Origin of the sequence: uncultured Adlercreutzia sp., assembly GCA_910585575.1 — a bacterium.
Taxonomy (GTDB): Bacteria; Actinomycetota; Coriobacteriia; order Coriobacteriales; family Eggerthellaceae; genus Adlercreutzia.
The window spans coordinates 1-57,671 of sequence record CAJUFS010000009.1 but is presented as its reverse complement, the minus strand read 5'-3'; the positions used below and the strand labels follow the sequence as shown (position 1 = coordinate 57,671).

The 57,671-nt window shown below is 63.9% G+C and carries 42 protein-coding genes (1 of these 42 running past the window's edge); 23 read left to right on the top strand and 19 right to left on the bottom strand.

Going from position 1 to position 57,671, the window contains the following annotated elements; all coding sequences use genetic code 11:
- The 3 genes from QZ307_RS02080 to nifS all read right to left on the bottom strand — a co-directional run.
- On the bottom strand, positions 1-1,714 hold the 5' portion of the coding sequence (locus tag QZ307_RS02080; protein WP_295995092.1) for a hybrid sensor histidine kinase/response regulator. Its footprint begins 938 nt before the window's first position; the window shows 1,714 of its 2,652 coding nt (coding positions 1-1,714); it begins with the start codon at positions 1,712-1,714; its stop codon lies off the left edge, out of view.
- 84 nt (positions 1,715-1,798) lie between these two features.
- Positions 1,799-2,257: a Fe-S cluster assembly scaffold protein NifU gene (gene nifU, locus QZ307_RS02075; protein WP_295995102.1), complete on the bottom strand. Its 459-nt coding sequence runs from the start codon at positions 2,255-2,257 to the stop codon at positions 1,799-1,801.
- A 74-nt stretch (positions 2,258-2,331) separates the two neighbouring features.
- Positions 2,332-3,558: a cysteine desulfurase NifS gene (gene nifS / locus QZ307_RS02070; RefSeq protein ID WP_295995089.1), complete on the bottom strand. Its 1,227-nt coding sequence runs from the start codon at positions 3,556-3,558 to the stop codon at positions 2,332-2,334.
- Between the two features lie 200 nt (positions 3,559-3,758).
- Between nifS and QZ307_RS02065 the strand changes: the two genes are divergently transcribed.
- The 3 genes from QZ307_RS02065 (at position 3,759) to QZ307_RS02055 (ending at position 4,998) form a co-directional block, all read left to right on the top strand.
- Positions 3,759-4,157: an Rrf2 family transcriptional regulator gene (locus QZ307_RS02065; protein WP_295995087.1), complete on the top strand. Its 399-nt coding sequence runs from the start codon at positions 3,759-3,761 to the stop codon at positions 4,155-4,157.
- Positions 4,158-4,241: 84 nt separating this feature from the next.
- Positions 4,242-4,556, top strand: coding sequence for a hypothetical protein (locus tag QZ307_RS02060; protein ID WP_295995086.1), 315 nt, complete (start codon positions 4,242-4,244; stop codon positions 4,554-4,556).
- On the top strand, positions 4,540-4,998 hold the full coding sequence (locus QZ307_RS02055) for a PIN domain-containing protein (protein ID WP_295995084.1): 459 nt from the start codon (positions 4,540-4,542) through the stop codon (positions 4,996-4,998). The genes QZ307_RS02060 and QZ307_RS02055 overlap by 17 nt, the downstream gene beginning before the upstream one ends.
- On the opposite strand, the gene QZ307_RS02050 is transcribed toward QZ307_RS02055, so the two are convergent.
- Positions 4,999-5,388 (bottom strand): cupin domain-containing protein, encoded by a 390-nt coding sequence (locus tag QZ307_RS02050; protein WP_366143055.1) that lies wholly within the window; start codon positions 5,386-5,388, stop codon positions 4,999-5,001.
- Positions 5,389-5,634: 246 nt separating this feature from the next.
- Between QZ307_RS02050 and QZ307_RS02045 the strand changes: the two genes are divergently transcribed.
- Complete coding sequence (locus QZ307_RS02045; protein ID WP_295995080.1) at positions 5,635-7,101, top strand: MATE family efflux transporter; 1,467 nt, start codon at positions 5,635-5,637, stop codon at positions 7,099-7,101.
- On the opposite strand, the gene QZ307_RS02040 is transcribed toward QZ307_RS02045, so the two are convergent.
- The 5 genes from QZ307_RS02040 to QZ307_RS02020 form a co-directional block, all read right to left on the bottom strand.
- Positions 7,098-7,982 carry a LysR family transcriptional regulator gene (locus tag QZ307_RS02040; protein ID WP_295995078.1) on the bottom strand — a complete coding sequence of 295 codons (885 nt, stop codon included), beginning with the start codon at positions 7,980-7,982 and terminating at the stop codon, positions 7,098-7,100. The genes QZ307_RS02045 and QZ307_RS02040 overlap by 4 nt on opposite strands.
- 8 nt (positions 7,983-7,990) lie before the next feature.
- Complete coding sequence (locus tag QZ307_RS02035; RefSeq protein ID WP_295995076.1) at positions 7,991-8,854, bottom strand: MBL fold metallo-hydrolase; 864 nt, start codon at positions 8,852-8,854, stop codon at positions 7,991-7,993.
- A gap of 126 nt (positions 8,855-8,980) precedes the next feature.
- Positions 8,981-9,517, bottom strand: coding sequence for a SprT family zinc-dependent metalloprotease (locus QZ307_RS02030; protein WP_295995074.1), 537 nt, complete (start codon positions 9,515-9,517; stop codon positions 8,981-8,983).
- 39 nt (positions 9,518-9,556) lie between these two features.
- The gene (rsmI, locus tag QZ307_RS02025; RefSeq protein ID WP_295995072.1) at positions 9,557-10,432 is read right to left on the bottom strand and encodes a 16S rRNA (cytidine(1402)-2'-O)-methyltransferase; all 876 of its coding nucleotides are present in this window, start codon (positions 10,430-10,432) and stop codon (positions 9,557-9,559) included.
- A gap of 246 nt (positions 10,433-10,678) precedes the next feature.
- On the bottom strand, positions 10,679-10,888 hold the full coding sequence (locus tag QZ307_RS02020) for a hypothetical protein (protein ID WP_295995070.1): 210 nt from the start codon (positions 10,886-10,888) through the stop codon (positions 10,679-10,681).
- A 42-nt stretch (positions 10,889-10,930) separates the two neighbouring features.
- Here QZ307_RS02020 and QZ307_RS02015 point away from each other — a divergent pair, with 42 nt between their 5' ends.
- Positions 10,931-12,316, top strand: a complete 1,386-nt coding sequence (locus QZ307_RS02015; protein ID WP_295995068.1) for a BspA family leucine-rich repeat surface protein — start codon at positions 10,931-10,933, stop codon at positions 12,314-12,316.
- Between the two features lie 398 nt (positions 12,317-12,714).
- Here the strand turns inward: QZ307_RS02015 and QZ307_RS02010 are convergent, their stop codons facing one another.
- The 4 genes from QZ307_RS02010 to QZ307_RS01995 form a co-directional block, all read right to left on the bottom strand.
- The gene (locus QZ307_RS02010) at positions 12,715-17,538 is read right to left on the bottom strand and encodes a 2-hydroxyacyl-CoA dehydratase (protein WP_295995055.1); all 4,824 of its coding nucleotides are present in this window, start codon (positions 17,536-17,538) and stop codon (positions 12,715-12,717) included.
- 24 nt (positions 17,539-17,562) lie between these two features.
- Positions 17,563-18,099, bottom strand: coding sequence for a TetR/AcrR family transcriptional regulator C-terminal domain-containing protein (locus QZ307_RS02005; protein WP_295995099.1), 537 nt, complete (start codon positions 18,097-18,099; stop codon positions 17,563-17,565).
- A gap of 292 nt (positions 18,100-18,391) precedes the next feature.
- Positions 18,392-19,864, bottom strand: coding sequence for a HAMP domain-containing sensor histidine kinase (locus tag QZ307_RS02000; RefSeq protein WP_295995052.1), 1,473 nt, complete (start codon positions 19,862-19,864; stop codon positions 18,392-18,394).
- The gene (locus QZ307_RS01995) at positions 19,858-20,541 is read right to left on the bottom strand and encodes a response regulator transcription factor (RefSeq protein ID WP_295995049.1); all 684 of its coding nucleotides are present in this window, start codon (positions 20,539-20,541) and stop codon (positions 19,858-19,860) included. The genes QZ307_RS02000 and QZ307_RS01995 overlap by 7 nt, the downstream gene beginning before the upstream one ends.
- Positions 20,542-20,733: 192 nt before the next feature.
- On the opposite strand from QZ307_RS01995, the gene QZ307_RS01990 reads away from it, so the two are divergent.
- On the top strand, positions 20,734-21,522 hold the full coding sequence (locus QZ307_RS01990; RefSeq protein WP_295995046.1) for a hypothetical protein: 789 nt from the start codon (positions 20,734-20,736) through the stop codon (positions 21,520-21,522).
- Here the strand turns inward: QZ307_RS01990 and QZ307_RS01985 are convergent.
- On the bottom strand, positions 21,519-22,127 hold the full coding sequence (locus QZ307_RS01985) for a carbonic anhydrase (RefSeq protein WP_295995043.1): 609 nt from the start codon (positions 22,125-22,127) through the stop codon (positions 21,519-21,521). The genes QZ307_RS01990 and QZ307_RS01985 overlap by 4 nt on opposite strands.
- A gap of 69 nt (positions 22,128-22,196) precedes the next feature.
- Between QZ307_RS01985 and QZ307_RS01980 the strand changes: the two genes are divergently transcribed.
- The 9 genes from QZ307_RS01980 to rhaM all read left to right on the top strand — a co-directional run bounded on the left by QZ307_RS01980 (position 22,197) and on the right by rhaM (position 34,510).
- Positions 22,197-23,618 carry a hypothetical protein gene (locus tag QZ307_RS01980; RefSeq protein ID WP_295995041.1) on the top strand — a complete coding sequence of 474 codons (1,422 nt, stop codon included), beginning with the start codon at positions 22,197-22,199 and terminating at the stop codon, positions 23,616-23,618.
- A 1-nt stretch (position 23,619) separates the two neighbouring features.
- Positions 23,620-24,420: an FHA domain-containing protein gene (locus QZ307_RS01975; protein WP_295995038.1), complete on the top strand. Its 801-nt coding sequence runs from the start codon at positions 23,620-23,622 to the stop codon at positions 24,418-24,420.
- A 2-nt stretch (positions 24,421-24,422) separates the two neighbouring features.
- On the top strand, positions 24,423-25,088 hold the full coding sequence (locus tag QZ307_RS01970) for a 4Fe-4S single cluster domain-containing protein (protein ID WP_295995035.1): 666 nt from the start codon (positions 24,423-24,425) through the stop codon (positions 25,086-25,088).
- A complete protein-coding gene (locus QZ307_RS01965) occupies positions 25,085-27,220 on the top strand; it encodes an AAA family ATPase (protein WP_295995032.1) in 2,136 nt (711 codons plus the stop codon). The genes QZ307_RS01970 and QZ307_RS01965 overlap by 4 nt, the downstream gene beginning before the upstream one ends.
- Positions 27,210-30,116 (top strand): protein kinase family protein, encoded by a 2,907-nt coding sequence (locus tag QZ307_RS01960; RefSeq protein WP_295995029.1) that lies wholly within the window; start codon positions 27,210-27,212, stop codon positions 30,114-30,116. The genes QZ307_RS01965 and QZ307_RS01960 overlap by 11 nt, the downstream gene beginning before the upstream one ends.
- A gap of 3 nt (positions 30,117-30,119) precedes the next feature.
- Positions 30,120-30,524: a hypothetical protein gene (locus tag QZ307_RS01955; RefSeq protein WP_295995026.1), complete on the top strand. Its 405-nt coding sequence runs from the start codon at positions 30,120-30,122 to the stop codon at positions 30,522-30,524.
- Positions 30,525-30,692: 168 nt separating this feature from the next.
- Positions 30,693-32,057 (top strand): PFL family protein, encoded by a 1,365-nt coding sequence (locus tag QZ307_RS01950; protein WP_295995022.1) that lies wholly within the window; start codon positions 30,693-30,695, stop codon positions 32,055-32,057.
- Positions 32,058-32,633: 576 nt separating this feature from the next.
- The gene (locus tag QZ307_RS01945; RefSeq protein WP_295995019.1) at positions 32,634-33,617 is read left to right on the top strand and encodes a hypothetical protein; all 984 of its coding nucleotides are present in this window, start codon (positions 32,634-32,636) and stop codon (positions 33,615-33,617) included.
- Between the two features lie 581 nt (positions 33,618-34,198).
- Positions 34,199-34,510, top strand: coding sequence for an L-rhamnose mutarotase (gene rhaM, locus QZ307_RS01940; RefSeq protein WP_275207104.1), 312 nt, complete (start codon positions 34,199-34,201; stop codon positions 34,508-34,510).
- Positions 34,511-34,784: 274 nt separating this feature from the next.
- Here the strand turns inward: rhaM and QZ307_RS01935 are convergent, their stop codons facing one another.
- Positions 34,785-36,401: an FAD-dependent oxidoreductase gene (locus tag QZ307_RS01935; protein WP_295995012.1), complete on the bottom strand. Its 1,617-nt coding sequence runs from the start codon at positions 36,399-36,401 to the stop codon at positions 34,785-34,787.
- A 330-nt stretch (positions 36,402-36,731) separates the two neighbouring features.
- Between QZ307_RS01935 and QZ307_RS01930 the strand changes: the two genes are divergently transcribed.
- Positions 36,732-38,153 carry a helix-turn-helix transcriptional regulator gene (locus QZ307_RS01930; RefSeq protein ID WP_295995009.1) on the top strand — a complete coding sequence of 474 codons (1,422 nt, stop codon included), beginning with the start codon at positions 36,732-36,734 and terminating at the stop codon, positions 38,151-38,153.
- Between the two features lie 108 nt (positions 38,154-38,261).
- Positions 38,262-38,732, top strand: coding sequence for a thioesterase family protein (locus QZ307_RS01925; protein ID WP_295995097.1), 471 nt, complete (start codon positions 38,262-38,264; stop codon positions 38,730-38,732).
- A gap of 231 nt (positions 38,733-38,963) precedes the next feature.
- Here QZ307_RS01925 and QZ307_RS01920 read toward each other — a convergent pair whose 3' ends face one another.
- The 3 genes from QZ307_RS01920 to QZ307_RS01910 all read right to left on the bottom strand — a co-directional run bounded on the left by QZ307_RS01920 (position 38,964) and on the right by QZ307_RS01910 (position 46,489).
- Positions 38,964-40,451: a helix-turn-helix transcriptional regulator gene (locus QZ307_RS01920; RefSeq protein ID WP_295995006.1), complete on the bottom strand. Its 1,488-nt coding sequence runs from the start codon at positions 40,449-40,451 to the stop codon at positions 38,964-38,966.
- A gap of 555 nt (positions 40,452-41,006) precedes the next feature.
- On the bottom strand, positions 41,007-46,295 hold the full coding sequence (locus QZ307_RS01915; RefSeq protein ID WP_295995003.1) for a DEAD/DEAH box helicase: 5,289 nt from the start codon (positions 46,293-46,295) through the stop codon (positions 41,007-41,009).
- Positions 46,292-46,489, bottom strand: a complete 198-nt coding sequence (locus QZ307_RS01910) for a hypothetical protein (protein ID WP_295995001.1) — start codon at positions 46,487-46,489, stop codon at positions 46,292-46,294. Before QZ307_RS01910 ends, QZ307_RS01915 begins: the two co-directional genes overlap by 4 nt.
- Before the next feature lie 157 nt (positions 46,490-46,646).
- Between QZ307_RS01910 and QZ307_RS01905 the strand changes: the two genes are divergently transcribed.
- From QZ307_RS01905 to QZ307_RS01895, 3 genes are all read left to right on the top strand, one after another.
- On the top strand, positions 46,647-47,279 hold the full coding sequence (locus tag QZ307_RS01905; RefSeq protein ID WP_295994998.1) for an NAD(P)-binding oxidoreductase: 633 nt from the start codon (positions 46,647-46,649) through the stop codon (positions 47,277-47,279).
- Between the two features lie 110 nt (positions 47,280-47,389).
- Positions 47,390-48,205, top strand: a complete 816-nt coding sequence (locus QZ307_RS01900) for a MerR family transcriptional regulator (protein WP_295994995.1) — start codon at positions 47,390-47,392, stop codon at positions 48,203-48,205.
- A 146-nt stretch (positions 48,206-48,351) separates the two neighbouring features.
- Positions 48,352-49,755, top strand: a complete 1,404-nt coding sequence (locus QZ307_RS01895) for an MFS transporter (RefSeq protein WP_295994993.1) — start codon at positions 48,352-48,354, stop codon at positions 49,753-49,755.
- On the opposite strand, the gene QZ307_RS01890 is transcribed toward QZ307_RS01895, so the two are convergent.
- Positions 49,752-51,899 carry an ATP-binding domain-containing protein gene (locus QZ307_RS01890; RefSeq protein ID WP_295994989.1) on the bottom strand — a complete coding sequence of 716 codons (2,148 nt, stop codon included), beginning with the start codon at positions 51,897-51,899 and terminating at the stop codon, positions 49,752-49,754. The genes QZ307_RS01895 and QZ307_RS01890 overlap by 4 nt on opposite strands.
- A gap of 1,214 nt (positions 51,900-53,113) precedes the next feature.
- On the opposite strand from QZ307_RS01890, the gene QZ307_RS01885 reads away from it, so the two are divergent.
- The 3 genes from QZ307_RS01885 (at position 53,114) to QZ307_RS01875 (ending at position 57,647) form a co-directional block, all read left to right on the top strand.
- Positions 53,114-54,118 (top strand): hypothetical protein, encoded by a 1,005-nt coding sequence (locus QZ307_RS01885; RefSeq protein ID WP_295994986.1) that lies wholly within the window; start codon positions 53,114-53,116, stop codon positions 54,116-54,118.
- A gap of 641 nt (positions 54,119-54,759) precedes the next feature.
- Positions 54,760-56,328: a C69 family dipeptidase gene (locus QZ307_RS01880; protein WP_295994983.1), complete on the top strand. Its 1,569-nt coding sequence runs from the start codon at positions 54,760-54,762 to the stop codon at positions 56,326-56,328.
- Between the two features lie 302 nt (positions 56,329-56,630).
- Positions 56,631-57,647, top strand: coding sequence for an alpha/beta hydrolase (locus QZ307_RS01875; protein WP_295994978.1), 1,017 nt, complete (start codon positions 56,631-56,633; stop codon positions 57,645-57,647).
- Positions 57,648-57,671: the final 24 nt, after the last annotated feature.

Here is a 57,671-nt window from a genome sequence, read left to right as displayed (position 1 = left end):
GCAGGGACGACTCAAGGCAGCGCTGGGCGAACACCGTCTCCATCTCCTGCATGAGCTCGGCCAGGTCCACCTCGGCCGACGTCAGCACCAAGCGCCCGTTCTCGATCATCGATAGGTCGAGCACCTCGTTGATGAGGCTCAGCAGGTGGTTGCTGGACAGAGTGATCTTGCCCAGGCAGTCGTCCACTTTCTCCCAGTTGCCCTCGTTCATGCGCGCCAGCTCGGTCATGCCGATGATGGCGTTCATGGGCGTGCGAATGTCGTGGCTCATACGCGAGAGGAAGTCGCTCTTCGCATTGTTGGCGGCAATGGCGGCGCGGTAGGAGTCCTCCATGGCCTGCTGCATCTGCTTCTCGCGCTTCTTGAGCGCCGTCACGTCCTGGGTAATGTACACCAAGCGCTCGGGGTTGCCGTCGCTGTCGCGGGCCACGCAGATGAAGTTGAAGTCCTCCCACTTCAGCACCCCGTCGCGATCAACCTGGAACTCAAAGCGCACGTTGTCTTCGCCGGCCCGCATACGTGAGAGCAAGCGGTCCCGATCGAGCAGATCGGCCGCCTCAGCCCGGGCCTCGTCCCCCACCACCATGGACACAATGCGATCGCGCATGACCTCATAGGGGCCTTCCGTCGGCGTAGTGCCAGCAGGGTCTATCGGGCCGGTAACGTAGCGGAAGTGATCGAGGGGAATGTTCACCAAGGCCGTGCGCTCCGCCAGCTTGTCCAAGGCCGCCTCTACGTCGGCGCGATCGCGCATTTCCCGGGTGAAGAAACGATGCTTGCGGTTGCTGTAAATCACAATGCCCACAATGACGCCCACGAACACGATAACGATAACCACCAGCGCCCGCCAGCCGCCAGCATTGGCCGCGTCGATCATATTGGCCGTGGCCACCTCGGGGAAGGTTTCCACCACCATCCAGTCGGTAGCGGGCACGCGGGCCACGCATACCGAGCGAATACCCTGATCAGTCGTGTAGGAGAACGAGGCGTCCTTCTGACTCTCGAAGGCGTCGATAAGCTCGTGGGCCGCCTCCTCGCCCTGCCCGTGAGTAGCGTAGGCCTCTTCGAGCAAGTTGTCTCCCGCGCGGGCGCCATCGGAAGAGGCAATGATCTCGCCAGAAGGCAGCACTAAGTGCACGCTGGACTCATAGCCGAAAAAGGAGCTGGCCAACAGGTCGGTCATACGACTCTCGTGGTAATGAGCCAAAAGCAGCCCGATAACCGGGCCATCCACGCCGCGCCGCACGGGAGCATAGAAGCACACCAGATTCTCGTGGGTAAGGCGCGAGTCGAACACCGTCTCGATGCCCGACCGCCCCTCCATAGCTTTGGCGAAGTAAGGACGGTCGGCCACATTGACGTTGTTCCCATCCACCGCCAGCAAATCGCCCTGGGCGTCGACGAACTCCACCGTGTCGAAAGGAGCCAGCGTGCCGACGATGCCGAGCCATTCGCCATCCTCGATGACGTTGGTAACCTGAGATGATTCCGAGGCCAGGGCCGCCACCGTCTCAATGTCCATCTGGGCGTTTTGCAGATAGGTGGAAACCAGCTTGGCCGTTTGCTGAGTGGCATCGGCAATGTACTGGTCCGTCTGGGAGACGATGCGGTTGGACGTTTGCTGCATGAAGGTGGCAAACGTGGCCACCACGGCCACAAACACCAGCACAAAAGCGGCTATCGAAAGCCAATATTTCTTTCCCTCAGAATCCACGCAGCCTTCTCCCCATCATGTCACAGCTGCTAAACATGATAGAGGAAAGCATAATTGCGAAAGATGGCAAGTTGGAAACAGCTGCTACTCGTCGTCCTCGCCCGGAATGTCGTGGTGATGGTCATGCTCGGAGATGTCGCTGACCGGCTTCTCCAGGCCTTCGATGACCAGATTGTTCTTCTCGGCGTAGTCCCACAAGGCCGCATGGATGGCCTCCTCGGCCAAAAGCGAGCAGTGCACCTTTACCGGCGGCAGCCCATCGAGGGCCTCCATGACGGCCTTGTTGGTCACTTCGAGGGCCTCCTGGACGGTCTTGCCCTTCACCAGCACCGTAGCCATGGAGCTGGTGGCGATGGCGGCACCGCACCCGAAGGTCTTGAATTTGGCGTCCCGGATGACGTTGTTCTCGTCGATGTCCAGGTAGACACGCATGATATCGCCGCACACCGCGTTGCCTACGGTGCCGCAGCCGCTGGCGTTCTCAATTTCGCCCACGTTGCGCGGGTTGGAGAAGTGGTCCATAACCTTCTCGGAATAGTTCATAGCCATAGGAAGTATCTCCTTCTCGTTGGTTTCTCATTGGCGACGGACCCCTTGCAGGGCCGCATCGGGAATTGCTAGTTGGCGTAGGGGAAGCCGTTGGCCTTCATGGTGGCGATGACCGATTCCACCTTGCCCTGCTGGAAGTCCTCGTAGAGCGGGCTCATCATGCGCAGGTTCTCCAGCGTGGTCTTCAGGGAGTCCACGGCGAAGTTCACGTCCTCCTGAGTGGTGTCGCGCCCAATGGTCATGCGCAGCGAGCCGTGGGCAATTTCATGGGGCAGCCCGATGGCCAGCAGCACATGGCTGGGATCCAGGGAGCCGGACGTGCAGGCCGAGCCGGACGACACGCAAATGCCGCGGGCAGCCAGCTGTAGCAGCATGCCCTCGCCCTCGATGAACTCGAAGGAGAAATTCACGTTATTGGCCAGACGGCTCTCCCAGGAGCCGTTGAGCTTCGCCGAGGGAATTTCCGCCAGAATGCGCTTGATGGCGTGGTCGCGCAGAGCCAGCTGGCGATCATGCTCGGGAGCCAGATCGGCCATGGCCAGCTCGGCCGCCTTCGCAAAGCCCACGATGCCGGGCACGTTCTCGGTGGAGCCGCGCTTGCCGCGCTCCTGCTGGCCGCCGTCGATCAGGTTCTGCAGCTTCACGCCCTTGCGCACGTAGAGCAGACCCACACCCTTGGGGCCGTAGATCTTGTGCGAGGAGGCGGACAGCATGTCGATGCCCATGTCGTCCACGTCGATGGGCTCGTGGCCGAAGGCCTGCACGGCGTCGGTATGGAAGGTCACGCCGGCCTCGTGAGCCGCAGCCGCCAGCTCGGCGATGGGCTCGATGACGCCGATCTCGTTGTTGGCGAACATGATGGACGCCAAAATGGTATCAGGGCGCAGGGCCGCCTTGAAGTCTTCGACGGACACCAGGCCGTGCTCGTCGACGGGCAGGTAGGTAACCTCGAAGCCCTCGCGCTCGAGCGCCTCGCAGGTGTGCAGCACCGCGTGATGCTCGATGGCGCTGGTGATAATATGCTTGCCCTTGGCGGCGTTGGCGCGGGCAAAGCCCTTGAGGGCCCAGTTGTCGGACTCGGTGCCGCCGCTGGTGAAGAAAATCTCGCGCGGTTTGGCGCCAATGACGCCGGCCAGGGTTTCGCGGGCCTCGGCCACGGCATCGGAGGCCTCCTGGCCCAGAGGATAGATGGACGAGGGGTTGCCGAACTCCTCGGTGAAGAACGGCATCATGGCCTCGACCACTTCCGGGCGCACCGGCGTGGTAGAGGCGTGATCAAGGTAAATTTGCTTCATGGGGCTTTGCTCTGCTTTCCAATCCTAATGACGCTGCTCCGTGCGGCCATCACCTTGGGCGGTTTCGACCGGTTCCTCGAGGGGCTTCGTCTTTGTCTAGTAGTTTGCTAGACTTTAATATAGAGGGGTTGCGCAAATTGTCAAGAAACAGATAGGATTGTCCTCGTCATCTGCGAACAATCTTCGGAAAGCGAGCATCGGTGAAGATTTCGACAAAAACTCGTTACGGCATGCGCTTCATGATCGACCTGGCCCAAAACGAGGGCGCGGGCTGCGTAGCGCTGAAGGATGTGGCCGAACGCCAGGGTATTTCCAAGAAGTACCTCGAGCAAGTGGTGGCCCCTCTCGTCGCCGCCGAGCTGCTGACCGTCACCCGGGGCAACCAGGGCGGCTACCGGCTGGCCCGCCCCGCTTCCGAAATTTCCCTGGCCGATGTGGTGGCCGCCTCCGAGGACGGCCTTGACTTGCTGGACTGCATGGGCGCCCTTTCCGCCTGCGAGCGCGCCGAGGACTGCCCCAGCCGCCGCGTATGGGGCGGCCTGCAAAACGCCATGCAGGATTTCCTCGAGGGACAGACCTTGGCCGATATCGCAAGATAAAGAAAAGGCACCGAAGCGCCCCGGGACGTCTCTTGTTTGTTAGACAGTATTACAGTACACTGAGCGCAACAGGAAGGAGCGCTCATGGATGCGATTGTTTCGGCGCGCGTCCCCGTCGCCGTAAAGGAACGAGGGAATGCCGCCCTCAAGGAACTGGGGGCCACGCCCTCCCAGCTCATCAATGCAGCTTACGAGTTCGTACTTGCAGAACGGCAGCTGCCGAAAGCGCATAAGCCATTGCGCGCTGCCAGCCAACATGACCGAGCTCTCACCCCTCAGCAAGTCGAGAAGATCCGTTCGTCACTCACGGCCATGTATGTCGGTCCTGCCACCACCGAGCGCCCGTTCAAAGAGCAGCTCGCCGAAGCGAGGGATGAGCGCTATGCGCATTTTGCTTGATACCAACGTGCTCATCGATCTCTATACGCAGCGGCCACCCGATGGCGATATCGCCCAAAAACTCCTCATCATGAAGGAGTTCGGCGATGCTGAGCTGTGGGTTTCAGCCAAATCGTTCACCGACGTATTCTATGTCCTCCGTAAAACCTATAACAGCGAGTTCATTCAGAACGCCTTCGACGAGAGCTATCAATGGCTCGAAATTTGCTCGGTTGATGCCTCTGACATCCATCTGGCTAGCAGCCGCAAATGGGACGATTTCGAAGACTGCCTTATCGACATCTGCGCCGAAAAGATCAAGGCTGACTACCTGCTCACGCGCAACGAAAGCGGTTTCATTAACGCGCATGTCCAAGCAGTCAGCCCTGCCGACTTTTTCAACTACCTTCAGGAAGAATATGGCCTCGTCTACGACTTCGTCGATTTTCCCGCTGAGGACTAGCTATCGCAACTGGCCATACTGCTCGTCGGTGACGGGCTCGAGCCATTCGTTGGTGCAGTTCTCGCCCGGCACGCTGAAGGCCAGGTGGGCGAACCAGCTGTCGGGGGCCGCGCCGTGCCAGTGCTTCACCCCTACGGGGATGTTCACCACATCGCCCGGCTTCATCTCGATGGCTTCCTCGCCCCAGGCCTGGTAGTAGCCGCGACCTCCCACGCAAATGAGCATCTGGCCGCCGCCCTGGTCCGCATGATGGATGTGCCAGTTGTTACGGCAGCCCGGCTCGAAGGTGACGTTAGAGGTGGGCACCTGCTGGGCCGTCAGCGGCGCCAACCAGCTGCGGCCGCTGAAGTACTGGGCGTAGGCATCATTAGGCGCGCCCAACGGGAACATAAGAGTAGCGGCGAAAGCCTCGGCATCGGCGTCGATATTAGCGCCGAGCGCGTCGCGCGCCGCTGTCTGTTTAATCATGGGGATACTCCTGACTTTCTAAGGGTAGTTTTGCTGCAACCTATGCTACTGCTGAGCCTGTTTCAGGTGAAATGCCTATGACTCATGACCATCTATGCATCAATTGCATGATTAGCCATAAATCATTAGCATTTGCTATCGATTAGCCCCATCCTGCATGATGGGGTCATGAACAAGACCCGCCGACATAACACCTTCCGCCACCCGCGTCCCCGCCGCGTGCTCTTCACGGCGCGCGACCTGTTCGCGCTCATGGCCCCATTGGCCGTCGAGCAGGCACTCGTGATGCTCGTGAGTGTGGTTGACGTGGCCATGATCTCCAACGTGTCGGAGGCGGCCGTGTCGGCGGTGTCCCTGGTGGACATGCTCACCTACTTCTTCATCGTGCTGTTCGCCGCGCTTTCCGCCGGCGGTGCCGTGGTGGTGTCGCAGTACCTGGGCGCGCGGCAGAGCACCGAGGCCTCGCAAGCCGCAGGGCAGCTGGTAGGATTGTCCGCTCTTTTCGGCCTCGCCATTATGAGCGTCATGTTGGCGGCCGAGAGCCCCGTTCTGGACCTCCTGTTCGGCAGTGCGGAAGCGAACGTGACGGAGGCAGCGTGGCTGTACCTTTTGTTCGTAGTGCTCAGCCTGCCTTTTCTGTCGGTCTACGACGGCGTGGCTGCTATCTTCCGTTCCATGAACAAGACCTCGGTCACCATGTATGTGTCTCTGGCCGCCAACGCCGTGAACGTCATCGGCAACGCCGTGGGCGTCTTCGTACTGCAGGCGGGCATCCTGGGCGTGGCCGTGCCCACCCTGCTCGCGCGCGTTTTCTCCGCCGTTGTCATCTTGGTACTCGTGCGACGTCCGAGCCTCGCTGTGACGGTGCGCCTACGCGACGCGTTGCGCCTGAAGGCCGCCATGGTGCGCCGCATCCTTACCATTGCCGTGCCGGGAGCCATCGAGAACGGCACCTTCGCCTTTGGCAAGGTGGTCGTGGTGGCTATCGTGGCCCTGTTCGGCACCACACAGATGGCTGCCAACGGCGTGGCGGATTCCATCGAGAAGCTGGCCGTGCTGGTGGTTACCGCGAACAACTTGGCCGTTATAACTGTGTGCGGTCAGTACGTGGGCGCGGACGACCATGACGGTACCCGTTACGGCGTGCGCCAAGTGATGACGGTCTCGTTCGTTGCCACGGCCGTGCTGGGCCTGGGAGAAATCGCCCTGCTGCCCGCATTGCGGCCGCTCTTCGCCGTGACCGACGCCACGTGGTCGGTGGCCTGCGTGCTCATTGTGGCCCACAATCTTATGGCCATCGCCCTTCACCCGGCGTCGTTCAACCTGGCCAATGCCCTGCGCGCCGCCGGCGATGTGACCTTCACCATGGTGGTGGGCATCGCCTCGCTCATCGTCTGCCGTCTGGGTACCGCCTATCTGGTAGGCGTGGTGGCCGGCTGGGGCATTTACGGCGTGTGGCTGGGCATGGGCGCCGATTGGCTTGCCCGCACCATCGCTTTCGGGCTGCGCTGGCGGTCAGGCGCCTGGGAAGGTCGGGCCGTCATCGGGGACGAACGAGAATCAACTGCGCGCTGCCACCGATCAAACAGGGAGCTGCCAACGGAAGACGCTGACAGCTGCGCCGCGCAAGGTTAGCTCCTGCGCAGCCGCTCGGTAGCGAACTCCACAAACGCTTGAACGGCAGCAGTATGCCGAATGCCGCGCTTCCAGGCCAGCACGGTAGAGCTCTCAAGCGCAGGCTCAAGCGGCACCACGGCAAAGCGTCGAGGATCCCAATGGGCTACGCTGGCCTCCACGCACAGCAGCACCGCATGGCCGCCCTCCACCAGCGGCGCCGCGCTTCCGCCCAGATTCACGCTAAAGCGCGACGTCGCTTTCTCCAATGACCCTCCCAGCCAGTTTCCCAGAATGCTTTTCACGCCCGCACGGTAGGGCAAGCTGAGCACACGACCCTCTAGGTCGGCCGGACGCACCGACGCGTGCGTGGCCAGCGGGTCGTCTGGCGCGACGGCCGCCACCCAGCGCTCGGGAATGTCGATGGGCACATACTCATAGCGAGCCACGTCCACAGGCTCCAGCAGCAGGCCGAAATCGAGCAATCCGCGATCCAGCCGTCCCGTCACCTGGTCAGCAATGCCGGTGAACAGCTCGAACGTAACCAGCGGATGCTCTTCGGCGAAGGCCGCGGCCAAATCCACAATGAGGCCGGTGCTGGCCAGCTCTCCCGAACCGATGGATATGTGCCCGTCCAGCTCGGCGCCGTGCCCGGCAAGCTCTTCTTCCGTCAGCGATACAAGGCTCACAATTTCCACCGCGCGGCGCTGCAGCAACAACCCCTCATCTGTCAACTCCATGCGCTTCTTACCACGATGGAACAGCTCGCAGCCCAGTTCGGTTTCCAGGGCCACCAGCTGGCGCGAGAGAGCCGGCTGGGTGATGTGCAGCAATTCGGCAGCGCGGGTGATAGAACCCTCTTCGGCAATAGCCAAAAACGACTGAAGCAAGCGAATTTCCATAGCACTCCCTAGCTAATGCTGACCAGGCGGCTTTGATAGGCCACCGACACTTCTGTGGCGAAGCGGCGCGTGCCGTTCTCGTCGGCGAGAGCGGCCTCGAACGTCTCGCGCGGGAGACGATAGGTGTTGTTCTCTTGAGACACGTGCATGGCTACGGCATGGCGCAGTCCGTCGTGAGCCAAGCGCGCCAGAGCCTCGCGGGACTGATCGTTGGACAGGTGCCCGACGTTCGAGGCGATGCGCTGCTTGATGACGTAAGGATACGGGCCCGTCTCCAGCATGCGGCTATCGTGGTTGCACTCGAGCGCCAGCAGGCTCACGCCGCCCAGCGCCTCCCACGCCTCGTCAGTCACCGTGCCCGTGTCGGTCATAAAGCCGAGGGAGTCGAGCGGCTCGCCAAACGCCGCACCCTCCTCGGCCGCAGCACAGGGCTCCACGGCTTTTTCGTCGAAGCGAAACCCGAAGGACTCTGCCGCATCGTGGGAGGTGCAGAAGGGGCGCACCGTCAATCCTGCCACGGAGAGCACGTCACCGCCGACGAAGTGCGCCACCGGCGCCCCCACGCTTTCCGCCGCCTCGCGCACGGGACGGGAGGCGGCGTACACCGCACGACTCGCGAGCACCTCGGGGACGCACCCCGCCTTCGCGAGCCCTCGCAGCACCACGCCGAGCCCCTTGGTGTGGTCGCTGTGATCGTGGGTGATAAATACCGCGCGCAGCCTAGCCGCGTCGAAACCGGCCTCCCCCGCGCGCTCGAAGAAATCGCGCTTGCAAATGCCGCAGTCAACGAGCACGCCCTCCCCGGTACGCCCGTTCTCCACAATGGCTGCGTTTCCGCCGCTCCCGCTCGCCAGCACATGCAGCTTGATCACTCGTACGCTCCTTCTCTCGACTCCCTCCATCTTACGCGAGTCGCCTACGCTGAACGACAGCCGTCACTGCGTTTTGGCAAACCTCCATGGATGACCGCAGGCGCCCTCCCTCACGCCCTCGCGGCCTCACCGCAGCTTCGCGCGGCGTTCTTTCCAGTCAGGCATAAAGTGGGTCATGAGCGCTTGGAAACGCGGACCATGGCCGCGTTCCAGTAGGTGGCACAGCTCGTGCACCACCACGTATTCCAGACATTCGGGCGGATATAGCGCAAGACGCACGTTGATGCAGATGCGCCCCGTGGCTGGCTGGCAGCTACCCCAGCGGCTCGTCATGTTGCGATAGGCAATCTTACCTGCCTTCACGCCCATGATGGGCTCCCAGACCTCGATGAGTGGCGGCACACAGGCCGACACCACGGCCTTCCACTGCGCAACTTCCTCGGGACTTGCCGCGGCCGCCTCCCCGCGCGGGGAGGCGGCAATGGCCCGCTGCTGCCGCTCGATCCAGGCGCGCTTCTCGCGCACGAACGCGCGGATAGTGGCCAGGGGCAAACGCCGCGGCGCCGAAACCTCAATACGGCCATCAGGCGGCTTTACCCGCAAATGCATGTTCTTGATGCTCTTGCGCGTCAGCCAAATTTCCAAATCGTCAATGAAAACCAACTCGGCCGGCGATGCGCTTTTTCTTGCCGAGGCCATAGCTTAGACGCCTCGCGCCTTCTGCGCCCCCATGGCCAACTCGTAGGCGTCGTTGCGCGGAATGCCAAACTCGGCGGTCAGGCGCTTGGCAATCTCTTTCGTGCGCAGACCTTCTCCCGCCAACTCGGCCGCGCGCCCCTCAGCGCCAGCCGTGGCGTCTGCGGCGGCAACTGCAGCCTCCTCGGCATTGGGCCCATCGATGACCAGCGCAATCTCACCGCGAATGCCACCGGGCTCTTCGGCGCGCGCTGCAAACACCTCCGCCAGTTCGGCTGCTGTCCCCCGCGCCACTTCCTCATGCAGCTTCGTCAGCTCGCGACACACGGCTATCTGACGCAGTGGCAATACCTCGGCAATCGTCGACAGCGCGGTTACCAGTCGATTCGGGCTCTCGTAGAACACAAGCGCCGCATCGAGGCCGTGCAGCGCCTCTAGCACTGCACGCTGCTCCCCCGCCTTGCGCGGGAAGAAACCGCCGAAGTAGAAGCGCGGGTTCACGGTGCCCGAAGCCACATAGGCTGTTGCCGCCGCCGACGCACCGGGCAGTACCTCCACAGGCACACCAGCCTCACGCGCCTCGGCCACCAGGCGCAAGCCCGGATCGGACACGCCGGGCATGCCGGCATCGGAGCAGTAGGCCACCACCTCACCGGCACCCATGCGCTCGATGATCCCGGCGGCGCGGGAGCCCATCAGAGCCTCGTCAAGCCGCTCGAGACGCTTCTCAATGCCGAAGTGCGCCAGCAGCTTGCCTGTCACCCGCGTATCCTCCGCGCACACCACATCGGCGTCGCGCAGCGCATCGAGCGAGCGCAGCGTCATATCCCCCAGGTTGCCAATGGGGGTAGGAACAATGATGAGTTTTCCCGAAGCGGTCATGGCTGCCATTCTAGCACGACAGCTAGCGGCCCTTCCCTCGCCCCCTTATTCGGGCTTTTTCGAAAGATGACAAGTACGTAACGGCGCGAAGCGGGGCGCGTTTCGAGGCTTCCGCAGAAAGCCTCTCTCTATAATGATGACTTGCAAGGTAAGTGACTTCCTGTCAAAACCCTGACATTGAACCGTCCCCAAGGCTCCGAGCCCTCGCAAGCAACATCGGAAGAAGGCAGTCATCTGATGAGCGCGTCATCCGTCAAAGAACCCCTCCCCTTCGTGCGAGCAGCCCTTGCTGCGCTGCTCCTTGCCGTGTGCCTGACAGCTCTTTCCTTCGTCGGTATCCAGCAGGCTTGGGCGACGGAAGATCCCGCGAACCGTGCGGCAGCCCCAGCTGAAGCCCAGCCGTGCGCCGCCGTTTACGAAAACGCTGACGGCAGCGGCTGTACGCTCGTCTTCCAAGCTAGTGCAACGCCGCAAGCATCCGCCGATCTGGGCCCGCTGATGCAGACCGTTTCCCTGGGCAGCACGTTCACTGCCCAGCCCACCTACGCCGGGCTTCCCCTGACCGCCGTCTTCGCCGAAGCAGGCACCATCTGCCCGCAGGTAACCAAGCTCTCCTTCGCAAACTGTGAGCACCTTGCCTCGGTAGATCTCACCGAACTGAGCCTGCCAGCTCTCACCGACGCAAACCGCCTGTTCGCCGACTGCCACGAGCTCTCTTCGCTCAATTTCGGCAGCCTTGACACCGCCCGCGTGACCACCATGGCAGAGATGTTCGCCAACTGTTGGGCGCTCAAGACCCTCGACCTGTCGGGGCTCGACACGGCAAACGTCACCGACATGAGCCGCATGTTCTCGCACTGCGGGGTAACGGACCTCGACCTTTCGGGCTTCGACACGGCGAAGGTCACCACCATGGCCCGCATGTTCGAGGTATGCGTCTACCTGGAGTCTCTCAACCTAGCGGGACTAAATACCTCGCACGTTACCGACATGAGCTACCTGTTCGCCGGCTGCCTGGAGCTGCCGACGCTGGACGTTTCCCGTCTGGACACTTCCAGCGCCCGCACCCTGGAGGCCATGTTCGCCAGCTGCCTGAAGCTGAAAAAGCTCGATGTCAGCGGCTTCGATACCGCGCAGGTTACCTCCATGGCGCAGATGTTCTCCGGCTGCACCAGCCTGGAAATGCTCGACCTCAGTGGGTTCGCCATGACGAAGGCGACAAATACCGAGGACATGTTTCACTGCTGCGACGCCCTGACGGTCATCGGCATGCCCCCAGCGAACCAGCCGGCCACCGACAAGACCCCGTCGGCAGAAAAGCCCGCGCCAACGCCGGCACCTTCCGTCACCACGCCGACCGCCGCCTCGTCGAAGCCGGCGCCCACGACGCAGACTTCTTCCTCCGCCAGCAAGCCGGTCGCCGCAACCGCCAAGCCTAGTGTCAGCAAACCAGGCGCTGAGAAGCCGAGCGCGACTACAAAGCTCGTTGCGGCCATCGAGCCCTCTACCGTAAAGTCCACCACCAAAACCAGCGGCTCTCCTGCGAAAAAGCAGGCAGTCGCCTCGAAAGCAACCGCCCCCAAGAGCGTGGCCATCACCAAGGTCGGCAAGGCTAAGCGCGGCTTCACCGTTTCCTGGAAGAAGCCCGCAAAAGCAGCGCGCGCCCAAATCAGCGGCTACCAAATTCGCTGGTCGACTAAATCAACCATGAAGGGCGCGAAGAAGCTGATAGTCAAAGGCGCTGGCAAAACCTCTGCAAAAGTCAGCAAGCTCAAGGGCGGCACCAAGTATTACGTGCAGGTGCGCACCTACCGCATCATCGACGGCAAACGCATCTACTCCAACTGGTCAAAAGCAAAGCCCGTAACCACCAAACGAAAGTAACGCAACATCGCCACGTAGCGCGGGCGGAGACCACGATTCCGGTCGCCGCCCGCGCGGATAAGTAGATTATTCATGACCGCCAAATGCGACAAGTCAGATGGCTGGCTATCTCAGTTGGCTGTCTCAGCACGGCGAGGTTCCAACATCGTGCAGTTTGGTTCCCTGCGGCGTGGCAAAACCAGCCGTTCTGGTTCCCTGTCGTTGAGAAACCCCAGATCAGCATCTTTCTCAAAAACGAGGCTGGGTACCAAACTGGCCCATTCTGGAACTTGCATCTTCACGCGGAATGAGACAAGTCAGACGGTTGGCTGGCCCATTGGCTGCCTCATTCAAGCCGACCCGTCCTGGAACTTGCGCCTCCCCCGCGCACACGGAGGGAGGCGCAAGTTCTTCCCCCGCTAGTTGCCCACCTCTTCGGCTACCTCGATCTCTACGTCGATGGCCCCGGCGCAGGTGGTGCACACGGCTGCGGCCTCGGCGGCTTCGGCCAGGGTGGCACCGTCGCGGGCGGCATCGCGGGCGGCGCGGGCCTCGGCTTCCTTTTCGGCCAGGTTCGCCTTGGCCACGGCAATCATCAGCTTGATACGATTCAGCTGGTTCACCTCGGAGGCACCAGGGTCGTAGTCCACGGCCACGATGTTGCTCTCGGGATAGCGACGACGCAGCTCCTTGATGGTGGCCTTGCCCACCACGTGGTTTGGCAGGCAGGCGAAGGGCTGGGTGCACACCACGTTCGGACAGCCGGAGCGGATAAGCTCCACCATCTCGGCCGTTAGCAGCCAGCCCTCGCCCATGGAGTTGCACAGCGACAGAATCTCGCTAGCGTAGTCAGCCAGCTCGTAGATGTCCGCCGGCGGATGGAAGCGCGTGGACTTCTCCAGGGCGTCGGTCACCGGCTTGCGCAGCTTCTTGATGGCCGCCAGGCCGATGCGGCTGCCCAGGGCGCTCTTCGCCGACTTGCCAATGGGGCGCTGGAAGATGCCACCGGCAATGCCGAACAGGAAGAACTCGATGAGTCCGGGCACCACGGCCTCGCAACCCTCGCACTCGATAACGTCCACAATCTGGTTGTTGGCCGTGGGATGGAACTTCACGAGGATCTCGCCTACCACGCCCACGCGCGGCTTCGTGCCCTCGCCCTGCAGGGGCAGCGTGTCGAAGTCCTCCACAATGCGGTTCACCGTGCGCTTGAACTCCGACTGCTTCACACCGCGCATGAGCTGCGCTTTGCACTCGGCCATCCAGTAGTCGAACAGGCGCTGGGCACTGCCGGGCTCCACCTCGTAGGGGCGCGTGCGGTACAGGCACATCATCAGTAAGTCGCCGTACTGCAGCGCGTAAATGGCCTGGTAGAGCATCTTCGGCGTTACCTTGAAGCCGGGGTTTTCCTCGCCCAGGTCCTTGAACGAGATGGCGATAACGGGAATGTGCCCCAGGCCCACCGACTTCAGCGCCTTGCGGATGAGCGAGATGTAGTTGGTGGCACGGCAGCCGCCGCCGGTCTGCGTGATGAGTACGGCCAGCTTGTCGGTGTCGTACTTGCCCGACATGACCGCTTCCATAATTTGGCCCGTCACCAGGATGGACGGATAGCAGATGTCGTTGTTCACGTACTTCAGGCCCGCGTCCACCGCACCGTGATCCACGGAAGGCAGGAGCACCGCGTTGTAGCCGTTGCGCTTGAAGATGGGCACCAGCAGCTCGAAGTGATAAGGCGCCATCTGCGGAGCCAGAATGGTCCAGCCCTCGTCGCGCATCTGCTCGGTGAACTGCACGCGCTCGAACTCGGTGGACTCGCCGTCGCGCTGCTTCACCTCGGCCGCGGCCACCACGCCGTCGGCCTTCTCGGTGAACGACTGCGGCACCAGCTTGTCCATGTTCGACAGATCGATGCAGGCAGCCGGGCAGCCCACGCGCTCGGCAGCCTCGTCGGCCGCCGCCTCGGCCTCGCGGTCGGCCTGATCTTTCAAGGCGGCCAGCAGGCTGCGCACGCGAATGCGGGCGGCGCCCAAGTTCGACACCTCGTCGATCTTCAGCACGGTGTACACCTTGCCCGCGGCCTCCAGCACCTCCTGCACCTGGTCGGTGGTAAGGGCGTCCAAGCCGCAGCCGAAGGAGTTCAGCTGAATGAGATCGAGGTCCTTGCGCTGGGTGACCACCTTGGCGGCCGCGTACAGGCGCGTGTGGTACATCCACTGATCCACCACGCGAATGGGGCGCTCCAGCTGACCCAGATGGGCCACCGAGTCCTCGGTGAGCACCGCCAGGCCGAAGCTGGTCAGAAGCTCGGGAATGGCATGGTTGATCTCCGGGTCCTGATGGTAGGGACGACCCGCCAGCACAATGCCGCGCGTGCCCGTCTCCTCCATCCAGGCCAGGGTTTCCACGCCCTTGGTGCGAATATCGCGCTTGAAGGCCTCGTCCTCATCCCAGGCGGCGTCCACCGCAGCGTCCACCTCGGCCTGGGTGAGCTTGGCCCCCTTAGCGCCCACGGCATCCTTGAAGTTCTCGGCCAGCTCCACATAGAGGCGCTTCTTCAGCTTCTCCTTGTTGTCGTAGGGCAGCCACGGGCTGACGAAGGCCACGGGCGATTCCTGCAGCTCGTCGATGTTCAGGCGCAGCGCCTCCGGATAGCTGGCCACAATGGGGCAGTTGAAGTGGTTGCCCGCGGTCTCGTCCTCCTGGCGCTCCCACTTGGAGCAGGGCATCCAGATGAAGTCCGGCCCCTTCTCCAGCAGGTTCATGATGTGGCCGTGGGACAGCTTCGCCGGATAGCACACGCTCTCCGAGGGCATGGACTCGATGCCGGCCTCGTAGGTCTTCTTGGTAGACGGATCGGACAACTCCACGCGGTAGCCTAGCTTCGTGAAGAAGGTGAACCAGAACGGATAGTTCTCGTACATGTTCAGGGCGCGGGGAATGCCCACGGTGCCACGGGGCGCATCCTCGGGGGCCAGCGGCTCGTAGCCGAAGGTGCGCTCGGCCTTGTACTCGAAGAGGTTCGGCACCGCCGAGGCGGAAGCCGCCGTGCCCAGGCTCTCGCCCTTTTCGCAGCGGTTGCCCGTGATGAAGCGGCGGTGCTTGCCCGTCACCTCGTCCTTGCCGAAGTCGTTCACCGTCAGCAGGCAGGCGTTCGAGCAGCCCTTGCAGCGCACGGTGCGGTGGCTGGGCTCCAGAGCCTGAATGGCCTCAAGGGACAACAGCGTGCTGCCGGGCACCTTCGGCCCCACGTCGGGCGACAGCGGCTGCTCGGAGAAGCGCCGCACGGCGTCCTCGTAGCGATCGCGGGCCAGCAGAGCCGCACCGAAGGCGCCCATGTTGCCGGCAATGTCGGGGCGCACGGCGTTGACCTCGGACAGCTGCTCGAAGGCGCGCAGCACGGCATCGTTCAGGAAGGTGCCGCCCTGCACGATAACCTGCGTGCCCACATCATGGGGGTCGCGAATCTTGATAACCTTGAACAGGGCGTTCTTGATGACGGAAATGGCCAGGCCCGCGGCAATATCGCCCACCGTGGCGCCTTCCTTCTGAGCCTGTTTCACGCGGGAGTTCATGAACACGGTACAGCGGCTGCCCAAATCCACCGGGTTCTCGGCGGAAATAGCCGTCTTCGCAAACTCGGCCACGTCCAGGTTAAGACCGCTGGCGAAGGACTCAATGAAGCTGCCGCAACCCGAGGAGCAGGCCTCGTTCAGCATGATGTGATCGATGACGCCGTCCTTCACGCGCAGGCACTTCATGTCCTGGCCGCCGATGTCCAAGATGAACTCCACGCCGGGCAGCATCTCCTGGGCGCCGCGCAGGTGCGCCACGGTCTCAATCTCGCCGGAATCCACGCGCAGGGCCTCCAGCAGCAGGCCTTCGCCGTAGCCCGTCACCGTGGCATGGCCGATGGTCACCAAAGGCTCGCCGGTTTCCGGATCGCGGGGCAGCACGCCGTAGAGCTCCGCCACGGCGGCCTTGGCGCAACCCAGCACGTCGCCCTTGTTGGACGCGTAGGTGGACCAGAGCAGCGCGCCATCCTCGCCAATGAGAGCCGCCTTGAAGGTGGTGGAGCCGGCATCGATACCCAGGAAGGCCACGCCACGGTACTCCTCCAAGCTGGCGCGGCGCACGCGCTCGGCGTCGTGGCGGTTGTTGAACTCGGCCAACTCCGCGTCGTCGGCGAACAGCGGGGCCAGGCGCACTACTTCGGAGCCCTGCATGTCGCCCAGGCCCTCCAGGCGCGTGAGCACCTCGGCCAAAGGCTCCGGCTTCGCCCCTTCGGCCACGCCGGCAATGGCGCAGCCGGCGGCCACAAACAGGTGGGCGTTCTCGGGCACGATAATGGCCTCGTCGGTCAGATCGAGCGTCTCGTAGAAGCGCTTGCGCAGCTCGGGCAGGTACTGGAGCGGACCGCCCAGGAAGGCCACGTTGCCGCGGATGGGACGCCCGCAGGCCAGGCCCGAGATGGTCTGGGTAACTACGGATTGGAAAATGGAGGCGGCAATGTCCTCCTTGCGCGCGCCCTCGTTCAGCAGCGGCTGCACGTCGGTCTTCGCGAACACGCCGCAGCGGCTGGCAATGGGATAGATGGTAGTGTGGTCAGCCGCCAGCTCGTTCAGGCCTCCAGCGTCGGTGTTCAGCAGCGCCGCCATTTGGTCGATGAAAGCGCCCGTGCCGCCGGCGCAGGTGCCGTTCATGCGCTGCTCGATGCCGTTGTCGAAGTAGATGATCTTCGCGTCCTCGCCGCCCAGCTCGATGGCCACATCGGTGGCGGGAATGAACGTCTCCACGGCGGTCTTGGAGGCAATGACCTCCTGCACGAAGGCAACGCCGAGCCACTGGGACAGCAGAAGGCCGCCCGAGCCGGTAATGGCAATGGTCATGGTTTCGCTGGGATAGGCCTCGGCCGCCTCGCGCAGCACCTCCACAATGGTGGCGCGCACGTCGGCATGGTGACGGCGGTAAACAGCCCACAAAATGTCGTGGTCGTTGTTGAGCACCGCCAGCTTCACCGTGGTAGAGCCCACATCAATGCCGATGTGATAGGAACACGCAGCCGCGGCGGCGCGGGCCTGAGCTGCTGCCTCGGCAGTGTTCGCCTGGTTTTCCGCCACCGTGGCTACACGCGGGGCGCAGGAAGCACAGCCCCCCTTGAGCGCGGCCTGCTCCTCGGCGGAAAGCTCGCCGCGCTTCACGGAAGCCTCGGTGATGACTTCGGTGTACTTGTTCTTCTTCATAGAATGGTTCCTCGTTTTCTTGAACTACAGCTCGATGGACTCGCCGGGTTTGATAAAGAACAGGCGCATGGCAATGTTGGCCATGACCTCAGATGATTCCGGAGTGCCGCGCTCAATCCAGCAGGCGATGATGCCCAGATAGGCCGCGGCGTAGAAGGCCACGTAGTACTCGACAAAGGCCGTGGGGTTCTGGCGGTACTTCTCGTGCAGGATGTTCTGCACCAGGTTCTCGCACACCGCCTCGCGCAGGCGCGGGCCGAAGCGAGCATCGCCCCCCGGGCCCAGCACCGCGTGGAGGAAGTCGCTCTGCTCGCGCAGGTAGTCGAAAAGCTCCACCAGCAGCGGCAGCGGGCGCTTGGCCACCCGATAGGCCAGCATGTCGGCCAAGGTGATATCGTGCATGCGTCCTTGGAGCAGCCCGATGTCGGCCATGACCTCGTCCTCGAGCATGGCCAGCAAGTGCTCTTTGTCGTTGAAGTGGTTGTAGAAGGTGCCCCGGTTCAAATCGGCCCGCTCGCACAGGTCGTTCACCGTGATGGCGTCGAACCCACGCTCTTCCATAAGGGCGATGAGGGCACCGCGCAGCGCGCGCTTCGAGCGCGTGATGCGCCGGTCTTCGCAGCCAGGGGCGGCGGCTTTCGCCGACTCCGGCCGTGCGGGGGAAAGCGTTGCGGCTCCGGCCAAGCTCTCTCCTTCTCAACAGGGTGAACCCGCCGTAGCGAATTCAACAGCGTGAACGTTAATGAACAGTATGTTCAATTACGGCATTGTACGCAGTTCAGCCCCTTTGCGCAATGGCCGAGGAGGCGCCCTTAAAAGGAAATCCGCAAATTTCGATAGATTGAATCGCACGCTAGCGCGCTTCAGGGAGACGGGCGGTGAACACGGTTCCCGCGGCATCGCTCTCCACGCCCAAGCTGCCGCCGGCCTCTTCTACCACGGTGTGCGCGATGGCGAGTCCCAAGCCATGCCCCTCGCGCGAGGTGCGGGCCGCATCGCCGCGGTAGAAGCGATCGAACACCTTGGGCAACGCTTCGGGGGCGATGGGAGTTCCCGTGTTGAACACGCGCAAGCAAACCCGCGACGCCTCGTTAGCCCCGGATGACTCTTCCCGCTCAAGGCTCACGCGAACTTCCCCGCCCTCGTTGGCGTATTTGCAGGCATTGTCGAGCAGAATGGTCATAAGGCGCTTGGCCTTAGCGGGAGCCTGGGCAACGATGCAATGCTCTTCGATGGCGTCTTCCAGCACCAACGAGCGCTCGTAGGCCACTGACTCGAACTGGAGCAACTCGTGCAGGGCAATGCGCGACAGGTCGGCCACGCTTTCCGAGGCCGCGAGGGCATCGGGAGCTTCGGATACGTCGGAAGCCGAGGGCCTCGACACCGTCGCCGATCCGTCAGCCTCGGGCACCGCAGCTCCATCGCCCGCCTCGGCCGATGGAGCTTCCGAAAACGGGACCTCCTCCGCAGCCATCGCCTCGGCCGAAGCCGCCTTCGCCTTTGCCGCAGTGAGCTGCTCGTCGCTATCGGGTGCCATCGTGAGCAGCATATCCTCCACCAGGGTTTGCATGCCCCGGGCCTCGGCCTGGGTGCTGCGAATCCATTTGGCTCGCTCGGCCTCTTCCATGGACGGCTCCTCGAGCAGGATGGCGCTGTTGGCCAGGATCACCGTGAGCGGGGTTTTCAGGTCGTGGGCCGCATCGCCGACAAACTGACGCTGCTGGCGCCACGCCCGTTCAACGGGCCGCAACGCCCAGCGAGAGAACAGCAGGGCCACCCCGAAGAACACCACCAGCGTGGCCACTTCCACCAGGCCCAACATGAACACCAAGCGCTTCCAATCGGGCAGAAACGCCGCTTCGGTAAAGGCTACGTAGGTGGTGCCGGCAATCACCTTCTCCTGGTAGCACAGCTCGTACTCGTCGATAATGCCCGAGGCGTTCTCTCCCGGATGCAGCAGCGAGGCAGCTCGCTCCAGCGCCGCGTCGCCCACGCGCACGCGGGGGTGCGATACCAGGGAAAAGCCGTCGTCGGTGAAGCGATAGACGGCCAGCGGCTGGCTTCGGTCGGTATCCCGATCGTTCCAGTGCCGCCCGATTTCGCCATCCCACTCCTCTTCGTCCTCGTCGTCGAAATCGTCGTCGACGTCGCCCAACCAACTCACCTGAAGCGCCACCGCCTGCAGAGCGCCGTCAAGCGAGGAATCCAACTCGCCCACGTTCTGCTGCCAATTGATAACGCAGATGGAGGCGAACACCGCCGTCAGGATAACGGTAACCGCGGCCATAATGATGGCGATGAATTTGATGCGCAGCTTCTTTAGCATGGCGCATCCTTGCGGGGAACGAGCTTGTAGCCCACGTTGCGCATCACTTTGATCTCCTGGGACGAGCCGAGGAACTTGAGCTTCTTGCGCAGCATGGAGATGTAGGCCTCGACGCTGTTGCCCTCCACGGGCTCGCCTTCCCATACCTGCTCGGCAATTTGCGCCTTTGTAATGACCTGGCCGGCGTGGACCATGAAGAGGCGTGCCAGCAGAAACTCCTTGTTGATAAGCTGGAACTCCTCCCCACCGCAGCGAAGCGTGCGCGTGGTTTCATCAAGCTCCAAATCGCCCGCGCGCACCAGCGACGCCGGAGCCGGGGCCACCCGCCGCGTCAGAGCGCGCACCCGGGCTACCAGCTCGCCCGTATCGAAGGGCTTTGTCATATACAGATCGGCCCCGCCGTCCAGGCCGGCAATTTTGTCGGGCACTTCGCCGCGGGCCGTAAGCATGAGCACCGGGGTGCTCACCTGGCGGCGACGCAACGCGGCCACGGCGCTGACCCCGTCCATCAGAGGCAGCATAACGTCGAAGATGATCACGTCGTAGGAGCCCAACGTGGCATACTCGAGGCCCGTGGCCCCGTCATGCACCACATCGGTGGTGTAACCCTCGCGCTCAAGCACGTGGGCCACCGCTCGGGCCACTCCCCGATCATCCTCCACTATCAGAGCACGCACCCTGTCTCCTTCGTCCCTGCGTCCGCCTTTGTCGACATTTTGCAAAGCGAACCTGAAACCAGTCTTAAAATCGCGGACATTTCAGTCTCATTTCAGATTCGACTCCTATTCTACGGCCATCGACCGACGCGGCCCCCGTTGGATGCCGTCGGTAAGAAAACAGTTTGCAAGTCTCGAAGAAAAGGAACATCCATGAGCGAGCAGAATCATAACGAGCAGAACAACCAGATCATCCCCGCCAACGACGCCGAGAAGGCTATCGAGGCCGTCGAGGTAACCGCCGAGGCCGCGAGCCCCGCGACGGATGCAGCCGCCACGGCCCCCGTCGTCGAGAGCGTCGAGGCCACGGCCACGATGCCCGCCGCCGAGTCGGTGACTGCCGAGATCCCCGTGGATCCCACGGCCGCCATGCCGACCGTTGAGGCCACCGTCGAGGCCGTCGAGACCGCTGAAATGCCGCAAGAAGACACGGCCACGGACAGCAAGGACACCGCCGCGTTCACCGCGAACGCCAAGAACGGCAAGCATGCCGCCGCTCCCTGGTACGAGAAGATCACCCGCAGCGTAGGTGCCACCGTGGGCGTGGCCGTCGGCGCGCTGGTGGTTGTGGGCCTGACCGCCGGCCTGTCCGCCTTTGCCGGCGCCCAGGCGGGTTCCTTCGACTTCGATCACGACCGTCCCGCCAAGCAGGAGCGCGTGATGCCGGGCTATGGCCAGAGCGACCGCGATGATAGCTACAGCTACAACTTCGATCGCGACGATGATGACTACGGCTACGGCCGGGGCCAGGACGGCTCCGATCGCGGCAGCAACGGCAATTCCGGCCGCGGCGGCAACGCCTACGGTTACGGCTGGGGCAGCAGCTACGGTGCCGCCACCGATCTGAGCGAGGGCTGCGACAACGCCGGATGCCCGGGCTGCTCCGGCTTCGACCAGGACCTGCAGCGCGCTATCCCCTCGGGCTTCGAGGCCATCGCCTAAGCAAGGAAATCCACCACGCCGCAGTGGGTGTGGTACACCGCACTGCCCACCATGAGTCCCTCCTCGGCCTCAAGCCGTGCAATTTCCGGCGACTGACGCAACGCCGCCACGGACGCCTGGGCGTTCAGCACGCTGGCCTCGTAGGGATCATGAACATCGCCCAAGGCCGCCACAATGCGGTCGGTAATGGCCGCTACGGGGCCGCCCTCGCCATCGAGGGCGGCCTTTATGGCGCCACAGTGCGTATGACCCAGCACCAGCAGAAGCCGCGTGTGCAAATGCTCGCAGGCGTACACCGCACTGGCCAGCTCCGTCGGCCCCACCACGTTGCCCGCCACGCGGATGACGAAGAGCTCCCCGAGCCCCGCCATGAAGATATGCTCGGGCACCACCCGGGAATCGGCACACGTGATAACGCAGGCGAAGGGTCGCTGTCCCTTCTCGAACAGCTCCTGAATGCGCGCCGGCGAAAGATCGCGCTCGTGATCCAGAGCCTCCACGTAAATGCGATTGCCCTCTTCCAGACGTCGCAGCGCCTCGGCCGCCGGCACATGGGCGTCAACATCGTAGTCGTCAGCCGTATAGGTCATCTCGGGTAAGCTCACCGGCACTCCTCTCGCTTGTTTTCCCTTTATAATGGCGGTTACCGTTATTTGTTGCAAAGGGGAACTCCCATGAGCGGGCCGAAGACAAGTCAGCTGGAAATCGAGCGGCGCATCCAGGCGCAGCTGGCCGCATTGCGCTCCGACGTGAACAACGCCCGCTCGAAAGCGCGAGCCCGCATTCTTGCTCGCCGAGATGCGCTGCTCGCCGCCTTCGGGGATGATCCTTCCCTACAGGATGCTGCGGAATCGGTACGTGCCCTAGCGGCCACGGCGTTGGCACGTTTGGATGCCGAATGCGCCTTTGAGCCGTGCGCCGCCATGGAAGATTCCGCGGCCTCGGCGGCTCAGTGTGGCCGCTCGGCCGCCAGTATCGCCGACGCCTTCGAAAACGACACCACCCCCTTCGCCACCCGCGCCGAGCGCGCCCGGGCCCGAGCGGCTTCCCGCGCGGATCAAGCCGACTTCCTGGCGCTTCTGGCCGAGGCGGCTAAGCGGAAAGAGGTGGTTGCAGAAGACGAAGCGGCCATCGCGAAGGAGACGGCGAGCGCATCGGATGACGGGACGGTTGTCGCGTCCGACGCAAAGAGCATATCAAGCAACGGGGCGACAGCGAAAAGCTCCCCTGTGACGGCCAGCCGTGGCGACGCGGCCGACGACCAGGCGGCCGCCCAGCGAGCCCTGGCGCTTCTGGAGAGCCCCCATACGCTACCGTCTGATCGGGCCCTTCTTCGGGAAACCGTGCGCAATCTGCAGCCTGACACCATCGCTCAGCTTACGTTGCTTTTGCCGGCCATGGAATCGAATGCGCACGCCTTCGGGGAGCTGACAGCTGCCATCGAAGACGCGACGAGCCAGCTGCACGCTCGGGGCTGCACCGTTGCCGCTGCGCCCTCCTGCGCCACCTTGGAAGAGGCAGCGGCCTATCGCGACATGCTGCTTCGCCAACTGGAGGAGGCCGACCGCAACACCTACTTGCAGGCCTGCATCGACACGGTCATGGCGCGTCACGGCTACACCATCAGCCGCTCCGTTACCATGGGGCGCGACCTGACGGGCGACCATCGCCTCTTTGGACGCGAGGGGGCCACGGAAGGACTCCACGCCTTCCTGTCCGACAGCGGCGATCTCATGCTACAAGTGACAGGGCTGCCCAGCGGTATCGACAGCATCTCCGAAAACGCGGCCGTCTGCCTGGAAGCCGCTGCACCGGGAACGCGCACCGACGAGCTCCTGGCCAACCAGCACGACTTCTGCGCCGTCTATGACGAGATAGCCGCCGACCTGGCCGCCTTTGGCATTACCAACCGCGTCCAGTATCGTGCCGAGCCCTCTGAGGCTTTCTGCCGCGAATTAGTGCAGGAGCACGGCGAACAGGGGGCGAGCATCCAGCAGCACGAAACGGCAGGCACCTCCGCAGCCGGCGCTTCCCCCGCCAGCCCATCACACCGTCGTCGCAAGCGCAGTGGTGGGGTCGCCAGGGAGATGAGGTAGCATGCAGCTTTGCCCCTGCGGATTCGCCAACGCCGACACGGCAGCCACCTGCGTTGCCTGCGGCCGCACCCTGAATGCCGTCAGCAGCGGCAGCGACGGCGGTGCCAACACGTCCCTGGACGCGGACTCATTCCCCACGCCCCCGGACGCACCCCCTGCTGCGGAAGCCTCCCGCGCCTCCAGTGCCCCCTGCGCTCCCCGCACCCTCGTACTTGAAAATGCGCGCGGCGGCGCAATCTCCATCCCCGCCCCGGGCGGCCTCCTCGGCCGCGCCGGCGATTTCGAGCCCGACTCCTTCTCACCCCGCGTCTCCGGCGTCCATGCTCTCGTGGTCTGCGACGAGGAGGGCCACTGGACCATCGAGCATCTGGGGCGTAACGGTTCGTCCGTAGAGCGGGGCGGATCGTGGACCACCTTGCGCACCGGCGAGCCCGAGCCCCTCTTCGGGGGCGAAACGCTGAAGCTGGCCGATATGGTGTTCCGCGTGTCTTTAGCCGCCGTAGCTACCTCAGAAGCTGGCGCCATCGCCACGACAACCGGCTCCGACGCCACCACCGCGGCGGCCGCCCGCAACGCCACTGGCGCACCCGTCGCGGTGCTCCTCGGGGACGTAGACGCGCCCGGCCAAAGCGTCATCACCCCGGAACCACCCCTTGCCTGGTCTGTCCGCTGCCCCGTCTGCGGCACCGAACACGCGGTGGCCTCATCCGAAGAGCGCGTCGCCCAGTGCTCCTTCTGCCAAGATCCCCTGGACGCGCGGCATATCGCCCGCATCGCGCCGCGGCCCCTTCCCCACGCCTAACTATGTTCGTCGATCGCCTTTACTACCCGGTGACCACCCTCGGCCCTGGCGAGCGCATCGTCGTGTGGACCTGCGGCTGCACCAAGCACTGCCCCGGTTGCGCGAATCCCGAGTTATGGGAGACACGCCCTGATGCCGCTCTTCCCAACGAGCGCGTAACCGAACTCCTCTTGGGCGTGGCGGCCCGCACCGGCGCCCACCGCCTTACCATCACCGGCGGCGACCCCTTGGAGCAAGCTGATGACCTGGCCGAAGTCCTGACGGCCATACGTCCTGCCTTCGACGACATCCTGGTGTACACTGGATTCGTGCTGGAAGACGAGGCACTCTCCTCAAGGGGTGCGCCAATCGGCCTCCTTCCCCCGCAGACCAGCCTCGATGGCTGCTCTCCATCGACCGCCGGATCCCTTCTGCGCCGCCGCCTTCCCACCGCACTCGCACCCCTCATTGACGTCATCATCGACGGTCCTTACGTGGCCGCCCTCAACGATGGGCGTTGCGGCCTGCGCGGATCCACCAATCAGCGGGTGATCGTGCGCTCGCCCCACCTGGAAAACCTTTATCATGAAGAGGAGCAGAAGCCACGGCGCATTCAAAACGCCGTGTTCGACGGCCGCGCGCTTTCCATCGGCATCCACGGGCGGCCCCCGAAGGAGGAACGGCCATGACCGCACCCACTTGGCAACGCGAGCTAGACAACTTCGTCGGCATCAAGCCCATCTTCGTTCTGGAAGGCAACGTGGCCGATTGCTATCCCTGGCAGGCCGCCGATCAGGCCGAACCCCAGTTCCTTGGGCTCAACCAGGTGCTTCCCCTCCTGTTCGCCGGCTTTGACGGCAACCGCCCCCGGCCCTATCGCTTCCTGTTCGTCGACCCCTTGCGCGGCATTACCGACCCGACGGGCACCGGCGAGGCCCGCGCCTTGGCTCAGGCGGCCGAGCGTCAGGCGGAGCTCATCTCGCGCGAGGCCGAGGCACTCAATCCGGCCAGCGATCCCGCCAGTCGCCAACAGCCCTTCGCCGCCAACCGCCTGGTGCACGACTCGCTCCTGGTGCGCGCCGCCCTGTCGCGGCGCCTTGACACCGAGACGGCTCCCGCGGCACCTGCGGCACCTGCGGCACCAAGCGCCCAGGTCACCACAGACGCCGCCACGGCCAACGCCGCCGGCAACTCTCCCGCGCCAGCCGCCCCCAGCCCCTCCTCCATCGCCTGCGTCTTCGATCTGGCCAGCCGCGTGGCCTCGAGCCCCGAGGACCTCACCCCCGAGGAGAACGCCGTGTTCATGAACCTCCTCATCGGCGCCCAAGACGCCATCCGCGGCGACGGCTCCCACGTGAACACCCTGGTGCTAGTGGTGAACAAAGCCTCCGACCTGCCCTCGTGGCTTTTGCGCGGCAACCCCGACGTGCGCGTTATCTCGCTGCCCAACCCCGACCGGCCGGCCCGCGAGGCCTTCATCGACGTGGCCTTCCCCGACCTGCACGACCCGGCCCAGGCCAAGGTGCGCAGCAAGTTCATCGACACCACCGACGCCATGAAGCTGGCCGAGCTCGACGAGCTGCGCCGCCTCTACGCCCGCGGAGGCACCGAGCCCGCGGCCATTCCCGAGCTGGTGGACCTGTACAAGTACGGCATCCGCGAGAACCAGTGGACCGCCATGCTCGACAAGCTGCGCGACCGCCCCGACGACGCCCTGCGCCGCCGCGTGAAGGGCCAGGAGGCCGCCATCGAGAAGATCGTCTCGGTGCTGAAGCGCTCGGTGCTCGGGTTCTCCGGCATGCAGCACTCCTCGGGCACCAAGCCCAAGGGCGTCCTGCTCCTAGCCGGCCCCACGGGCACGGGCAAAACCGAGATGGTGAAGGCCGTTACCGAACTTTTGTTCGGCGACGAGCGCAGCTACCTGCGTTTCGACATGTCCGAGTACGCCGCCGAGAACGCCGATCAGAAGCTCTTCGGCGCCCCGCCTGGCTACGTGGGCTACGAGGCCGGCGGCCAGCTGACCAACGCCGTGCGCGCCAACCCCTTCTCGGTGCTGCTGTTCGACGAGGTGGAGAAGGCCCATCCCTCCATCATGGACAAGTTCCTGCAAATTCTGGAGGACGGCCGCATGACCGACGGCCAGGGCCAGACGGTGTACTTCAGCGAAACCCTCATCTTCTTCACCAGCAACGTGGGCATTTCCGAAGAGGTGCTCGATGAGCATGGGCGCATCATCGGCCGCCGCAACATCGTGGAGCCGGGCGAGCCCTACGACGCCATCCAGGCGAAAGTAGAGGCCGCCATGGCCACGCACTTCAAGCCCGAAGTGCTCAACCGCATCGGTGACAACATCGTGGTGTTCGACTACATCTCCCCCGAGGCCTCGCGCCTGATCCTTGACGCCCAGCTGGGGAAGATCAACCGCAACGTGCGCACGCGCTGCGGCATCACCGTGGCGCCCTCCGACGCTGCCGTGCAGTGGCTGGCCGAGCAGGCCCTGGCGCCGGCCGTGCGCGAGAACGGCGGCCGCGGCATCGGCAACCTGGTGGAGAACGCCTACCTGAACCCCCTAGCCTCCTTCATCTTCGACGCCAACGTACAAGCGGGCGAAGCCGTGGAGGTGCGGGTAGACAGCGCGGGCCTGACGTTCAGCCGCGCCAACCCCGACAGCGGGCGCGCGCCTTTCGTGGGCGGAGCCGCCGCCACGGGGCGCTTGACACCGCAGGCGGCCGCAACGGGGACGCCACAGCCGGCCCCGCACGACGATGCCGAACCTGTCGCCCCCGTCCAGCCGACGTCGGAAGGCCCCCATGGCTGCTAGCGATCGCATATCCCGCGAGCCGCGCCGCGCCGTGGCGCCCACCATCGTGGACGCCGAGCCCACGGTGGTGGACTTGGACAGTACCGCCCCGCTGCTGTCAGGCGACGACCTGCCCTTCACCGGCGACGGCGATCGCGCCTTCACCCTGCACACAGCCGACGTCATCGGCGCCGGCGGCCAGGGCACCGTGGTGCGGGCCACCGACGAGGACGGCCGCATCTATGCGGCGAAGATTGCCTTCCAGCCCCACGCCGTGCGCGACCGCATGGCCCGGCGTACGGTGCTGGCCTACCTGCGCTCGCTCATGACCGAGCACCCCTTAGGCGAGCGCCATTTCGAGGAAACACATCTCATGCCGCTCTACGCCACGGGCCAGGTGCGCGACACGGTGCCGGGGCTCGGCGAGACCACCTACGATGTGGCCGTCATGCCGCTGTGCGTCGACCGCTTCTCCCACGCCGCGGACATCACCTACGAGGATTTGCGCGACCGCGTCATTCCCCAAACGGCCAGCGCCCTGCACCTTTTACACGAGCGCGGCATTGTGCACCGCGACGTGAAGCCGAAGAACCTCTACACCCTGGGAGACGCCGTGGTGCTGGGCGATTTCGGCATCTCGTCGGTACTGGAAGAGGGCCGCGACACCGGCGCCACCAAGGTGGACCGCCGCACCCCCGGCTACTCGCCCCACTCCTCGGTGGTGCAGCGCGAGAACGACTGGTACGCCCTGGGCTACACCATCTGGACGCTGTACAACGGCGGCCGCCACCCTCATCAGACGCTCATCGACGGCGACGACCTGTCCGCCGTGTTGGCCGGCGGCCGTCCCGTGGCCTTCGCCGCCCGCGCCCCCGAGCACGAGAGCCTTGGCGCGCTCATCTACGGCCTGACCTACGCCCACGCCAAGGGACGCCTGGGCTATGAGGACATCCAGCGCTGGCTGGCCAATCCTGCCGCCTTCACCTACCGTGACCCACTGGATGCCGCCGCCATGGCCGGGCCCGCGGGCTACCAGTTCGAAGGCACGGTCTACGAAAGCCGTGCCGCCTTGGTGACGGCTCTGGCCCAGAACTGGGAGAAAGCCAAACGGCACCTGTACACCCACGGCTTGGAGGACTACTTCCGCAAACTGGGCGAAACCGACCTGGCCGTGGCCTTGAACGATCTGACCGATAAGGAACCGGACACCCTGCCCGACGCTCTGGACGGCAACGAGGATTTGGGGCTCTCCCGCGCCTTGGCCCTGATCGATCCGGCCCGCGAGGTGGTGTTCTGGAAGGGCGAGGCCCTGGTGCCGGGACGGGCCGCCGTGGGCGCGCTGTTCACCCGCATAGCCGCCACGCCCCTGGGCTTCTATCGCATCGTAGGCGACGAAGATGCCCTGCGCGACGTGCTGGGCGTCGTGGCCGTGGCCGGCTTCCCGGAAGTGGCGAACACGGCCCTTGCGTGGCTGCGCACCCACGACGAGGCTCCCTTGGCCGATCGCGTCGACCGCACCCTGGCCGTACTGGAAGCCACCACCGATGACGCGGGCGCCGTGCGCACCTTCGCCTTCCGCTACGACAGCGCCGGCTGGGCCGTGTGGGTACAGGAAAACCTACGGCTCTACCAGGGGCGCACCCCCGCGGGCGAGCGCCTGGTGCGCGCCGTGGGCGCCGTGACACTCGACCCCGCCGCGCCCTTGGCCGAAGCGGCCGAGGCGCGCGCCACCCTGGTCGAGGCCGCCGAAGCCCTGGAGAGCCATTGCGAGGCGAGCCCCCACCTCCACCGGTTCGGCATCGTGCGCGACCATGAGACCGTCGTACCCGCCACAGCCGCCGCCTATTTCTCCAGCGAGCTGTTCGACCGCCCCGTACCGCGAGGCTTTATCGGCGCACTCATGGAGGCTTCGGCCGCCGATTCCGCAGCCGTCGCCCGCGCCAAGGCGGCAAACTGGGGCCATCGCAGCTGGGACTTGGCCCAGGACGCCAAAACCGCCCTCGAGAACGCGGCCACCGAAGTGGACGCCCTGGCCGATGCCGAGCGCAAGGGAGCGCCCATCGACGGGGTTTCCAAGCCGGCCTTTTTCGCGCGGCTGGCCGCCGCCCTGGCCTTTGTCCTGTTCGTGTGCTGCTTCGTCCCCCGCTTCACCTTCGGCACCTGGAAATCCGGCGTGACCCATGCGGGAGACCCGTTGGCCACGGCTTCCACCGTGCTGGTGTCGCCCACCGGCATGGGCGCCGGCTCGGTCTATCCCGATGCGCTGCTGGATATCTCAGCTATTCCCACAGCCACCTTCACCGGCCTGGCACTGCTGGGCTTTTTGGCGGCCGCGGCCTCCGTGCTGGCGCCCAAACTGGCCGAGGCCGTCTTCGCCATCCAGGGCGTGCAGACCAAGGGACGCACCCGTCGCCGCGCCACCGCCCTGCGAAAGGAGGCACTCCGCATTGCCGACGGCGACGGCGAGGCCGAGGGCTGGATTACCGGCACCGAGGAGGGCGCGGTGCCCGTCGTGCGCGACACCAGCGTGTTCATTGCCAAGACCCGCGCCCGGCGCCACCCGCGCGCCACGTCCACCCGCCTGACGAAGCTGCTCTTCTGGGGCGGCGCCGCCCTGGCCGCCGTCTGCATCACCTTGGTGACCACCGCGGGGCTCGGCTACGACAGCTGGAGCGATATTGCCAGCGAGTTCTCCTTCGAGTTTCTGGAGAACCAGTTGTCCTGGGGCATCGCCTACTGCGGCCTGGCCGCGGCGTCCTTCGGCATCATTGCTTTTTTGCGGCGCGAACACCCCACCATGGTCACACTCTGCCTGCTGACCATTGCCTGCGTGATCCCCTATCTGGCCGTGGCCCTGGGCTTCATCGCGTTTGTCCTGCTGGTCATCTACTTCGTCTTCTCGATCTTCCGGAGGTAGGCCGTGAGAATTGCCCCCGAAACCAACGCTGTGGACCGCGCCGTGAAGCGCCGCCAGAACGTGCAGGCAATCGGCACCTTCCTCAGTCTGCTGCTCTTGTTCGGACTCATGAACCTGACGCCCATTCCGCGCTGGGTGTGCGAGGCCTTCGAGCTTGACCCGGAGGTGCCCGCCTCGCAGCTGGGTCGTGCCTATTGGGATGACTGTTTCGGCGGCCCCTTGGGCCCCTTAGCCGCCGGTACCCTTCCGCATCCTGAAGACCTGAGCTACGCCCCCGAGGCCGACGAGTTCCTGGCAGCGCTGGAAGAGTTCGCCGCCAAGGAGGAGACCGCCCAAGCCGCCGCCGAAGCGGAGGCGAAGGCAGAGAGCGGCACGGATGAGGAGCCCACGGACGAAACGGGTGCCTAGTCATCCGTCCGAGACATAAGGCGCCTGCAAGGACGACTGCTCACGGCCCCCGAAGCGCCCTTGACACAGGCGCACCCCCGTCCGCTTTTCAGATTTGCTAGACTGTTCGGCAACCTCATTGACGGCCTGCGCATCGGGCGCAGCAGACGCGGAACCGAAGGAGCTCCCATGCAGATCACCCCTGCTGAAATTGCCGAAACGCTGGCCATGGTGTCCAAACAGAACCTGGACATCCGCACCATCACCCTGGGCATCAATTTGCGCGGTTGCGTCGACGCCGACGTGGACGCACTGGCCACCAAGGTCTACGACCGCATGACCTCGGCCGCCGAGAAGCTGGTACCCACGGCCGAGCAGCTGGAGCGCGAATTCGGCATTCCCATTGTGAACAAGCGCATCTCGGTCACCCCCATCGCGGAAATCTGCGCCGCCGTCACCGCCGACGACCTCTCCCCCATCGCCCGCGCCATGGACCGCGCCGGCGCCGAGGTGGGCGTCGACTTCGTGGGCGGCTTCTCGGCGCTCGTGCACAAGGGAGCCACCCGCGCCGACCACAAGCTCATGGACTCCATCCCCGAGGCCCTGGCTACCACCGAGCGCGTGTGCGCTTCGGTGAACGTGGGCTCCACCCGCGCCGGCATCAACATGGATGCCGCTTTCAAGATGGCCGGCATCATCAAGCGCGCCGCCGAGCTGACCGCCGACCGCCAGTGCATCGGCGCCGGCAAGCTGGTAGTGTTCTGCAACGCCGTGGAGGACAACCCCTTCATGGCCGGCGCTTTCCACGGTTCGGGCGAGGCCGACGAAGTGGTGAACGTGGGCGTATCGGGCCCCGGTGTGGTGCGCGCCGTCCTGGCCGACCTGCCGAAGGAGGCCGACCTCACCACCGTGGCCGAGGCCATCAAGGCCACCGCCTTCAAGATCACCCGCGCCGGCGAGCTCATGGCCCGCGAGGCGTCGCGCCGCTTGGGCGTGCAGAAGGGCATCCTGGACCTGTCGTTGGCCCCCACCCCGGCCGAGGGTGATTCCGTGGCCGAAATCCTCGAGGCCATTGGCGTAGGCCAGTGCGGCGGCCCCGGCACCACAGCGGCCCTGGCCATGTTGAACGACGCCGTGAAAAAGGGCGGCGTTATGGCAAGCTCCAGCGTGGGCGGCCTGTCCGGCGCCTTCATTCCCGTCTCCGAGGACGCCGGCATGATTCGCGCAGCCGAGGACGGTGCGCTGTCCATCGAGAAACTGGAGGCCATGACCTGCGTGTGCTCCGTGGGCCTCGACATGATCGCCGTGCCGGGCGACACCACCCAGGAAGCCATCTTCGGCATCATCGCCGACGAATGCGCCATCGGCATGATCAACTGCAAGACCACCGCCGTGCGCCTCATTCCCGCTATCGGCAAGTCGGTAGGCGACCAGCTCGACTTCGGCGGCCTGCTCGGCTACGCCCCGGTCATGCCCGTAAACCCCTACGCCGGCACCGTCTTCGCCCACCGCGGCGGCCGCATGCCCGCACCTTTGAACTCGCTGAAGAACTAAGCGTCTTACAAGCTTTCGCCAAAAGAGCCACGACCATTTTGGACTGCCTCCTGTTTCTTTTGTCCAAGAAGTGGGAGTCTGTTCAAGGTCGCGGCTCCTCTTATCACACGTCACGACGCGCGTCTTGCATCATCATGCATGAGGCTGCTTCCTCAGCCGCCATCTCCCCGAGCTGCTATTAACCTTGGCCCATCGCCGCTCACATCCACCCCACAGCTGCCCCGCACCCACGCCCGCCCCACGACCAAGCCCCCGCACAAAACGTCATGCCCCATGCACCCTGCAGCAAAATTGACCCGAAATTGACGGTTTCTCATGATAAACCGTCAATTTCAGAACGCCTCTTCGTGCGCGAGAGTAGCCACCCCGCATAGCCCCTGGTCAAAAGTTCGTCTGTAAACGAAAAACCCAAGCGCTCCTGCTAAACCGTACTTTTCAGAACAATTTTGCAAACGCCCTGGCTAGCCCACCAATTGCTAGAGCAGAAACTAGCTAGGCCACGCACAACTCTCGGGGAATATGGTGAACTCCCAAATAACCTCCTCGCATTCCTAAATTCTCGCTTACACTCCCTTCATGAGAGCTTTCCTTTACGGCACATCGGCGTTTTCATTCTGGCTGACGTTTCCATGGGACGTTGGCAGTCTTTCGCGCGTCGATCGGTCCGCCCTCAAAGACTGCGCCCCAACGCTGCAACTGGCAGAGTATCTTGCCGAAACACTGCCACAGATACCCCAGCCCTACGAGCTGCTCGTCCCCACACGCACCGCTTGGCCCATCGAGGGCGTCCGCGCGCACGCATGCACATTCGCGCTGCCGGGCAAACCTTTCCTGCTTATTGCAAGCGGGGTCTTTATCGCTTGCCCCGAACTTTGCTTTGTACAGCTTGCCCGAAGCATGTCCCTTCACGAGCTCGTGCGAGCAGGCAATGCCTTGTGCAGCCTCTTCTTCATAGACCCACTGCAGCGAGGGAGCCTGGAGAGTCGTCAGCCTCTCACCACAACTCGTAAACTGGCAAACTTCATCGAGAAAAACGCGGGGCTTCCCGGCGTAAAAGCAGCCCGGAAAACACTTCCGTTCTTGAGCGAAAGAACCGCCTCTCCACCAGAATCCTTCCTCTCCATGGTGCTCGAACTCCCCTATCGACTCGGCGGCTTTCAACTGGCTGGCTTTCAGGCGAACCAGCGTCTCGCTTCGGGACACAAGACCCAGACCATGACCGATCGGGGATCTCTCGTACCCGATCTGCTCCATCGTGAGTCCAAATTGGTCATCGAGTACGACTCAAACGCCGAGCACCTTACCCCTCAGCAGATCTCTCGGGATGCCACCAAACGTCTGGCCCTTGAGGCTAAAGGGTTCAAGGTGATAACGGTCACCACAAAGCAGCTGGCCAGCCCGCAAGCCATGCATCACATTGCCGAGCAGGCAGCCCAGCGCAGAGGACGCCGCCTCAATCCAAAGAGCACGTCCTTCGCTCACAACCAGCAGTTACTCTTCAGCTTGGGCTGGAACCTCGACGGTTATCTCAACAGCACCTGGATGCGTGGAGCCAATTGACACGCGAGCAACGGGCGGGATCGCAACACGCAAGAGCCGAGCCAGAGAGTAGCGCATGAGGGCCTCATTATGGCACAGCTCGCGAGAGTCTAGCGAGGGCGCCGTACACGAGGGTCTCGCTGGGACACAGCGCACGAAAAGCGAGCGGAGACGCAGCGCACGAAAACCTAGCAAGAGCACAGCGTGCGATCCTTCTTCTGCAAACAACTTGGCAGTATCTAGAGCCAGACAAAACACAGTGCCAAGCAATCAGTAAGGCAAACTCCATTCTCGAAAAATGGCCTGGAATGCGCGGTTTAGCATGCTAAACCGCGCATTCCAGGCCAAACCTACCCCACCTCCTGAAGCGCGAGCGCTGTTTCCGCAGGTCACTAACGGAAGCTGTTGCGCTGTTCCTGCTAAACCGCACTTTTCAGACCATTTTTCGAGAATCTCATTACGCAAGGAACGTTGCCCTGCGAGAGGCACGGGAGAATTTCAAGCCCGTGCCAAATGTGACGCGACAGCTCCCGAGCAGGGCTCGCTCTCTATAATGAGCGCAGCCACTAAGCGAACCCGAGCTGATGCCCCGAGGAGGACCCATGATCAAGACATTCAAGATGAAGCTCTACCCTGGCATGGAGGAAGAGTACGAGCGGCGCCACAATGAGCTGTGGCCCGAGATGATCGACATGATCCACGAGCACGGCGGCCGTAACTACACCATCGCGCTCGATCCGGACACCCTCACGCTGTTCGGCTACATCGAAATTGACGACCCCGAGAAGTGGGCCGCCGGCGCCGACACCGCCATCAATCGCAAGTGGTGGGACTTCATGGCCGACATCATGGAAACCAACGAGGACAACTCCCCCGTCAGCGTCGACCTGCCCGTGCTGTTCCATTTGGATTAGCGTCAGCGGTCTGTCGCTTTCCCTCAGGCACCAGCGAAGGCCCGCATAAGCGGGCCTTCGCAGAGGGAGGGTTAAATAGGCGTGGGGTTCTTCCTGTGAGGCTTTTCCTGCGGAGCTCTTCCCGCCTCGTGAGCTGATCCCTTAGGCTCCTGAGGCGAAAGGCCCTACGGCTCCTCCAGCGCTCAACGCGCACAAACCCCCGGCTTTGCCAACATTTGCAAGCCCTCGGCACAGCAGCACTTCGCCGCCACGCGCCTGCTTGCCGCATGAGCGCCTACAAGCTTGCCACGTGCTTGCCAGCTACATAGCCGCCCGTGATGGCACGGCCAATGGAGAGGCCCAGGACGTCCATGGGGTAGTCAACGCCGCCGTAGAAGCAGCCGGACACATTGCCCACGGCGAAGAGACCCTCGATGGGCGTGTGCTCCTCCGCCTTCAGCACCTGGTTGTCGGCATTGACCAACAGGCCGCCGATGATGGCCGATAGGCCAAAACCGAACTCGTGGGGCACAATGATGAACGGCGGATTCTCGAGGGCGCGCATGAACACGGGGTTCTTGCCGAAGTCGTCATCGGCTCCCTTGGCGCACAGTTCGTTATAGCGATCCACCGTCGCCTGCACCGCAGCAGGATCCAGCGTATAGCCGCCCGATTCAGTATCAGCGGCCATGGCGGCGCAAGCCTCCTCGATGGTGTTGCCCTCGTAGTACCACTTGCAGTTCGATGCGTCGATCTCGGGATCGAGGGCCTTCCACTCGACAATCTGCTCCTGCCATTTCGCATCCACCACGGTATAGAGGTTGCCCGCCGTGGGGTCCCCCGTCTCGTGGATAACTTCGCGCACGTAATTGTTCAGGTAACCCTGCATGGGGCCTTCGCACATGAAGCGCTCACCCTTGGTGTTCACCAGCAGATGCGGCGTGTCGACGCGGCCGACGCGGGCATCGTGAATCATCTTCGTATGCGTGGTCGGCTCGATTTCGCCGCCAGCCCATACGCCCATCTTGTGGCCGTCGCCGGTACGGTTGATCTGGCACGGCGGGAAGCCGACGATATCGGGACAGTAGTAGGCCACCATCTCCTCGTCGCACTGGTAGTCGCCCGTAGCCAGAATAACGCCCTTGGAAGCGTTGAAGAGCACGTTCTTGCCACCCTCTTCGCACACCACGCCCGTCACGCGACCGCCCTCATCGGTGACCAGCTGCACAGCAGGGCACTCGAAGAAAAACTCAACGCCAGCGGCCGTGGCCGTGGGCTCGATGGCCTTCACCACCTCATCGTGGCCGATGCCGAAATAGGTGTTGGCATGCAGGTACACCTTATACCCGTTGATGTCGAGCACGCGATCAGCCTGAGGCTCGTCGGGATTCACCTCTACGCCGCCCTTGGCCGCTGCCTCCTTGAACCAGGCAAGGGCCTCGTAGGAGTTATCGGCCCACACCTCGAGCAGAGCGCGATTGCTGCGATGCTGGCCCAACGTGATGAGGTAGCTGATCAGCGCCTGCTTGGCCGCTTCGCTCGTCTGCTCCAAGTCCACCGAGGCCGCCATATTGCCCTGGGACGACGGCGCAATCTCACGCTGAACGCAAGCCGTCTTGGCACCCGCCTCAGCCGCGGACATGGCAGCGGCCATACCTGAAACGCCGGCGCCTACGACGACAACCTCGAACTCACGGGTTTCATCAGGGTTGGCAATAGGCTCGGGCGCGACCAAGAAGCTCGGCGTGCCATCGGAGACGGCTGCTCCGGTCTCGGCGGTGGGGGTGCCGGCCTGACGCGGCTGGCCGCATCCGCTGAGAAGCGAAGCGCCGGCCATGGTGGCAGCGGTAAGTCCGCCCAACTTAAAAAGACCGCGACGGCTGATACCCTGGTTGGCTTCGATGGTGTTCATGGGAACCCTCCTCTTATCTCTCCCTACGCCGCCTCGGCACCAAGTGTTCGTACCCAGCGCCTGCCGGCCTTCCTGCATCCAGCTCGGCGGCTTTTGCGGGACCCACTTTAGGTCGCTGGCTGCTCTCGGCACATCGACCGCCGGAGAAATTCGCTGTTTATCTTTATAAACACCCTTCCTAAACACCCCCTTTATCTGGTATTTCTTGAGACGTACTGAGGCTTGTATAATTGACAACGCCGAAACTGGCGGAGAAAGCCCTGGACCGCTCTCCCCCTGCCGCCAAGCCTTCACCGCCATGACCGCCCGTTCGCATCCAAAGGAGTGCCCGTGTTGCAGAGCACCCCCACCGAGGGAAAGTCTCTTTCGATTCTCCTTGATATGCCCCTCGCCTTTCTTGGGTTTGCCTTGTGGCGCGCATGGGTGTCCCTGTCCTACGCCAATCCCCCTCTGCCCCTTCCCGTCAACGAAGCGGTGGGGCACTTTCTCTACGACGTGTTCCTCGCCATCTTCGCTTTGGCCATTGCTCTTCTCTCGAAACAGATTGCTCCTCTTGCGGGGCGGCGCGCCACCTATCCCGCCATCGCGCTCTTGCTCGGACTTTCAAGCGCCGCCAATGTGATCGCGCTCGACAACCCGGCGCTGGCGCAGACTCTGGCACTTCCTGCCGCCGTTGCCGCAGGCGCCGGATCGGCATTGCTCATCCTTCTTTGGTGCGAGATCTACAGCTGCTTGAACCCCATACGCGCTGCACTCTACTACGCCCTCAGCTTCATGGGAGGCGTGGCCCTCACCTATCTTTTGGAGGGCTTCCGTGATGGGTACCTTTATGGAGCGCTTGTTGCCCTGCCGCTGCTTTCCGCTGCCCTGGCCCATCGTGCCTACGGACGTTACATACCTGACGCCGAGCGGCCCCAGCATGCTGCTCGGCGCCTTGTGCCCTGGAAGTTCTTCCTGGTTCTTGCTCTTTTCGATGTCGCCTCGGGCTATTGCGTCGCGCAGATCGATCCGGCGCTGGGCGGCGTCATCGGCCCTCATTCCACCCTTACCACCTTGGCCGCCGCGCTCGTTTTGTTCGTCTGGGTGTGGTACTTCTCGGACCGCTTCCCTCTCTCGACGCTCTACCGCACTCCCATCATCCTCATCTGCTTCGGCATGCTGCTGCCTCCGCTCTTTGGCCTGGGCGGCACGGCCGTCGGCAGCTTTCTGGTGGTCTTCGGCTCCACGCTCTTCGGCGCCCTCGTCTTCTTGTTCTTCTGCGATATTTGCAAGCGCTTCGGCGTCAGCGCCCTGCTGCTTTTCGGTATCGAAGAGGCTTTAGTGATGCTGAGCTGGGTGGGAAACACCGAAGCGCGGCTCCTCAGCAACACGGGCATTTTAGGAGAAGCGGGACCGGCCGTCGGAGCCGTCATTCTTGTCGTTCTCATTGCCGTTGTTGCTGCGCTCGTGCTCAACGAACGGGAAATTGGGGAACGCTGGGGCATTGTCTTCCTGGGCAAGCGGCCACCCGAGGAAACCGAGCGCACGCGCCTCACCCGCCGCTGCGCTGAGCTCGCCGAAGAACGCCATCTCACTGCGCGTGAAACCGAGGTGCTTGAGCTGTTGGCCCGCGGCAAGTCGCTTTCCGGCGTGGCCCAGGAGCTGGTCATCGCCGAGGGTACAGCGAAAGCCCACACGCGACACATTTACGAGAAGGTGGGCATCAACACACGGCAGGAACTGCTGGATCTACTTGTAGTAGAACAGAGGTGAATGGGCCTGCTTTCCTGCTAAACCGTCAATTTGAGACCAAATCTCATGTACGGGGAATGCTTCGCTATAATCGGAAGCAAATACCAAGCGAGGAAAGCGAGCGTGGCTATGCATGTGCACACCCCCATTACCGTCCGATACGGCGAGACCGATATGATGGGGGTGGTGTACCACGCCAACTATCTGCTGTACTTCGAGGACGCGCGCATCGACTACCTGAACGCCGCCGATTTCTCTTACAACGAGCGCATCGAGCAGGCGGGCTACATGAGCCCCATCTACCACATCGACATCACCTACAAAGCGCCGCTGCGCTACGGCGAAGCGGGCTTCGTGCGCACCTCGGTGGCGAAGAACCTGCCCATGCGCACGGTCTACCGCCAACAGGTGTTCCGCGCGGAAGATGCCGCAGGCACCGACGAGGCCGGCGAGCCGCTGCTGCGCGAAGGCGCCACCCCGCTGGTGGATGCTCTGGTCACCGTCTGTGTGGTAGAGCGCGAAACCTTCAAGCCCGTCAGCCTTAAGCGCACGTTCCCCGATTTGTTCGAGAAGTACGAGAAGCTCGTGGAAGAAGCTTAATGAGCCCCGCAGCTAGCAGGCAGTCATTCGCGCAGCTCGCCGCAGCCCGTAGACGCGGGCGGCATCCCGAATGAAGTCAATGACCGCTGGCCTGATCCCTGTCTTTTTCATGGCCCCATTGTGCACGAGAAGATCAGTGGGCCTACTCCTACTTGCCAGCAAGCGCGGCAAAAACTGCCGCTGGAAAAGCCAGCAGCCCTGGCATCACCGTGGTTTAAGGGAGTCGTTTCCCTACTCCTCGTCCACCAGGTGGATGAGCTCTTCGCGCTTGCCGATGCCCAGCTTGCGATAAATGTTCCGCACGTGAGTGCGCACGGTGCTCACGGAAAGCACCAGGTCCTTGGCAATGTAGGTAGGAGAGAAACCGCGCGCCAGGTACCCAAGGATTTCCGCCTCGCGCGGGGACAGACCGAACCGCTCGGCCAGGGCGGCACAGCGCGCCTCGAGAGGCACCCGCACGGGTAAATCGACCAGAATGCTGTCGGCAAGGGGCGTCCTTTCCGGAACAACCTCTGCCACCGCCGCGGCAGCCCGCGCCTCTTGCAATTCACCCAGCTCGTCCCACGCCGTGCGTCCCAAAAACACCAGCAGCACGGCAATGAACGCGCCGGTAAGGACGGTGAGCCACGGCGAGAAATCGGCCGTAACCTGAAGCACCTGGGAAAGGATGCACCCCACCAACGCCGCCAGCGCTACCACGCCGACGCCGAAGCCCAAGGCAACGCGCGCCGACAACTCGCGGGCGTGTACCACCGCCAGAAACAAAGCGCATCCCAGCATAGCCAGCACCAGGTAGAACAGATACAGCGCCACCACGGACACCTCGCGCGGGAACGTGCCAGCGGGGAAGGCGCCCAGCACCACGAACACTGCCCCCAGCAAAGGAACAAGCACGCGGTAGCACCAGGGCAGCAGCGGCTTGCGCCCCCACAGGAAGCAGACGCCGAACACGACCACGGCGGCAAGTACGCCGCTCAAAAACGTGGCCCGTACCACGCCGAACGCACTGTGTGCCATCACCGTCGTCATGAACGCGAAAACTGCCAGCCCCAGCAAAGGCAACCACGTCACTGAAAGCAGGTTGCGCAAGGCTCCCCGGGGAGCGGCCTCAGGAGACCCGGCGTCTATCCCTGGCGCCCGAGCACCAACCCAGAGCGGTACCACGCCCGCCAGCACGAGCACGCCGTACACCGGCGCCAGCAGATGCACCGGCAGCAGCGAAAGTACCCACCCCAGAAACGAAACAACCACACCGACAAAGCCGCAAAGCAAAAGCGCCCGATCCATCGGCACAGCCACCATGCGAGCCCAAGTTGTCACCAACATCGGCAAAGCGGCACCCGCAACAAAACCTGCCAGGATGGCAAGCAGAGGGACCGGCTGCCCCTGGAACAGCAGCACCAGAAACAGCGCGATTCCGACCACATAGGCTGCCACCGCCACGCGTGACAGAATTCCGTCCCCGCGAACCTGGGGAGACGTTTGCAGCCCCCGGACGGTCATAAGAACGGCGACAAGAAGCGCCCCAAGCAGCAGGGCGAAGAGAAAGGCATCGCTGAGGGCCGATGCCTGAGGAGCCTCGGAGAAGTAGGAAAGCGTCGGGGTATAGGCTGGCAGCGTCAAGACGAACGCCGCCAGGGCGCCATGAACCGGGCGCAGCGCAAATGGCGCCGGCGATTGATCGCCCGCAGCCCAGCTGGGTATTGCCCTACCCGCCATAGTTCCGCCCCCTCGTATACCGCACCGACGCCGTTCGCGACGCCCCTTGGATCTTCTTCCTGATTCTAGCACGGGTAAAAACAGCTCACCGATGGCAAGCAAAGCCCGTGGTCAAGATGATATTTTTGCTCCTACCTAAAAAGGGTGATGCCTTTACCGAAGATAGGCGATTTTCCCCAGGACGTGTGCACCCTATAGTAAACGCCGTTCCTCAGGGGGCGGTCTCCCACCGGATGATCTTTTTGGGGCCATTGAGATTAGGCCGGCTCCGCCCCCGCCCAGGACTTCACCGAACGTCGTCCGCTCGGCTCAACGGCGTTCCGGGCGATGGCTCTCCTTTCTGGCCATCGCCCTCCTTCTTTACCAACTCCGTTGCCTCCTGCGATTTTGAGGGGGTCGCAGCTCATGGCATATTCGAATACGGGCGCCGCGCTCCGAGAGAAGCGCGGCGCCCGTTTCGCATTTACCGTCACGTACGTGGGCTTACTTGCGAAATCGCCTCCCTACGACGGCTCGCTGAAGTTCCAGCGTCCTCGAAACTGCCTGCAAACCGCTCTAGAACGGACTGGCGTACAGGCGCATCCCATTCGGCAGACGAGCGAACCCCGCCTGCTGGAGCAGGGCGGCCACGGGTGTGGCCAGCACGTCGACGCCGTTGCAGGTTTCCACGACAATCTTCTTGCGCGACGCCTCGGCACCCTCGCGTTTGAGGGCGGCCAGCACCTGATCTTTAAGGGCTGCCACCGCATCTGCCAGCATCGCCTCGTCCTCGGTGAAGGTCACCAGCCCCTTGAGGCGCGGCGCCGCCCAAAGCACGGGCGCTCCTGCAGCGAGCACCACCAGGGAGCCTTCGCGGCGGCTCGGCCGCACGGTAAGCGCAAGCGAATCCGACGCCGCCCGAACTCCTGGCTTCTGGTCCCCCGCGGCTTCCTCGACAACCACCTCCGACGTCCCGCTTGCCTCGAGGCTCTCACTGCCGAGTTCGACTACTGGGGGCCACGGAAGGCCCGCACCGTAAAGGCAGGCAGGGTCGTCGGCCGCCACCACAACCACAGGGACGGCTCCGCGCTCGGCCGTGCTTTCGACTTCGTCAGCCATGCGTCTCAGCACTTCTACCGTCTCCCGCGCGGCAAACTGCGCCGGCCCCAGACCTTCCACGAAGTGGCCGCGGGTCAGCTCGCCGGCGTCCTCCATGGCGCGCAGCACGGGATAGAGCGTCGACAAACCGCCGGGAACGCCGCCCTGCAACGCAATATCGCGCGTGATGATGCCGTAGCGATCAAGCAGCGACTCAACGAGCGCCACAGCCTGTACCGTGCTCGATGCCTCCGCGGGCGCCAAGAGCATCCAGCGACCCGCCAGGGCTCCATCGAAGGCGGCAGCGGCCCCCTGACGCGCCACAACCGTCGCCCGGGCCTGGCGACGCATTTCCGAGCGCAGCGAACGCCCGCGGCGACTGGTCGCGCGGCGCGAAGGCGGGGGCGTCTGACCGCCGGAACGCGCCACGGGCGGCTGGGCCGTCCCGCCAGCCCGCGGGAAGGCGAAGCTGTCGCTGGCAACGATACCCTCGCGCACCAACGCTCCAAGAGCGTCGGCCACCTCGCGCTCGAGAAGCGCGGAGCCGCCCAGGCGTCGCTGCGCCGCCTCGACGAGCGCTCGGAAAGAAAGCGGGCCCTGCATGGCCAGCACGCAGCGAATCACGAACCGCAGCGGCGTCGAATCGTCAGTGGTATCTGAACGAGCGCCTGTCTCTCCATCCGCGCCTGGCGCACCGACAGGCGCGGCCCCCGTTTCTTCCGTCATATCGATCCCCGGCTCTGCCGAGCCCTCTTCGGCCAAGCCTAAAGCCGCATCCCACGGCAACGGCGCCAAGGGCGAATCCGTGGGAAAGAAAGCCACATCGAACGATGCCCGCCCCTGACCATCCGCGCCGCGCGCCGCCCACAGCACCTCCTCGGACGACAGAAGCTCGTCTAAGTAAGCAGGCCGATAATCAATCACGCGAGCGGGAAACACGACGGCCTCCCAAAATGCCGGCGGCAGGTACACGCCCTCGAACTGGGCGATCACCACCGCCACGCCCTCGACGCCCCGCAGAGCGCCCTCCTCCACGCTGGCAACCTCTTGCCGACGCAGCAAAAAGCGCTCGAAGACCGCGGGTGCCACAGGCTTGACAGCCTCCTGCGCCTTAGCCAGCGAACGGGCCCGCAAGCGACGAAGCACGCCGGCATCGACCCAGCGGTCGGACCCCAGCCGAAGAAGCTGTCCCTCGGCCGTCAAACGCTCGAGTGCTTCCTGCACAAGCGCTGCGCCGATCCCAAAGCTCTCCGCTGCCTCGCTGGTTGCAAAGGGAGTGCGCGTGCGCGCGAATCGTGCCAGCAAGCCGTCAAACGGAAAGCGCCGCTTCATCGGCCCCTCGGCCCAGGAAGGAACCTTGACGCCCAAGGCAGCGCTTAAGCGCGGCCCATCATCGGCCGCTACCCATCGGGTGCACCCGGCCACAGCCGCTGGAAAGGCCCGATGTTCAGCTTCGAGGTCCCGAAGAAGGCCTTCCGCCTCCACAAGGGACACGGAGGCACCGGCGCCATCGTCAGTCGACGCCAAATCCGCCGTCCCGCCCAACACCGCAGGGTCGGACCCATCGGCGCGCTGAAGCCGCGCGGCCACCTCCTCCACTGAAAGAGGCCCCAGTTCACGCAATAGGTCAGCCACTCCCTCAGCACCCCTCACCTGCCAGCTAAGGGCTGTGCGCTGAAGCTCGGCCTGAACCTGGGCTACCACCGAGGGGTCAAGCACTTCCTCCACCGATCCGGATCCCAGCAGCTCGGCAAGCAGCGCTGGATCTACCGCCAACAGGGAGGCCTGACGCTCGGCGTGGGGCAAATCGCCTTCGTAGAGATGCTCGCCCAAATAGCCGAAGACCAAGGGCGCGGCGAACGGCGACGGCACCGCCGTTTGGGCCTCCACTGTTTTAATGGCGCCTGCGGCTAATCCCGTCATCACCTCACGCAGGGCTGGCAGATCAAATACATCCTGCAGGCACTCGCGCAGCGCCTCTAAAATGATGGGGAAATCCTCCTCCTGGCGCGCGGCCTCCAAAAGCTGGCCGCCCTTCAAACGCTGCTGCCACAACGGGGCCCGCTTGCCGGGCGCCGTCGGCGACATAAGCAGCGCGCGAGCCGCGCACTCGCGAAAACGGGCCGCGAACAGGGCAGTGTACCCCACCCGATCCCGCACCACAGCTTCCAGCTCATCGGGGTCGAACAAGAACAGCTCAGCACCGGGTAGGGCCTCTTCCCCCATGGGCACACGCAGCACGATGCCGTCATCGGCCGCTACGGCCTGCGGGTCATAGCCCAACGTGCTGTTGATGCGATGGGCCACGGCCAAGGCCCACGGCTCGTGCACGCGACGCCCAAACGGGGAATGGAGAACGACCCGCCAATCCCCCGTCTCGTCGGCGCACTGTTCGATAACAAGCGTGTGATCGGTAGGCACCACCCCCGTACACGAACGCTGGGCGTCTACCAGGGCCGCCAGGTTGTTTCGTGCGCTGGCATCGAGACCGTCCGCCTGCAACCGCTCGCTCAAAGTCGGGGTCAACGACTCCTCAGCCTCTTCGCCGCGAGAAGGCACCCCGGCGTCGAGAGCCCGCACGAAGGCGCCGCGGGCCCGCCCCGTCTCGTAGGGACGCCCTACCGCCTCGCCATGCCAGAACGGCAACCGCGCCGCCCGACCCGGAGCCGCTTCCACTATGACGCGATCGGCGCCGATTTCCTTGATGCGCCAGGTACTAGTGCCCAGGGCGATGATGTCGCCCACCCGGGACTCCATCACCATCTCCTCGTCCAGCTCCCCCACGCGCCGACGCCCCTGTCGGGCGTCGCCTTCGGGCAGCACCACCGAGAACATGCCACGGTCGGGAATAGTGCCCGCCGCCGTGACGGCTAAGCGCTGGGAGCCGGGGCGCGGCTTCAAAAGCCCCGTCTCGCGATCCCGCAGAAGGCGCGGCGCGAACTCGGCGATCTCGCCGGAACCGTAGCGCCCCGCCAGCATAGCGAGGACGCCTTCGAAGGAGCGCCGAGGCAAGTCGGCGTAGCAGGCCGAGCGACGCACCGTGGCCAGCCACACATCGGCCGCAAGGCCATCGGGAACCATAGAGACCGCGGCCACCGTCTGCTGCGCCAGCACGTCCAGCGCGTTTTCCACCAGGCGCGTGGCCTCAATGGCACCGGCCTCCATGCCTTCGGCCATAACAGCCGCATCGATGACCTCTACGCGGGTGCGGGGGTACATAATGCCCACCGAGCGGCCGCCCACTTGGTGGTTCGCGCGACCGACCCGTTGCAGGCCACTGGCCACCGAATAGGGCGCCGCCACTTGAATGACCAGGTCGATGGCGCCCATATCGATGCCCAACTCCAAACTGGAGGTGGCCACCACGCAGGGAAGATCGCCGCTTTTCAGCTCGCGCTCCACCTGCAAGCGCTTCTCTTTGGACACCGATCCGTGGTGCGCTTTCGCAATAAGCACCGAAGGCTCCGTGACCAGCTTGGTGGTGGATCCGATATCGGAGCGGAAGGCCGCCCCAGGAGCAGCCGCCATCGGGTCAGCCCCCGTGCGCACGCCGCGCACTTCCGCCGACCGCGCACCTTGATCGACAGCCGCGCCGCCGGCATCACCCTCGCCCGGCGCCCCTGAACTTCCCGCAGCCGCCCAATAACCAGCGCTCTCGGCATGGGGCGCATTGAGCCCCAAGCGCTTAGCGTACAGCTCGTTCAAACGGGCCGTCAGCTTCTCACACAGCCCACGGGAGTTCACGAACACGATGGTGGAGCGATGGGCCAGCACTTCGTCGAGAATAGCCGCCTCGATGTGCGGCCAAATGGAAGATGACCCCAGGCGGCTGTCGGGATGGGGCGCGGGGCCCTTCCCCTCTTCTGCCGCCATGACCGCGCGCAAGGCCCGATCGGACTTCCAGGCGTTCTCGACGGCAGCGCGCCGTGGCCCCGCGCCGCGCACCCGCGTCCCGTCGCCCGCCCCCGCAAAACCCTCGAAAGCTGGCGCCGCCGTCATATCCCGTACGGGCACACGCACCGAAAGATCGAGGGAGGGAGGAGCCTCCTCGGCCACCACCGTCACCGGATGACAGCCGCCCAAAAACTGCGCCACTACTTCGCGAGGGCGCACCGTCGCCGAAAGGCCCACGCGCTGGGCGGGCTGCTCCAGCAGATCATCCAGGCGCTCCAGCGAAAGCGAAAGATGCGCCCCGCGCTTGTCGCCCGCCAAGGCGTGGACCTCGTCCACAATGACCGTCTCCACCGAGCGAAGCACTTCCCGCGCCTGGGAAGTCAGCATGAGGTAGAGCGATTCCGGCGTGGTGATGAGGATGTCCGGTGGATTGCGCACTATCTTCCGACGCTCGTCGGGCGTGGTGTCCCCCGTGCGCATAGCGGTGCGCACCTCGGGCGCCTTGCCGCCCATCACGGCCGCCTCTTCAGCTGCCAGCGCAGACAAAGCCGAAAGCGGTCCCTGCAGGTTGCGGTCGACGTCGGCCCCCAGAGCCTTCAGGGGCGACACGTAGAGCACCCGCGCGCCAGGAGCCCACTTCTCGCCCGCCGTCATGGCTGCCGCCTTCTCGGCCATGAGCCGATCGATGGCCCACAGAAACGCTGCCAGGGTCTTGCCCGAACCCGTAGGCGCGATAACGAGCGCGTTATCACCCGCCGCAATGGTCTTCCACGCCCGCTCCTGCACTGCCGTAGGTGCGCCGAACGCCTCGGCGAACCATCGCCGCGCAGCCGCGGAGAAGCCGCTCATACCGTTGTTGCCAGCCGCACTCACAGCAGACCCCGCTCCTCGAAGAGCGCAAGCGTCGACTTCAGCGCCAATTTCCGTGCCGTCAGCTGCTGATAAGTGGCCGTCTTCACCTTCCCCTGAGCTCGCAAAGTCTCAAGCTGCTGAAGCACCAGCGCGTTCTCCGCAACCAAATCAGCCAGCACCCCCTCGAACCGCGCCAAGCGCTCTTGGTCGTTCATGCGCGCCCTTTCCTGTCCCGAAGCCACAGGGCAACGGAAGCCTTTCAATTCTGGAACGACCCAGGGTCGTTCGGCTTTTCTTGCATCTAGCGTACCACAATCAAGAGATGCGCTTCCAAGGACGCGCATCTGTCAATCTGTTGAATCGAGGCATGTTATGAAGGTATTTGTAGGTGGCGCCTCTGGGCGCGTGGGACAGGTTCTGGTATCCCTGTTGGCCGACGAAGGGCACGAGGTGGTGGCTGCCAGCCGTCACCCCCTGACTCCTTACAGCGATCACGTCCACCCGGTAACCTTTGATTTCCACAGCGATGTCGACACCATGACCGGAGCGGTAAAGGGCTGCGAGACCGTGTACTTCGTGGCCGGCTCCCGCGGTGCCGACCTGCTGCAAACCGACGCCTTCGGCGCCGTCAAACTCATCGAGGCCTGCAAGCGCGCCGGCGTGCGTCGCTTCGTTATGCTCAGCTCCATGTTCGCCACCGAGCCCGAGCGCTGGGAGACCGAGAAGGGCCTTGCCGACCTTACCGACTACAACATCGCGAAGTTTTTCGCCGATAAATGGCTGGAGAACAGCGGGCTCGATTACACCATCGTGCAGGCCGGCTTCCTCACTGAGGACGCACCGACTGGCCACATCCAGGTGAACCCGGCCCATGAGGGCAGCATCCCTCTGGCCGACGTGGCCGCGGTGCTGGCCGAGGTGCGCGGACTGCACAACACCTACGGCAAGCTCATCATGGTGGTAAGCGGCGACGAGCCCATCGATAAGGCCCTGAAGACGCTGTAGCGAAAAGCGGTAGAATAGAAAACTCCTGGGGACGGTGCGCTCAAGATAACGGAACCGCCCCCACTTTCGCCAATCAATCACTACCAGGCAGACCAACGGGAGGGAGCCCCATGCGCAGCAACGAGGTGGCGAAAACGGCCGGCGTGACCGTGCGCACCTTGCGCCATTACCATCAGCTGGGACTCCTGCCCGAACCGCCGCGCTCCGCCAATGGATATCGCGAATACACCGCCGCCGACTTGGCCCGCGTCCTGCGCATCAAACGCTTGGCCTCGTTGGGCTTTCCCCTTGCCCGCATCGGCGCACTACTCGAAGAGATGGACGAACAGGCCATAACCGACGCTGCCGACGGCGAAGCAGCCGGTCCTTCGCCGCTCTCGGCCCTCGACGAGCTCGATAGCGAGTTGGCCCTGCAAATCGAGGCTCTTCAAGAGCAGCGGCGCACCATTGCCGCCCTCAAGGCCGAGCAGCTCTCCCCCGACATGCCCGTGCGCTTTGGCCGCGCCATCCGCGGCATTGTCGGCAACAGCACCGACGCCACAAGCCACGCCGCCCTGGTGGTGGCAAGTCATCTCTACGGCGATCGCGAGATGGCCGAACTGGAGCGAGTAGCGGCCCACATGCAGGACACCTCCTTCGCCGCGGCCATGGAATCCCTCGACCAGCGCTGCTCGCAGCTCGCCCCCGATGCTCCCGAAGCCGAGCGTGCCGCCATTGTGAGCGAGTCCCTCGACCTGCTGGCGCCCCTCATCGAGCAGTTCGACGCTGCCAACTGGACGCGCGAAGCCACCAAGGAAGAGCGACTCCTCGAAGAACTGGCCAACGAGTCGCTCAACGAGGCTCAACGCGATGTGAACGAGCGCATTGAGCGCGCCATCGGCGACATTCTGGAAGCGCGCGCCGCCAGCGAGCTCCCGCGCACCTAGCTGCGCGATGCCACTGCGCCGCCCTCGACCGCACTCCCCCAACCTTCGCCACCCACCCCACAACTCCTTCACAGGACGTTTGACCCCGACGCAACGTCATAGTTTTTACTGCCTTCTCGAACAAACCACTCGAGAAAGGAACCGCTATGGCCCCGCATCACGCCGAACCAACCGCTCTCGCACCGCGGCCGTTCTCCCTCGGCGCCCCTGTCTCCCCGCGCTACCTGCTGTCCTGCGCCTTGTCGCTTCTGGGCAACTCGGTCGCCGGCGTCATCCTGCCCCTGATCCTGTTGGCCACCACGGGCGACCCCTTGGCCGCCGGCGCCCTGGCGCTTATCTGCGCCGCACCCCAGATGATCATCGGCCTGGTGGGCGGCGCGCTCATCGACCGCTTCAACCGCCGCAACGTATCCATCATCTCCGACCTAATGTCCGCCGCCTCGGTGGCCCTGCTGCCCGTGGTTGACATGATCTGGGGTCTCAGCTTCGGCTGGTTCGTGGTGTTGGGGCTGGTGGGCGCCATCGGTGATATTCCGGGCATGACCGCCCGCGATGCGCTGCTGCCCGCCGTCTGCGAACGCGATGGCAAGAGCCTGCAGAAGTTCATGGGTCTTGCCCAGTCCCTCGACTCGCTCACGGTCATTGTGGGCCCGGCCTTGGCTGCCTTCCTTATGACCACCATCGGCGATGCCAGCGCCCTGTGGTTCACCGCCGCTATGTCCTTGGCTGCGGCGCTGGTTACCCTCACGCTGCCCCGCGCCATCGGCCGCACCGGTGCGCAGGACGCTGAAACCGCCCCTGCCACCACTTCGCGCGGCGTTGTCCGCGATGCTCTGAGTTCTCTCAAATCGGGCGTGGTGGTGCTGTTCAAGCGCGATGCCCTGTTGCGTGCCAGTATGCTGCTCACCTTCGGCATCGTCATGGTCATGGGCTCGTTCCAGGGCCTGGTGCTGCCCGTGCACTTCACGGACGCCGGCACTCCCGAGCTTTTGGGCTATGTCCTGTCGGCCATGTCCGCCGGCATGCTGGTTAGCTCGTTGGCTTATTCGGCCCTGGCCCACAAGCTGCGTCGTCGCACGTGGTTCGCCCTGTCGCTGTTCGGTATGGCTTTGGGGCTGCTGACTATGGGCCTGCTGCCGACCTTCCCCGTTATGGTTGGCGGCGCCGCTCTGCTGGGCCTCTCGGCCGGTCCGGCCTCGGCGCTCCTTGGATTCTTCGTCTTCGACCGCATCCCTGCCGAGAACCGCGGCGCAGCCCTGGGCACCCAGAATTCGCTCATGTTGGTAGCCGCACCCGTAGCCGTGTTCGCCACCTCGGTGGTGGTGGAGACGGCGGGACTCGCCGTAGCCGGCGTGGGGCTCATCGTCTGCTGGGGTGCCGTGACCGCCTGGGCCCTGACTACCCCGAACCTGCACCATATGGGCGACCTCGAGCGCCGCGCAACTCCCGCCGCGCCCACCGTCCCCGGAGCGCCTGCTGTCCCCGGAGCGCCTGCCACTCCTGTGCCGGCACCCTCCGCCATCCCCATGCCCGATCGCTGCTGCGACTAGGGGCGCTCGGCCGTTGCCCCTCCCAAAAGCGGCGACGGTTCATCGCGGAAAAGAACGGTCAAGCGATGCATGGCACGCGTAAGGGCCACGTACAGCAAATTGCGATCGGCCTCTGTCGCATACTGCCGCGCGTCCACATCCAAAAGCACCACTTCGTCGAACTCCAAGCCCTTTGCTAAGCGCACTGAGCTCACCACCAGACCGCCGGGATATTCATCGGTCTCGTCAGTCAACAGGGTGAGCTCGTGGTCGCGGGCCAAAAGCTCGGCGTAGCGGGCAGCGAGAAAGTCCGACTTCGCAATAATGCCCAAGGTGCGTCGGGTGCCACGCTGCCATTGAGCCACAGCGTTGTCTACCGCCTCCAGCACCCCGCGCGTGTCTCCGCAGCGCACCAAACGCGGCTCCTCGCCGTGGCGCTGCACAGCCTCAAGGCCGGCGATAGGCTTCACCTGCGCGGCCAGGGCCGTTATCTCCCAGGTCGAGCGATAGCTGCGCATCAGCGACATCATCCGCGCCCCAGAATAACGGGCCGCCACCGCCGAAGGCGCCGTCGCCTCACGGTCGTCCACCAATTGGTTCACGTCGCCCAAAATGGTCTTGTCGCAAGGGAAGGTCCGGGCGATAACCTCGTGGGCCACCGGCGACAGATCCTGCATCTCGTCGATTACCAAATGGCGTACGTCACCGCACCCGTCAAAACCGTCGGCACCCTCGAAGGCCCAGTGGCACAGCGCCAGCGGAAAGGCATCCTCCCATTCCACTACCCCCGACGCAGGAGCCTTGCGCAACGCACTGCGCCCCGTTTCAGCCAGGAACCGCCGATACAGCGCGGGCGCGTTCTTCGCCGTCATCATGCGCCGCAAGCGACCCGCTAACTCGCGTCGCGTGGGCAGCGTCTGGGCGTAACGGCCGAATGTCTGACCATGAGCTCGCTCGCGCGCATCGCCGGCCACGAGGTCGAGGCGCTCGCTGAAGGGCACCGGCGCATAGGCGGCAAATCGCTCGGCCAGCCACGAAGCCTCGGCGGTGGCGCCTCCCACGGGAAGATCATGGGGACCAAAGACGAGATGAGCCCCTTCGGCCGCCATGAGGCCGTCAAGCCACGATGCCAGTTCATCGGCAAACTCCTCGGTCCCCTTCGCCCGCACCCTTACCATGCGAGCAGGATCGGTCTCATCCGCCCAAGAGCGCGGCAGCTGCACCTTTGCCACCCCCGTTAAAAGCCGCTGGGCGAAACTGTAAAGGCTCCATTGCATCACGGGCTCTTCGCCCAACTCGGGCAAAACGCCGGAAATATAGTCGGAAAAAACTTGGTTGGGCGAAAGAATAGCTATTGAGCGAGCGCTCAAGCGCTCTTTCTGCCGATACAGCAAGTAGGCAACACGGTGCAGTGCAATGGAGGTCTTGCCTGAGCCCGCCACCCCTTGAATGATCAGCGTGCCCGGCGCCTCATCGCGGATAATAGCGTTTTGCTCTTGCTGGATAGAAGAAACAATGTCATGCATTTTCGCGTCGGCTGTACGCGAGAGCGCCTGAACAAGCACTTCGTCGCGCACGCTCGAGGAGGAGTCGGCGGCATAGCGCAGTTGCCCGTCCTCAATGCCGATTTGTCGCTTGCGGGTCAATGCGCCCTCGCGGCGCCCCGCCGGCGCCTCAAACGCCGCTGGCCCAGGCTCGAAGTCGTAGAACAGGCTGGCCACCGGGCTGCGCCAGTCCGATACCACCGCCTGATTACGCCAGCTGAAGGCGAAGCGTCCCAGGTAGGTTACTTGCTCGCCTTCCGCGTCGACAAAATCGACACGCGCAAAGTAGGGGGAGGCAGCCAGCTTTTCCAGCCGCTGACGGGAAAGGTGCGCCGAGGCAGCCTGAGCGTCCATGCGGTTCAGTTCGAAGGCCGACAGATGCGCCTCCTCGGGCGACAACTCGCCTCGAGCGGCGGCAAGATGGGCCCCGGTTTCCCGATGACCTGCCTCCAGACGCGCCGCCAACCTCCGAGTCCGCGCGACCGCCTCGCTGATCTGGGCCTCCACCTCGGCCAACCGAGCACGCTCCTCTTCCTCGACGCTGGACGTCTCTTGGGGCATCACGCTCCCGACCTGTTGCCGCCCTTCATTCGACCCCACCTCGTCCTTCCGCGGATTCATAGCATCTCCTCTCCAGGTATCCTTTTCACTTACTTTCCCGTCGCTCATGCTCTTTCGGATTCAACGCTCGCCACGAAGCGTCAATGCCCACCGCGAGTCATCGGCGCCCCACGCGAGGCATCGGGTCCCTCGCGAAGCGCCGGATCCCTCGCGAAGCGCCGGACTGTACGCGAAGTGGAGAACCCCTCGCGAAGCGCCGGGCTGTACGCGAATTTCACGTTGAAGTCGATGGATTGGCTTCAAAACCACGGTTTTGGAACATTTGCCAGCGAATTGCACCTCCCCGGACCATCGCGGAGACGCGTTTTCCCAGGCCGACATGTTCAGCAACGTGCCAACCCCAGCCACGGCGTTCCAAAATCGACAATTCTCAGCCATTTCAGCGGCCTCGAACTCAAATTGGCGGCCTTCCGTTCCAAAACCGCGCTTTTGCAGCCACGCCCACATCCAGGGGAGCACGAAACGCGAAGCTCCGCCAACATGGCAAAGTTCCTCGAGACCATGTGGCAGCCAGAAAAAGGGCACTCAGCGGCGAGCGGTGCCGGCAAAACCCAAAGCTTGCGAAAGCCGCAAGTGGGAAGGCCGGGAAAAATGTCGCGAGCTGAAAAAGGAAAGGGAGTTCGGCATCGACACCGCCAATCTGCGGCAGACGAGCCGATCAGCTCGTTCACGCACCCGAGCGGTCGAAGGCGCGAATAGCGCGAGAACATCGACATCAAGGTGGACGAGTATGGTATCCACGCTACCTTGCCTCCTTCAGCGCCGCCACACCGACCTCCACGAAACGCCCATAAGCTCCCCGCACCAACGCCCTCTAGCTCGCATCCTGCTTCGCTTACCGCTATCGCTTGTTCGCCGCTCTAGCCGAGCAAACACCGTCAGGCTCGAGCACCTCCCAAACCAAGGATCCGCTTCGTCCCCTGAACCGACAATACGTCATCCGACTCGCATGCCGTCCGACCCGACACTGCCGCTTCGCCCCTCCTGCACCGACAACATGCCATCCTGTTCGCATTCAACAGAACATTGGGGTTTTCCCCGCACGCACCTCGGCAAGCCAAGTCTCCCTCTTCCAGGTAGCAGGCCCGTTTTGACCAGGAGATACTCTCCAAATTGCCTCACCCTTCCCATCCCAGCAGGTGTCCCTGCAACGCGTAATCTGTGAATATCCGCACCGCGCTCTCCTGGACTCCTCCGCGACCTACAATACTCCCATGCGAGTTTTCCTGTACGGCATATCGTCGTTCTCTCACTGGCTCTTTACGCCGGCGCCCCCGCGCGCCGCGGACGCCGTCGGCGTACGAGCCTTCCGCGAGTGCGAACCTACCAACGAGGCCGTCGACTACCTCTCGGACGTCTTCCCCTTTATCAAGCAGCCCTATCACGTGATGATGCCCTCGCGGTCGCGTCGACCCCTTCCCCGCACCGCCCCCCACGTACTCCGCCTTACGGCGCAGGGAAAGATTTTCCACCGCGTCGGAAGCGGCGTATACACCGCCAGCCCCGAACTTTGCTTCGTGCAGCTGGCCCGAAGCCTCTCGCTCTACGAACTGGTCAAGGCGGGCAACGCCCTCTGTGGCACGTTTTACCTCACACCCACCGGCAACCGACAGCTCGGTGCCCGGTCAGCGCTTACCACTCCGGAGAAGATTCAGCGCTTCATCGGCAAGAACCCTGGGTTGCACGGCGTCAAGAAAGCGCGGCTGGCGCTCAGCCTGATGGTCGCCAAGGCGGCGTCTCCTCCCGAGGCATTTCTGGGCACCATCTTGAGTGCGCCGTCGCGCTACGGCGGGTTCGGACTTCCACAGCCCCTGCTCAACCAGCGGATACGCCTCTCGCAGCAGGCAAAGGCCATTGTGGGCAGCGCTACCCTCAAGCCCGACCTGCTTTTCCCCGAAGAGCGCCTGGCCATCGAGTACGATTCCGACAGCGAGCACCTTGCGCCGCAGCAAGTGACGCGCGACTCGCTGAGGCGTATGGCCCTTGAGCGCGACGGCTATCGCGTGATCACCGTAACCGCCCGACAGCTGGGCAACCCTGTGAAAATGCGCGAAGTGGCCCGACAGGCCAGCAAGCAACTGGGCACACGCCTGCGCCCCCAGTCCGCCCGTTTCAGCGAGCAGCAGCGAATGCTCTTTGCTGCGTCGTGGAAGCTCGACGACTACTTCCAACTACCCGACCAGCTGCCAAGCCAGAACAGCGAGCGCGACAAAAAGTAGCCCCGCGGGCATGGTTTGGCTTGGAAATCACGGTTTTGGAACACCGGCCACGCTAAAACAGGCTTTCGTGCGCTCGTTTGGCTGCGAACGAACGGTTTTGGAACGAAACGAAGCTCCAGGGGTTCCAAAACCGTGTTTTCCAAGCCAAACCGGGCATTGAAGCCGCCATTTAACATGTCGCTGGTCCAAAACCGTTCATTTGCAGCCAAAACAGGCACTGAAACCGTTATTTCGCGCGATGCGGTTCCAAACCCGTCAACTTGCAGCCAAGGATTGCCTCTCGCGAACAACGGCCGAGACCGCACCCCAGCCTCCCTCCACTACGCCCAGAGCCCCACCCCGCGTCATGGCCGGAATCCCCCGCTGCGACAAGGGCCATCTCACCAGCGGGACGACCCTGGGGGCGTCCCGATCATCTCCCGCTTTCCCATTCGCCCTCGGCTTGTTGACAAACCGAGGGCACCGCTCCCGCCAACGCCGCGGTCAGCGTATACCGAAAGAGTACGAAACCAGCCGCCCGGCGGGCTTGAAGCCCATGAACACCTGCGAGCCCCAAGCTCCTGCAGCCCAAAGGTTCTTGAGGGATCAGCGAACTTGCGACCCCATGCGCGCCGCACGGCCATTCGAAAAGGAGGCCTTTTATGGCTTGCACAACCCTGCTCGTCGGCCGCTTGGCCACCAACGACGGGTCTACCATTGTCGCCCGCAACGAGGACGGTGAGGATTTCTCCTTCGATCCGAAGAAGCTCATCGTGGTGAACCCGGAAGACCAGCCGCGCACCTACACCGGCGTGGCCAGCCACCTGACCATCGAACTGCCCGACAACCCTCTGCGCTACACCTGCACCCCGAACGCCGATCCCTCCAACGGCGTCTGGGCTGAAACCGGCATCAACGCCGCCAACGTGTCCATGTCGGCCACCGAGACCATCTCGGCCAACGCCCGCGTGCTGGGCGCCGACCCGCTGGTGGTGTACCAACCCGCCCAGGGCAAGCCGGGCGACGCCGACTACAAGCCGGAAGTGCCCGGCGGTATCGGCGAGGAGAACCTGCCCACCATCACGCTGCCCTACATCACCACGGCTCGCGAAGGTGTGAAGCGCCTGGGCGCCCTGGTGGAGCAGTACGGTACCTACGAGACCAACGGCGTGGCCTTCGGCGACGCCCACGAGGTGTGGTACTGGGAGAACATCGGCGGCCACCATTGGATTGCCCGCCGCGTACCGGACGACTGCTACGTGGTGCAACCCAACCGCCAGGGCATCGATCACTTCGACCTTGCCGACGCTTTGGGCGACCAGTGCGACTACATGTGCAGCGCCGACTTGGCCGAGTGGATTCGCGACCACGACCTGCTCATGGACATGCCCGCCAGCGACGAGCCCCAGGAAATGGTGGAGGGCCTGCCCCGCTACTTCAACGCCCGCATCGCCTTTTCCACCTACACCTGGCTCGACCAGCTCTACAATGCCCCGCGCAAGTGGTATCTGTGCAGCCGCCTGACGCCCTCTGACCCGCGTTTCCAGGGCCCGGCGCCCGAGTTCGGTCCCGAGAGCCTGGACATCCCCTGGGCCCTGCGCCCCGACAAGAAGCTGTCGGCCTCGGACGTGAAGGATTGGCTGGCCACTACCTATGACGGCACCGAGTACGACTGCTACGGCACCAAAGGCACGCCTGCTACCCGTCACCAGTACCGCTTCATCGGTATCGACCGCACCTCCGAGTGCTCCATCCTGTGCATCCGTCCGAACGCCCCCAAGGCGCTGCGCGGCGTGCACTGGTTCGCCCCGGCTTCCGGTCCCTTCAACACCGCCGTGGCCATGTACGCGAACGTGAAGGCCATGCCCGCCTATCTGGACACGCCCACGAAGGTAACCACTGACAGCCTGTACTGGAACAACCGCCTTATCGGCGGCTTGGGCGATCCGCAGTTCTTCGAAAGCTACGAGGCCATTCAGGCCTATCGCCTGAACACCATGGCCCAGGGCTATCAGTCGCTGCATGAAACCGACGCCGCCCTCGCCAAGCTGGCGAAGGAAGGCAAGGTTGACCTAGACAACATGGACGATCCGCAGGTGCTGACCACCTTGGCCGACGCCAACCAGGCGCTCATCGACAAGGTGCAGGTCCAAACCCAGGCCGTGCTGGGCGCCGTCCTCGATCAGCGCACCGTCGAAATGAAAAATGCGTTTAATATGAACGACCACTAGGAAGCAGACAGAATAGATTACCTGGTCAAAGGCCTATTAATAATCGAACATCGCTCTTTATCGCTTGTTTTTGCTGCTATTTTGCTGCCCTAAGCTTGCTGCACCCCGCGGTTACCGTTTGTTGCCAGCGGGCCTGCTTCTCTTTGAGAGCAGGCCCGCTTTCGTTAGCATAAGACTCATCATTTACGCATCGTCAAGCCGTCGGAGCGCGACCCCATTCCCCTGGCAAGCGAAAGGCGTCCTCGAGGCCTCGCCTGCCACTCGTCCAACCAAGCGCGCTCCCCGCCCGAAAGGATGCCCCTATGCCTATGAACCCGGCCCTGCAGGCCGCCATAAAAACGCTCACGCGCATCATGCCCGACACCTCGGCCTCCTGGGCCGATCAGCGCAAGGCCGAAGAGGCGGCGGCGAAGCTCACCATCGTGGACCCACGCTGCCGCATCGACGACCTGACGGCCACCGCGGCCGACGGCTACGATATCCCGCTGCGCCTGTTCACGCCCCTCGACATTGATCTGTCCCTGAAAACGGGACTCCACGTGAACGAGGACTACCGCGGCACCATCCTGTTCTTCCACGGCGGCGGTTTTGCCAACGGCGACATCGGCTTCTACACCGACGCCTGCCAGCGCATGGCGCTGAAGCTGGAGCGCCGCGTCCTGTCCGTGGAATACCGCCGCTCCCCCGAGCACAAGTTCCCCACGGCCCTGGACGATTGCTACGAGGTGGCCCGCCAGCTATACGCCGGCACGCTTCTGTCCGATGTGAAGACCAAGCACATCGTGCTCATGGGCGATTCAGCCGGCGGCAACTTGGCGGCCGGAGTGTCGCTTCTCGCCCGCGATCGCGGCGACTTCGCCGTGCGCACCCAGGTACTGCTGTACCCCCTCACCTACAACGACCACAGCCTGACCACCCTGTTCGATTCGGTGCGGGAAAACGGCGAGGACTACCTGCTTACCCGCGAGGACATTGTCACCTACATCAACCTGTATCTGGCCAAGCCGGAAGATTTCAACGACTCCCGCTTCGCGCCGCTGCTTGCCTCCAGCGTAGCCGACCAGCCTCGCACCCTTATTGTGACCGCCGAATACGACCCCTTGCGCGACGAGGGCGAGGCCTACGCAGCGCGACTGGAAGCCGAGGGCAACGAGGTGGTGTGCTGCCGCATGTACGATGCCATCCACGGGTACTTCCTCTACCCGTCGGTGCTCTCGCTGGTGCGCGACACTTATCGGCTCATTGCAAACTTCCTCGACGACGAGGATATTCCCGACGAAGGCGCTCTGCCATGGCTGCCCCTGCTTGGTACCGACTAGACAACGTCGGCAAGTTCTACGCCT

What these genes read in the sequence shown, in the direction of transcription:
- QZ307_RS01885 (WP_295994986.1), top strand. Translation starts at nt 53,114, where the DNA reads ATGCGAGTTTTCCTGTACGGCATATCGTCGTTCTCTCACTGGCTCTTT.
- QZ307_RS01965 (WP_295995032.1), top strand. Translation starts at nt 25,085, where the DNA reads ATGACCGCACCCACTTGGCAACGCGAGCTAGACAACTTCGTCGGCATC.
- rhaM (WP_275207104.1), top strand. Translation starts at nt 34,199, where the DNA reads ATGATCAAGACATTCAAGATGAAGCTCTACCCTGGCATGGAGGAAGAG.
- QZ307_RS01975 (WP_295995038.1), top strand. Translation starts at nt 23,620, where the DNA reads ATGCAGCTTTGCCCCTGCGGATTCGCCAACGCCGACACGGCAGCCACC.
- QZ307_RS02045 (WP_295995080.1), top strand. Translation starts at nt 5,635, where the DNA reads ATGAACAAGACCCGCCGACATAACACCTTCCGCCACCCGCGTCCCCGC.
- QZ307_RS01890 (WP_295994989.1), bottom strand. Translation starts at nt 51,899, where the DNA reads ATGAATCCGCGGAAGGACGAGGTGGGGTCGAATGAAGGGCGGCAACAG.
- QZ307_RS01980 (WP_295995041.1), top strand. Translation starts at nt 22,197, where the DNA reads ATGAGCGGGCCGAAGACAAGTCAGCTGGAAATCGAGCGGCGCATCCAG.
- QZ307_RS01935 (WP_295995012.1), bottom strand. Translation starts at nt 36,401, where the DNA reads ATGAACACCATCGAAGCCAACCAGGGTATCAGCCGTCGCGGTCTTTTT.
- QZ307_RS02010 (WP_295995055.1), bottom strand. Translation starts at nt 17,538, where the DNA reads ATGAAGAAGAACAAGTACACCGAAGTCATCACCGAGGCTTCCGTGAAG.
- QZ307_RS01990 (WP_295995046.1), top strand. Translation starts at nt 20,734, where the DNA reads ATGAGCGAGCAGAATCATAACGAGCAGAACAACCAGATCATCCCCGCC.
- QZ307_RS01945 (WP_295995019.1), top strand. Translation starts at nt 32,634, where the DNA reads ATGAGAGCTTTCCTTTACGGCACATCGGCGTTTTCATTCTGGCTGACG.
- QZ307_RS01910 (WP_295995001.1), bottom strand. Translation starts at nt 46,489, where the DNA reads ATGAACGACCAAGAGCGCTTGGCGCGGTTCGAGGGGGTGCTGGCTGAT.
- QZ307_RS02015 (WP_295995068.1), top strand. Translation starts at nt 10,931, where the DNA reads ATGCAGACCGTTTCCCTGGGCAGCACGTTCACTGCCCAGCCCACCTAC.
- QZ307_RS01875 (WP_295994978.1), top strand. Translation starts at nt 56,631, where the DNA reads ATGCCTATGAACCCGGCCCTGCAGGCCGCCATAAAAACGCTCACGCGC.
- QZ307_RS01925 (WP_295995097.1), top strand. Translation starts at nt 38,262, where the DNA reads ATGCATGTGCACACCCCCATTACCGTCCGATACGGCGAGACCGATATG.
- QZ307_RS01970 (WP_295995035.1), top strand. Translation starts at nt 24,423, where the DNA reads ATGTTCGTCGATCGCCTTTACTACCCGGTGACCACCCTCGGCCCTGGC.
- QZ307_RS01880 (WP_295994983.1), top strand. Translation starts at nt 54,760, where the DNA reads ATGGCTTGCACAACCCTGCTCGTCGGCCGCTTGGCCACCAACGACGGG.
- QZ307_RS02050 (WP_366143055.1), bottom strand. Translation starts at nt 5,388, where the DNA reads ATGTTCCCGTTGGGCGCGCCTAATGATGCCTACGCCCAGTACTTCAGC.
- QZ307_RS02040 (WP_295995078.1), bottom strand. Translation starts at nt 7,982, where the DNA reads ATGGAAATTCGCTTGCTTCAGTCGTTTTTGGCTATTGCCGAAGAGGGT.
- QZ307_RS01895 (WP_295994993.1), top strand. Translation starts at nt 48,352, where the DNA reads ATGGCCCCGCATCACGCCGAACCAACCGCTCTCGCACCGCGGCCGTTC.
- QZ307_RS01905 (WP_295994998.1), top strand. Translation starts at nt 46,647, where the DNA reads ATGAAGGTATTTGTAGGTGGCGCCTCTGGGCGCGTGGGACAGGTTCTG.
- QZ307_RS01900 (WP_295994995.1), top strand. Translation starts at nt 47,390, where the DNA reads ATGCGCAGCAACGAGGTGGCGAAAACGGCCGGCGTGACCGTGCGCACC.
- QZ307_RS02000 (WP_295995052.1), bottom strand. Translation starts at nt 19,864, where the DNA reads ATGCTAAAGAAGCTGCGCATCAAATTCATCGCCATCATTATGGCCGCG.
- QZ307_RS01920 (WP_295995006.1), bottom strand. Translation starts at nt 40,451, where the DNA reads ATGGCGGGTAGGGCAATACCCAGCTGGGCTGCGGGCGATCAATCGCCG.
- QZ307_RS02005 (WP_295995099.1), bottom strand. Translation starts at nt 18,099, where the DNA reads ATGGAAGAGCGTGGGTTCGACGCCATCACGGTGAACGACCTGTGCGAG.
- nifU (WP_295995102.1), bottom strand. Translation starts at nt 2,257, where the DNA reads ATGAACTATTCCGAGAAGGTTATGGACCACTTCTCCAACCCGCGCAAC.
- rsmI (WP_295995072.1), bottom strand. Translation starts at nt 10,432, where the DNA reads ATGACCGCTTCGGGAAAACTCATCATTGTTCCTACCCCCATTGGCAAC.
- QZ307_RS01960 (WP_295995029.1), top strand. Translation starts at nt 27,210, where the DNA reads ATGGCTGCTAGCGATCGCATATCCCGCGAGCCGCGCCGCGCCGTGGCG.
- QZ307_RS02060 (WP_295995086.1), top strand. Translation starts at nt 4,242, where the DNA reads ATGGATGCGATTGTTTCGGCGCGCGTCCCCGTCGCCGTAAAGGAACGA.
- QZ307_RS01950 (WP_295995022.1), top strand. Translation starts at nt 30,693, where the DNA reads ATGCAGATCACCCCTGCTGAAATTGCCGAAACGCTGGCCATGGTGTCC.
- QZ307_RS02055 (WP_295995084.1), top strand. Translation starts at nt 4,540, where the DNA reads ATGCGCATTTTGCTTGATACCAACGTGCTCATCGATCTCTATACGCAG.
- nifS (WP_295995089.1), bottom strand. Translation starts at nt 3,558, where the DNA reads ATGAAGCAAATTTACCTTGATCACGCCTCTACCACGCCGGTGCGCCCG.